We start from the raw sequence: 40,475 nt of genomic DNA, 5'->3' as shown, positions 1-40,475 counted from the left end.
GAAACTCGCCATGTAGTTGGTATTTTCTCTAGGGGTAGGGACTACCCTTATAGCTTGGTAAATATAGATAGCTAACAAAAGTATCTAGTTCCCAAAAAGCTCCCACTTTAATCAGACCGCAAGGTCGATAAGTGGTGAGTAGTTCACTGATTGGCTGTATCCTGCTTAAAGTATCACCTCATCCTTTAACACGTTAATTTGTTATTTTACTAAAATTTCCAAAAACAAGTTGCGTCATTTTATGATAGCGTTTACAATAAAGTGAGTGATTAGTAAATAGTATTTTTTCAAGATCAGAATGAGGTTATGTTGGATGAGTCAAAACATCTTAATTGGTAAAATAGCAATCTTGCTTGCTTTATTAAATGAAAATGAACGAGAGCCTTATGAATCTCAATTACAAGGTGTTAAATATTGTCAAGGAAAAGTAGGCGCGATGAGCCTTGAAAAAGTGATTACAGCTGTAGAGACTGCTGCGAAGCGCCATCAAGTGATTCATGAGGATATTTATCGAGAAACACATTCACTATACCATGCTATTTTAGAAGGACTAGAAGGAGTATCAAGGGGACAGCTTGTGATCGGTGACATGAAACGAACAGTCGGGCTTCGCTTTGCAGTTGTTCGCGGCCAACCCTATAAAGAAAAAATGGAAGGCGAGTGGCTGGCAGTTGCTTTTTATGGAACGATTGGTGCGCCCATAAAAGGATTAGAGCACGAAACAATGGGCCTTGGTATTAATCATATATAAAAATGTCATTGCCGATAGTGACTAGTTGTTAGAGGGCGATGGTGGCTTATTTTATATGCCATCATCCCTTTTTTTGTCCTTAAAAATTACCAAATGTTTCACTAAATTTATTCAAAGTCGAGGGAGGAAGCATTCATGATCGCATTAACAGGAAATTCATTAACATTAGAGGAAATTCGCCGTATCTGTTTTGAAAAAGAACGTGTCAACATTGCTAAAACGAGTATTCAAAAAGTAGTAAAAAGCAGAGAGGCTGTCGAAAATATTGTTGCAAAGCAACAAACTATTTATGGAATCAATACCGGTTTCGGAAAATTTAGTGATGTGATCATTCCGGAAAAAGATGTGGCCGATCTTCAACTTCATCTTATTCGCTCACATGCTTGCGGCGTAGGAGATCCATTCCCAGAAATTGTTTCCCGGGCAATGATTTTATTGCGATTAAATGCTTTATTAAAAGGATTTTCTGGTGTTCGTTTTGTTGTGATAGAGAGGCTGCAGCAGCTATTGAATGCTCACATTCATCCTGTTATTCCTCAGCAAGGTTCGCTGGGAGCTTCTGGCGATTTAGCGCCATTATCTCATCTTGCCCTCGTTTTAATAGGCGAAGGGAAAGTATATGATGGTGCACATATTCGTCAAGCACGAGAAGTTTTGAAGAGGGAAGGCATTGAACCGATTATGCTGGAGGCGAAAGAAGGACTTGCACTTATTAATGGTACACAAGCAATGACCGCAATGGGAGTAATTAATTATTTAGAAGCGGAGCAGCTTGCGTTGCAAAGTGAATGGATAGCAGCAATGACGATAGAAGGGCTGGAAGGTATTATTGACGCTTTTCATCCAGCAATCCATGAAGCTAGAGGTTATCCCCAACAAATAGCAGTTGCAGAGAGGCTGCGTAATCTCTTGCATGATAGCCGGCTCGTTACATCCCAAGGAGAAAAAAGAGTCCAAGATGCTTATTCGCTTCGTTGTATTCCCCAAGTTCATGGTGCGTCTTGGCAGGCGCTTGATTATATAAAAGAAAAACTAGAAATCGAGGCAAATGCAGCGACAGATAATCCGCTTATCTTTGAGGGAGGAAAGGTCGTTATTTCCGGCGGAAACTTTCATGGACAGCCAATTGCCATTGCAATGGATTTGATGAAAATTGCAATGGCCGAGCTTGCAAATATATCAGAACGTCGTATTGAGCGCCTTGTAAACCCGCAGTTAAATGACTTGCCGGCTTTTTTAAGCACAGAACCAGGGCTGCAATCTGGGGCAATGATTATGCAATATGCCGCGGCAGCGCTTGTCTCAGAAAATAAAACACTTTCCCATCCTGCAAGCGTGGACTCGATTCCATCGTCAGCAAATCAGGAAGACCATGTAAGCATGGGAACGATTGCTGCCCGCCATGCATATAGTATTATTCAGAATGTCCGCAACGTTCTCGCCATCGAATGCATTTGTGCAATGCAAGCTGTTGAATACAGAGGGATCGAAAAAATGGCATTAAAAACACGGAAAAAATGGGAGAGATTACGCCAAACAGTGCCATCTATCAAGAAAGATCGCATTTTTTCAGAGGATATAGAAAAAATGTCTCGTTTATTAAAAGAACAACTTGATTATGGCAGCAGTACCGTACATCCTAAAACCTAATATATTAAGCTCACTCCTGTTGAATATAGGGGTGAGCTTAAATCCCCACTGATGGAAGTTTCACTTTATATCAGCTTTTGAAATGGAAAAATTCGGTGTATGCTGCTTTATCTTGCGTTCCAACTAAGCGTCTAACTTCTTTTCCATCTTGATAGTAAATGATGGTAGGAGTCCCTTTCACATTAAATTCCTTTGCGGCTTCTTTAAATTCTAGTAAATTTAGTAAATAGAGTTTAATACCTTTATCTTTTCCTAAAGGTACAATAATAGAAGTTGTTTCTTTGCAATGATGACAAAGAGGACTATAAAAATACACTGTGATATTTTCTTTTTTTTCGAGTTCTGTTTTTAAAGATGATGGTGTAATGATATTGTCATATAGAGGATCATCTAACTGTAGGAGTGTTGCTGCATGAAGTTTATCTTTATGATATAATTTTTTCCCTTTTGTATCATTGCTATTAGGCCATAGAAATAAAAATAGTACTCCCAACAAGATAAATAATCCAATAAATAATAGAGTTAGTTTTTTTATTTGGCTGGTCATTTATACAATCTCCTTTAAGGATCTTCGTATATATAAACTTGAAGTCATGATTAAAAAAAATGCGACTGAAGCTAGAAATGGTATCGTGATAAAACCACCAATATTCATAATTTCTGTATAACAATCTGTATCTCTGCAAAAATTGCTTGTCTGTAGATAAGGGGTTTTTTGTATAATAAAATGGTATAAAGAAAAGCTCATACCTAATAATGAGAGTATGTAAATGTATAGATATTGATGATACTCTCTCTTTAAAAAAGCAACTAAAGAAATAATAAAAATCGGATACATAAAAATTCTTTGAATCCAACACAATTTGCAAGGCTCATAAATGAGTATTTCTGAAAGAGCAAGGCTCCCTAATGTTGCGATAAAAGATACAGCAATGATAAAAAGGAGAAGTAATTCAAGCTTTTGAACATTTTTCATTTTTTGTCTCCAACTGTATTTATTTTACAAACTATGGTTTAATGCTTCTAAATAGGATATAATAGTAATAAAGCTTTAGTCCGTATATGGACTAAAGCCAAGTAAATAAGTATTGTTTTCTCAATAGTGCGATGTATAAAAATAGGTTTCCCGCATGAAATCTATTTTTATACATTAACCAATGACGTCACACACCAACTTCGTAGTAGCATTTGAATCTCCATACGTATCGCAGAATTTTTTAGCTCCCCAATCTAGCAGTTTTTCAGCGAGCCAAGATAATCCTGCAGCCGCGAGTACTCCAGCAGCCCATACAAGAATTGGGGCTACAGTAGTTTCTGCTTTTGGTACATCACCCTCACTTACATCATCATTTGCCTGTTCAGTAACTTGATCTGTAAAAGAGGCCGCTTCAACAACTGATTTTGCAAATGAACCAGTAAATACCCCGAAAGTCAAAGTAAATGCCATTAATACCATAAAAACCTTTTTAATCATGTCCATATGTCACCTCCCTTCTCCGTTTCGATCATATCACTCTCTTTTATCATTTACTAGATAATTGTTAAAAGATGTTAAAAATGAATAAATCATCCTACAAAAAGACGAAAGATTTTGTCGAATTATCTCTTTATTTGTCTAATGAATAGGGTCTTGTGCATATTGTATATATCAATATACACACGTATAATATTCTAGGTAGAATTAAGAGAAAGCAGCAGTTTATTTTGATTCCCGCTCATTCATTTTTCACTAATTGTATTTTAGTATTGCTACTTGTAAATGAGGCTGCGAAATGAATATCTTACTATCAAATAACTCAAGAATACCGCTATATCTTCAAATTGAGCATCAGATTAAGCAAAAGATTTTAGAAGGCTCTTTAAAACCTGGAGAGAAGCTGCCTTCAATGAGGGCTTTAGCTAATCTTTTAGAAATTAGTATGATTACAACAAAGAAAGCTTACGAAGATTTAGAAAGAGAAGGTTTATTAAAGACTTACGTTGGAAAAGGAACGTTTGTTACGGAAGAAGTTCATGATTTAAGTGATTTGAAACAAACCCAAATTGAAGACCTGAAGACAGAAATCAAAAGATATATATTTGAGGTGAAAAATTTGGGTGTTAGTAAGAAGGACCTCATCAGTTGGATTGAGGAATACTACGATCAGGAGGGCAGCGAATGTATGCGATTGAATTAAAAAAAGTCAATAAACAGCGAAAAAATTTTTCTCTCAAAGACATTGACTTAAAAGTTCCTGAAGGATTTATAACGGGTTTTATCGGACCGAATGGTTCAGGTAAGAGCACACTCATTAAGATAATTATGGATGTGGTAAAACCCGATAACGGAGAAGTTATGATATTCGGACAGCCTAATGAAAAGTATTTACTAAGAGAAAAAATCGGATTTGTATATGACGAATTTTTTATGTATGAAGAATTATCATTAAAAGAGATAAAAGAAAGCATTTCTCCTTTTTACAGAGATTGGGACGATCATTTGTTTTCAGAATACATAGAGATATTTAACCTTCCAATAAACAAAAAAATGAAACATTTTTCAAAAGGGATGACGATGAAAGCTTCCTTAACATTGGCTTTAGCACATCATCCGGAACTCATTATCATGGATGAGCCTTCTTCTGGCTTAGACCCATTAGTAAGAAGAGAATTTTTGAAAATTATAAGAAACCTCATGAGATCAGAAAATAGAACAGTGTTCTTTTCAAGCCATATTACATCAGATTTAGATAATTTAGCTGATTATATTGTACTTATTTCGAATGGGAAAATTGAGTTTAACAAAGATATTGAAGAAATGAAAGAAAACTATCATTTAGTGAAGGGGCAGGAAAAAAGTTTTTCCGAAGATTTAAAAAACAGTTTAACTTGGTGGGAGTCAGTAGAGGGGATATGTACAGGATTGTATGAAGGGAAGATAGCTGACCTTGATTTAACAGGTCATTTTTTAGTGGAGAAGCCAACTCTTGATGATATCATGTACAACATTATAAAAGGGAGAAATCAGTATGTTAAAAATGATTAGGAAAGAGTTTCTCGTTAACATAAGCTATCTTTGGTTTATGCTCGTATTTTTTATTATCTTTTATGCATTTAAATTTTCTTCACAAATGGCATTAATGTTCATTGCAATGGGAGTTATTATTAATTCTTTTTATTATGATGAAAAATCGAAAGCGGAGATATATTATGCAAGCCTGCCTATGAAAAGAAATAATATGGTGCTGGCAAAATATCTTTTTATTATCTTATTCTTTATTAGCACTGCTCTATTGATTTTCCTACTGGATTTTTCCTTATACGAACTGTTGAGTGATTATTTAGGTCGCAATCGTCTAAATGTGATTTACCTAGCAGCAACATTATTTATTATATTGCTATTCACAGCAATGCTGCTGCCATTTTTATACCAATTTGGACTGATGAAAGGAATTGTATATTTCGGATTATTTTTTACCATCGTCTTTAGTCTATTAATGTTAAAAAAAGGTACATTTGAAACTGCATCTGACCTGGTGATGAAGCTGTTTTCATATAATCCTATTGCCATACCTTTTGCTTTCATTATTGTCTTGATGACTGTCTCCTATTTTATTTCAATCATGATCTATCGCAAAAAAGACTTAGATTAATATTTACAGTCAAATCATTTGGTCTAAGTAAACACTTTTTTGTGATTCAGTAATAAAACGATTTTTTCTTCGCATTTTTCATAGCAATAATTTTCTAACTCAACCTTCATTCTTATCATTCATTTATTGTATCCAAACGAAATACGTACTCGAAGTGCGAATCTACTGCTCTAAAGTAGGTAGCTTTCACCTCTAGAATAGTAATGGCCAATTAGAAATTCATGTAGGTTGCGTTCTTTTTCTATAAAAGGATGAATAACGTGATAAATGAATAAACTCATGCATAACTGAAATAAAGAAGTGAGAGTATATTCAGCCGCTGAAAATGAACATCATACCAGATAATTCATAAACCCTGCCAGCAAATTCTTTGATACAATAAAGTAATGAAGTTACTTTAATGCAGGAAAGAGGTTGTGAAATGCTAGGAAATGCAGTATTGATTAGTGTAATGGTGATGGTCTTGCTCAGTTTGCTAAGAGTGAACGTTATTTTTGCCATTTTAATTGCAGCGATCACAGCAGGTTTAGTATCTGGTATGGGCTTCACGGACACGATTAATGTACTTGTTTCGGGAATGGGAGGACAAGCGAATACAGCATTAAGTTATATTTTACTTGGAATGTTTGCTGTCATGATAGGCTTATCCGGCATCACAAACATACTAGTGAATAACATGATGAGGTTGTTTCAAGGAAAGAAAATAATTTTAGTGATGACATTAGCAGGCATTGCATGCTTGTCACAAAATGTTATTCCAGTCCATATTGCTTTTATACCGATTTTAATCCCACCATTGCTTACGTTATTTAATCATTTGAAGCTGGATAGACGTGCAGTAGCATGTGCTTTAACCTTTGGTTTAAAGGCACCATATATGACAATTCCAGTTGGATTCGGACTCATTTTTCAAGGGATCATACAGGCGGAAATGGAAGCGAATGGCATGTCGATTGCTTTAAGGGATGTCACCTTATCAATGCTTATTCCAGGGATTGGAATGGTAATTGGTCTTTTCATTGCTGTATTTATCACTTATCGCAAAGATCGGGTTGTCCAAGAAGCAAATGAATTTGATATGGCGGAGATGAAAAATACAAAAGAGCGAAAGGATCATTATAAAGGGCAAAGCTGGAGCATACAGCATACAATGACAATCTTTGCTATTATTGCTGCTCTCGGTATTCAACTTTTAACAGAGTCGCTTGTTTTAGGTGCATTAGCAGGCATTATCTTTATGTTTTTAACAAGAGTTGTGAAAACAAATGCAGGTGATCAAGTTGTGAAGGAAGGAATTGGAATGATGGGGATGATTGCTTTTGTCATGCTTATTGCATCTGGTTATGCGACAGTGTTAAAGGAAACTGGCGCTGTCGATGAATTAGTGAAGAGCACATCGGAATTAACGGGGAATTCGCCATTTATCATTTCACTTGTCATGCTGTTAGTCGGTTTAGTCATTACAATGGGGATCGGTTCTTCGTTTGGTACCATTCCTATTCTTGCAACGTTATATGTACCTATATGTTTTGCGGCGGGACTTTCGCCTTTAGCTACTGCTGCACTGATCGGAACTGCTGGCGCACTAGGCGATGCCGGTTCTCCTGCTTCAGACAGTACGCTTGGACCAACTGCAGGGCTTAACGCAGATGGAAAACATCATCATATTTGGGATACTTGTGTTCCAACATTTTTACACTACAACATCCCGCTTATTATTTTTGGGATGATCGCCGCACTTATTTTGTAAATACGGCCTGATCATATTATGGAGGGAGCTGGCTCATAAATGGGGCCAGCTTTTATTGCCCTTGCACAAGTTTTTTTAAAGACGTTGTTCACCTACTTTTTGTCAGTGGGTTGATGGAGGTTGCACTTTATTAGTTGAATGAATAGGAAATACTACGGTTAGAATTAATTATATTATTTTCCCTATGGAAAAATATTTGCACTATCATTAGGATGTTTTGTTTGACTTAAAATCGTAGCTAAAGCTAAAAACGTTGCTGTAGACCCACTCAAACCTCGTTTGATACGATTATGAGTGAGAGAAAGGATGGTGATTATTTATGAAAGAAAGTACACGTCAAATTGAGTTTGCAACTTGGGTGGGAATCGTTGTCAATACTCTTTTGACGATTATGAAAGGGGTTATCGGCTTTGTAGCTGGAAGCAAGGCGCTGTTAGCAGATGCTGCCCACTCGGCATCAGATATTGTTGGCTCTATCGTCGTCTTATTTGGTGTTAAGATAGCATCAAAACCGCCGGACGAAGAGCACCCATATGGACATGGCAAAGCAGAAAACATAGCTTCCATCATCGTAGCACTCTTACTAATCATCATCGGGGTTGAAATTAGTCTTTCTTCTATCAAAGTGTTTTTTGGAGAAACACCAAACATTCCAGGAAAGTTGGCACTCGTAGCAATCATCATCTCTATCCTCGTAAAAGAAGCACTCTTTCAATATAAATACTTCTTAGGCAAAAAATATAACAGTGCTGCATTAATGAGTGAAGCTTGGCATCATCGGTCTGATTCTTTATCTTCAATTGCCGCTTTATTTGGAGTTGCTGGCGCCATGTTAGGAGGCTATTTTGAACTTCCTTTTCTTCTATACGCAGATGCTGCAGCTGGCATCCTCGTCTCAGTCATTGTGATGAAGGTTGGCTATTCTTTAGCTAAGGAATCTTCTCTCGTGATGATGGAGCAAGTGTTAAACAAGGAAGAGATCGAAAAATTTGAACAAACCGTTCAAAATGTAGATGGTGTACTAAGAATTGATCAGATCTATGCTCGTAAGCACGGCCGCTACGTTGTTATTGATATAAAATTAAGTGTGAATCCGCATCTTAGTGTGGAAGAAGGACATACAATCGCAAAGGCAGTGAAACAAAAACTGCTGGAAAAACATCAGGAAATAAAAGATGTACTTGTACATTTAAACCCATATCACGATCATAAATTAAACTATCGAGTATAGGATAAGGGTGCGATCTCGATTTCTTATCAAAATGTTACCCTTAACGAATGAGTTGGAGGAAATGTTAAAAAGCAACGTTTCACATTGTGTAGTATCAGTTTAGTGAAACCATCGATTTCTTAACTAAATTTCAAGAATGCACTATTTAAAGATTAAGTTGGAGTATCTAAAGAAATCTTCAACTGGGGTAAATGAATATACAAATTTCAAAAAAGATTTTGTTAAAAATATCTTTAAAAAGAGAACAGGCTGACTGTGATCATCTTTACAGAAGCCTTTTTATATAGAAAAGCCAGTATATATGCAATAAAAACGCTTGGACAGTATCCAAGCGTTCTTGTGTGCCATTTCTATTGTGTTTTTCACCAATATTTTATGTCTTTTTATTCGTCTCATTAATGAAATTCGATATCAATGGCTTTTCGCTGTTCGTTCATTCGTTTTGGCATGTGGATCTCTAGTACACCATTTTTATATGTAGCTTTCACACCTTCACTTGAAACGCTCGTAGGCAATGATACTGTTCGTTTAAAATGACCAACCATTCTTTCCTGACGATGCATTTGTTCTTGTTTTACATCACGAGTATGTTGGATGGTGCCGCTTAGCATTAACAGATTAGGTTCAATTTCAATTTTGACGTCTTCCTTTTTTTCCAGACCTGGAATATCACACGTTACAATCACTGCATCCTCTGTTTCATGGACATCCACTCTTGGGCCTCCAAATCTTTCACCTATTGCAGAAACATTTTCTGGAAGATCGCTAAAAAACCGATCGAATTCACGTCTAAACTGATCTAAATAACGAAATGGTTCATACGGCATTAATGGCATATTTATCACCCCTGTATATATTTTCAAACTTATGTTATCCATTTTTTGAAAATATATCCGGCATTTCATGGAAGCAACTGTTTGTTTTCCTTCTACCTTACCATTGACTAATATCATTTTTATAATTACAACATTAAATAATTTAAAAATAAGAATAAAAGCATAAAAAAACCCCTGTCTCCATTGAGCATTCCAGTTCCAGTACCAGCAGTGCATATGGAGAAGCGCTGACTGCGAATGAGCTGATTCATAACACTCTTTAGAGATATTGTTGATACAGAAGATAACTTGCAGTTGCATTTATATCGAAGTTTTGAAAACAGCGCGCGTGTATTCCGCTAAATGTATGCGGTGATGATGACGATAAATGAAATAAGGAACGTATAAAAGAAATGTCATCTAAAACTAGTGTGATGATACAGAACTTGTAGATATACTAGCGAGAAATTATCAGGTGCCATTTAGAAAAGCTCATACTATTGCAAAAGAAACATGCAAATTAGAGGGAGAATTGGTTGATTGCACTTTAAAAGAAATCAATCAAATGATCCAAACGGTGGAAAAGATGTCGATTAACAGAAGAAGAGTGGCATAACATCAATTCCCCAACTTATTTCATAGCAGTGAGAAGCATTTTAATGCGGGCCGAATTCTAACGAAGCTGGCCGGATGATCGCTGCGCGCAAATTATTGAACAACTTGCAGAAAAGAAACAGCAGCTCGTTAGTTTTCAGCTGTAAGCAAGCCGTATACGCCAACATGATAGAAATGAAGTGAGCATGTTTCCACTTCTATTCATAGAATGTCTGTTAAATAAGATTTACAAGACCAACATCAGGTGACTTTAGCAGCAAAACATGGCACAAAAAGAAAGCGTTTTAATCGTATCGAAAGAAAGTGAAAGCGATTAATTGAATTGAACAGGAAAGGAGGTGAGCATTAATCACATTTTCATCAATAAGCATTGACAACAAAAGAAGGGAGAAAGAAAAATGAAAAAATGGTTCTCTATATTTGCTGTATTGCTTCTTACTGTCGCCCTGTATCCTAGTATGTATCGAGCAGATGCAAAAAATGATGAAAAGCAAAAGATAGAATTGTGGAATGCTGTAAAACCATTGGAAACAACTGTTGTTTTCTTAAATACAGGTGCACACCCAGACGATGAACGCAGTGATTTTCTCGCATATTTATCTCGCGGTCTTGGTGTGAAAACGTCCAGTCTCATTGCAAATCGCGGCGAGGGCGGCCAAAATGAAATTGGCCAGGAGCTTGACAATGCTTTAGGTATTATTCGTACTCGAGAAATGATCGAAGCAGCAAAAGTAACTGGGGTAAAGGCATACCATTTAAGTGAGACAACTGACGATCCTATCTATGATTTTGGTTTTTCAAAAACACCAGAGGAAACGCTTGAAAAGTGGGGAGAATCGGTAGTATATGAGCGTTTTATCCGATTTATCCGCACGTACCAGCCGGATATCGTAATGCCATCTTTTCGCGATGTAGATACACAGCATGGACACCATCGGACAATGACCATTCTTTCGTTAAGAGCCTTTGAAGATGCCGCAGACCCAGCTGTTTTTCCTGAACAGTTAGAATCAGGGTTGCAGCCATGGCAAGTGAAAAAGCTGTATTTACCTGCTGAAACCGAAGTGCAGACATCGACAGCAATCGAGATTGGGCATATTGATCCGATTTATCAACAATCATATCCACAAATCGGTGAACAATCTCGCTACTTGCATAAGAGCCAAGGAATGGGAAAAGACATTCCAGTTGAACCACGCACGGTGAATCTCGAATTAGTAGAAAGCATCTATTCAGAAAAAGCGGATGACGAGTTATTTAAAGGAGTGCCATACCACTTTGGTGAATGGGCAAATATCTTGCCTCATGAAGAGCAGGAATTAGCGGCATCATTAAAAGCACTACAATCCAGTTTAGAAAAAGCCGTACATGCTTATCCTCATCATGATCAAGTATTAAAAACTGTACACGAAGCACTAGTTGCTTTAAAAACTGCTCAGCTTCAAACAGAGGGTTCCAAGCTGGAAGAGGCGATAAAAAATGAATTGCTTCATAAAATGATGATAAAAGAAGAACAATTGAATATTGCTAGTTTAGCAGCATCACAGCTTGAAGTAAAAACGAATGTAGAAACGCCTGCGTTAACAAGAGGCGGCGAAACAGTTGTGACCGTGACAGTAAAAAATAATGGTAATGCAGCATTAGAACATCTGTCAGTTGAATTAGACGCACCAGCAAATTGGGATGTAAAAGGAGAGAAAGACGAGGGATTACTAGAAACTGGGCAGGAGAGAAACTGGGAATTCAACGTAAAAGTACCGAATGATGCATCATACTCTCATGCATATGATGCACCGCTTATTCAAGCAAAGCTATCCTACCAATTTGAAAAAACAACGGCTCAGCATCGATTTATTCCGACTGAAACGGTTGCAGTTTTACCAGCATTAAGCTTAACCGTAAATCCTGATAATATTGTCGTTAATACGATTGATGTGCCAGATAAAATACCAGTAGCAGTTGAAGTGAAAAATAATCAAATAGGAGCAGCAAAAGCAAGCATCCAATTGCAAGTTCCAGATGGATGGACGCTTGCACAAGAACAAATAGATGTAGAATTTGAAAAGCATCGTGAAGAAAAAGAAGTTGTTTTTACAGTAAAGCCGCCAGCTGATATAAAAGCAGGGACATTTTCCATTGAGGCAATTGCTATTGTAGATGATGTTGTTCAGAAGGATACTATTCAAGAGATTAGCTATGATCATATTGGAACGTTTTATTTTGCTTATCCAGCAAAAGTAAATGTCGTTGCATTTGATTTAAAAATCCCCAAACATTTAAAAATCGGCTATATAGACAGTGGCTTTGATAAGGTGGCAGAATCATTAGAACTTGCAGGATTTGATATAACAAGTTTAACAGAGTCAGACTTAACAAACGACCTGAGCAAATATGATACGATTATTGTCGGCATCCGCGCTTACTTATCAAGAGAAGATCTGCTTAAAAATAATGAGAAGCTGTTGGAATATGTAAAAGATGGCGGTCATGTTGTGATGCAATATCATAAACCAGCTGATAAGTGGGATACTAAGAAGACAGCGCCATACAAGCTGGAGATTGGGAATCCTTCCATTCGCTGGCGTGTGACAGACGAAGAATCAGCAGTAGAGATACTGCAGCCAGAGCATCCATTATTCCATTATCCAAATGAAATTACGGAAGCTGATTGGAGCGGATGGGTACAAGAACGTGGTCTTTATTTTCCGATGGACTGGGATGACAACTATGAAACATTTGTCAGCATTGCAGACCCGAATGAAGAACCGTTCACTGGTGGAATCTTGTTAGCGAAGTATGGAAAAGGAACATACCTTTATACGAATTTAGTATGGTATCGACAAATTCAAAGCCAAGTACCTGGAGGATATCGTATTTTTACTAATTTGATTAGCTACGGCAGTCATGATTCATAGGTATGATGAAAGGGTCTTTCCATAAAAAGGAGAGGCCTTTTCAAGTTGAAAATTTTACTTCAATATATGCCCGGTAAAGATGATCAACTAGGATAAAAAACACGCATCCGTACAGGGATGCGTGCATGCTGTGGTTGAGTTGACTAAATTATTGATTTTAAAAAAACGGAGATCTGCCATTACTGTTTCCACATCGGGTGCTGTCGCATTTACAAACGCTAACTATGTTTTTTATTTATATTTACCTTAGTATATCTAAAGTTCTATGCAACATCTTACCTAATAGAGGGGAAGTTTTATACATTTTTTAATAGATTAATAGCTTTTTTCATATCTCTCTTAAAGATATAGGAACCGGAAACTAATATATCAGCCCCCGCCTCTTTACACAACTTTCCAGTTTCCAGATTGACACCACCATCTACTTCAATTTTAAAATCTAGGCCTTGATCTCTACGCCACTTACTTAGCAGCGAAATTTTTTCAAGCGATAGAGGATGAAAATCCATTCCTCCAAAACCTTCATCACAAGTCAGTAAAAGTACAACATCTATTAAATCCAAGCAATTTTCTATTGCATTAATCGGTGTTTCCAGTTTTAAAGCTAAACCAGCCTTAAGACCACTATTTTTTATTTGCAATAACGTCTTTCTTAAAAAAATAGTGCTTTCTGGATGAATCGTAATAATATTGGCTTTTGTTTTAATATATTCATCTATTATGCGTTCTGGTTTATTGACCATTAAGTGTACATCTAAAGTCAATGACGTTATTTTACGAATCTCTGAAACAGTGGATGGCCCCCAAGTTATATTGTCAACAAATACGCCATCCATAATATCAATATGAATAAAATTCGCATCCGCACTTTCTAATCGTTTAATATCCCTTTCCAAGTTCAGAAAGTCAGCACTTAAAATAGAAGGTGATACAATCACCAATTTCACTCACCTTTCTGTTAATTAGTACTAGATATTACCTTTTTAACATATGTGTTGTAGGCAACCCCAATGTTAATGCAGAGTCTAACCCTATATATACTTCTTTTCCACTGAAATACCTGTTAAATTATTTTTTCGTAGCATCTGAGATTGGTAGTAGTCCTTCCACTATAATTTTTACAATACGAGGGAATGTACCATAATGGCTACTACACCCATAAATAAATAAATAAATTGGCTCTATCGACGAAGTTATAACCCGCCAACAAAGCTAGTATTGTACCATGTGCAGTGCCTATTATAACTGGGTCACCAAACATACCAATACGTTGCTGTAAGTGTGACAAGTCAAATATTGCATCATTTAAGAATGGAGTACGTTTCTTGATTCCTTTATAGTCTGATTTTTTTAGCAATAAAGTGAAACTTCCATGAGTGGGGGTTTTCTCTCATCCCCCACTCATGGTTAGTTGAACCAATCGGACATTTACTGGCAGTTATCCCCCACCTAGACTTCTTCGATTCCTCTTACTCCCCGAGGTGGGGGTCTTACTGCCAGTTAGATGTGGGATAAAACTAAATAGCTTGTTTAAGGATGTTATATATATCCTGTCTTGTCATTTTACGAGGATTTGGAACCATATATTGTTGATCATTAAATGCTATATCTGTTAATAAATCTATCTTGGAATCATCTACGCCAATTGCTCTTAACTTTTCAGGTATGCCAACCTCTTTCGTTAAATGCTTAACATGTTCAATTGCGGCCTTTGCAGCATCTTCAACAGATAATCCATCAATATTTACACGTAAGGCTTCTGCAATATGAGAGAATTTAACAGGATTAGCGATCCAGTTATACTCTAGTATATAAGGAAGAAGAATAGCATTAACTATACCATGCGGAGCATCATATTGTGCTCCTATCGCGTGAGAGATTCCATGTACCATCCCAAGACCTGAATTTGCCATGCCTAAACCAGTACTTGTACTTGCTAGTAACATTGCATGCATAGCTTCTACATTTTCACTATTGGCTGTTGCTTGACGAATTGAGTTTCCAATCACTCTAACTGCATGAAGGTTTAACGCATCTGTTACATGTGAACTCCAATTTGATACGTATCCCTCAATAGCATGTGTAAGTGCATCCATTCCTGTGGATGAAATAAGATGACTTGGCATATTTTTAAGTAATGCAGCATCAAGGAAAGCAACTTCTGGGAATAAATCTTCACCAAATACTAGTCTCTTCGTTTTTAAATCATCTTTATTATCTGTAAAAACTGCGGCATTCCCACTTTCGCTTCCTGTTCCAACAGTTGTAGGTACTGCAAATATAGGTAAAGTGTTATTTTTATATAAATCGAATCCAAAATAATCTGCAATTGAACCGCCATTTGCTAAGAGTATAGAAAGTCCTTTAGCAGTGTCTAGTACACTTCCCCCTCCAACTGCTAAAATTAAATGAATACCGTTATCTTTAAAAGAATGAAAAGCTTTATCAGTCATTTCCACACATGGATTTGGTTTTACTTCATCAAATATAATCGTTTTGCAACTTGGTTGTACTTCCGCTAATACTTGATTTAAAATACCTGCATTCTTTATGCCTTTATCAGTAATAACAAGAATGGTACTTGCTTTTATCTTTTTTATTTCCCCGGATAGTTCCTTCATACTCCCTGCTCCAGAAATTAATTTAGTCTTGGCATTAAAAACAGTTGTATTATATACGCTCATTTCATACTCCCCTTTATATACATTTTTAGAATTATATGCCTATAATAGAATTTTTCTACCCGAGGATTCCTTCAAACTTTGATCATATCTTTTAGTTCATGCAATATAATCCTTTTTGGACTGAATGTATTTCTCAATAAAAACATACTCATCAGGTTGATGTGCTAATTTTTCATCACCAGGTCCGTAAAAAATGATTGGTATGTCCGTAACGAAAGAAAATATAGAAGAAAGTCAGCACTCAGGATAGAGGGTGAAACTAACACTGTATACACTCACTTTCTTTATATATTAAACAGCTTTCTGGCTGGCTGTGACTTTTTTAACATAAAGACCGATAGGAATTGTGATAATAATTAGAATAACAATCCCAATAACTCCGAAACTACCTAATTTTGCAATGATCAAATCAAAAATATTACCATTCCAAAGAGCAGTTGTTTCACCTTTGATGCCTACAGCGCCACTGTTAGCTGCAAGTTTTGTGAAGTATTGAGCAAACCAGGTTGAAATATATAGGATGATGGCCATATTAATAACACCACTAATAATTGTTTTTAAGATATTACCCTTATGGATAATCGTTGCCATACAAGTAAAGAAAGCAGCAAATGCCAAATCACCTAATGGCAAGACCTTATTACCAGGTAAAATTACAGCTAAAATCAAGGTAACGGGAATTAACATCGTACCAACAATTTGTGTGGTTGGTAAACCTAGCGTTAAAGCAGAGTCTAAACCAATAAAAACTTCTTTTCCTTTAAAATGTTTATTAAAGAAAATTTTGGCTGATTCCGAGATTGGTAGTAATCCTTCCACGATAATTTTTACCATACGAGGGAAAAGTACCATAATGGCTACTACACCCATAAGTAAATTGGCTCCATCAACGAAGTTATAACCCGCTAACAAGGCTAGGATTGTACCAAGTGCAGCGCCTATTATAACTGGGTCACCAAACATGCCAATACGTTGCTGTAAGTGTGACAAATCAAGTTTTGAATCACGTAGGAATGGAATGCGATTGTAAATTTTATCTAAAGCAGTGAAAATCGGGACAGTACTTGCCGCATATCCTTGTGGAATTGAAATTCCTTCAACACCAAGCGCTTCTTGGACCTGATTGGCTGAATAATCGGCTGATAATAGGGACCACGTTGCTTGAATTAAACTTGCTCCCATCGCTATTACAATACTACCAGTCATCAAATGAACGACAGCACCTGTAAAAGCGTAATGTGAATAATTAAAGATATCAATATTCATTGTTTTAGTAAACCCAATTACTAACAGTAGTACGTTAAGAATAAAAACTGCAGGAATAATTAGGGCACCTACAACAGATGAGAAAGCAACACCTGCAGCAGCACCTGAACCTATATCTATAACTGTTAAGTCAATTGAAAAGCGTTCGACAATTTTACTAACAGCGGGTTCTAATGTATTTGATATTAAAGAAATTGCTAAATTTAGTCCAATAAAACCTATACCTACGGTAATTGCGCTACGGATAGAACGTAACACTCCTTGGCCCAAAGCAATACCAATGACAATTAATACAAGTGGAACAAAAACTGTTGACCCCAAAGATAAAAAGTAGTCTATAATTCCCACAATTACTCCTCCTTATTTTGAAAGTATTTGAATAATTTTGTTCTTTGTTTCTTCTTCGTTCATACCAATTAAAAATGAAGTCCCTATAACAACAGGTGTCTTATACTTTGTTTCATCAACTTTCATAGAAGTGACAAACAAGTCTGCATTACCATCATGCGAAGATAACTCATAAATTTGTGATTGAGTTATTGAATACTTGATTCCTGTCCCTTCTAAAGTATTTTTTACTTTTTCTAAAATCATCGTGGAAGTTGCTAAACCTGCCCCACAAGCAACTACTATTCTTTTTTTCATTTTGCATTCTCCTTTTTTAATTAATGTAATATTGCATTAATGACAGCAATTCAGATTGAGACTTAACATCTTGAATCTCTTTAATAACCTTTTGTTCTTGTAGTAAAGTACTGATTTTTTGCAGTATCTCTAAGTGTGTATTGCTATCGTTCAAAATCAGGCCAAGAACCAAGTCCACCTCGATTGGTTGTAAATCCTCTAGATTTTTGAATGTAATTGGTTCTTTAGGTTTAATCACCACCAGTTTTTCTGTGTTGGAAAAAACCGCTTCTGTATGGACAATGGCTACATTTAGGCCGCTTAGTTTTAATCCAGTTGGGTATTCCTTTTCACGTTTTTTAATTGCCTCTCTAAAACCTTTCGTTACGTAATCTTTCTTTTCGAGTTTATCTGCCATAAAATCAAAAAGCTGATCTTGATTAACGAAAGGTAGGTTATAGAAAACTAAGTCTTCTTCTACATACATGTGTTTGTCCTCCAAAATCCTTCTACTTTTGTATCATGATCCTAAAATTTACCGGAAAATAGATTTATCAAATCATTTGGTTGTTTTAGAGACTTAATACTTCTCTCGATATTCTCTGTATTTAATATAATTCTATAAATATGACCTAGAAGTTTACGAATATGAACAATATCTCTTTCTGCCACCGCTAGTAATATAATTAATGAGACGTTTGATTCATTATTCCATTTGATAGGCTCCTCTGTAGTCATGATGGCAATTTTGGTTTCGTTTACATACGATTGCAGTCCATGGGGAGCAGCAACCCATTTTTGAACAGAGGTGTTCCCTAGTTCCTCACGTTCATAAACGGAGGCTTTAAAGTTTTTTTGCACGATACCATCTTTTTCAAGTAGATGAATCATTTTTTCTAAACAAGCTTGCTTTGTTTTCACTTTTTCATTTAGAAAAACGTAGCGACTATTTAAATTCCTTAAAATAATATCTGGCTCCAGTTTGTCTACATCTTTTTTCTTCACAGAAGACGCCGAGTATTTTAAATAATAGGAGTAAATTTTCATTAAATCTGCATCACTAACTAATGGTGATACGTAAACGATAGGCATATCTATATTGTCTAGTTGAACGGAAGAAATAATAAAGTCAACACTTGAAATATCTTCATCTTTCAAATGTGGTTTTGCAATAAGCTTAAACTGTAAATTTGCGGGCAAGAGTTTTTTGATGCGATTAAGAATTAGGTCAGATGTAACAAGCCCTGTTTGGCAAACAACTAAAATCTTAGATATTTGTGCTTTACGCTCAATTGCAACTCTAAAATGAATTGTAATAAAACCGATATCATCATCTGTTAATTTAATACCGTACTTTTTTTCAAAATCTTCTAATATATAGCAGATAACTCTAAAAAGAACACCATAGTTATTTTTTATTTCATTTAATAACGGATTCACAATATCAATGTCTGATTTTATCCTATAGATCATTGGAAACATATGATAAATCAGGGAATCATAAAGCTTATCATCAGTCGTTAAATCTATTTCTAATGCCTCACTTGCGTCGGAAATAATACTTTGAATATCACTGGAAAAAAGAGACTCAAAGTATTTATTATTCACTTTTGCTTCAATCCGATGGGCAAATAGTTGATTACTTACATACCTATGTTCTAGGTCCGAAAATGTAAAACATAAATTAGATGAGATACTATGACAAATTTGAATCGCTAGTGGGTAATTTGTTAAATACTCAATTCCTTCTATCTGTATTTTTGGTGAGTCATTTAAGTGATTGCCACGATAGGAACGTGCAGTCAATACCAATAGTGAAATGAAAAGAGATTTTAAGTATTGCTCGGAAACATTACAATCTAGTGCTGATATTAATTCCTGCATAGATTGATAAACAACTTTCACAATATCTTTTCCAAATAAAGGATCGAGTATTTTAGAATAAGAAGACAGGGAATAGTTATGCATTACTTGCTCTATTAAATAATAAGCAAAACGTTTAAGTGCTCTTTGTATACCAGATTCTGTACCATAAACCCGGGTGCCTTTGACGTCTGAAACGAGCTTCACATCATTGTCCATAAAAGTCCGAATCCGATGAATATCTTTAATAATAGACGTAGTACTAATATAGAAATCCAATGATAAAGATTGGTAAGTAACCGTTTTATTTTCAATCAATAAGCTCTTCACTATTAATATTTGTCGATCCAAAGGTGTATAGTAAGTGGAATCTTTTATTTTTGTCTTCTTAAAAACATCTTGAATCAAATGATCTAAGGAAATAATCTCCCCACAAAGTTTTATACCAAGATTTGGCTTTTTATCAATGACAATATGATAAGTTGTTAATAACCCTTCCAATTTTGCAATATCATTAAAAATTGTCCTTTCCGATACTTTTAAACAATCTGCGTAATATTTAGCTGGTAAATATTCTTCCCTTTCAGACATTAACTCTATTAACTTTGCTTGACGTTTTGAGATATCGAGCAACTTCGACACATCCCTATATAAGGTAATGACAGTCTATTAATTATGTTTATATCTATTTAATTTTCTTATTAAGACACAATTTAAAGGAGATTTATTGCATATGATTACCTCAAACCTATTATGTTGGTTTCTTCACTTGAATATCGCTCTTTAATATTCACCGATAATTTTTATATGACAAGTACGATCTCTTTTACGTATTTGGTCCCAGTCGATAAAATAGATATAACCTACTAAACCAATCTGCATTTCACCATTTTCAATTACAAACGTTTCACTTGTCCCTAAAAGTGTACTTTTCAGATGTGCATCTGTATTTAGCATTGTATACGCATCAGGACTAATTTTACCTTTAAAGTCTTCTAATCCAACTTTAATATGATTTGGTCCTGGATGAAAATACTGTCCTTCTGTTACACAGCGTGGTATTAACTTTTCCAAAAGATTGTTTAAATCAACCTGTAAATACTCATAGCCATAATAATTTTTATCGTACGATAACTCCTCAAAAATGACGGAACACGTTGTATGTGGCGAGGCAACGGTACAAATCCCCTCCTGAATGCCACTTTTAGCTACATGTTCTTTCACTTGCTCGGTTACTTCATGATAAGTTACTCTATTACCATGTGATGGTAGGATAAGCTTTCCGGAATAAACAGCCATAAAATTACTTCCTTTCTTTTTTAAAATCTGCTACTGAAAGAATCATTTTTTTCATCATTTCTTTTGGATTGCCTGCTTTGACTATGCCACTAGTTACACCAACACCATCGGCTCCAAGTTGCAATAACTCCATCACGTCCTTTTCTGAGCGAATCCCAGCTCCCTGTTCCACCAAAACATTAGAATTAACTTCCTTAATTTTTTCGATCGTTGAAGTTACATAAACACGATCACTTATTTGCTCTTGACCTATAAGTCTAGTTGGTTCAGCTAAGACGATGTCTGGTCCTAGAGCAGCAACAGCTTGTCCCTCTTGAACTGAGTCAGCACATACAATCGTTTGTAATCCTACATCTTTTGCTCTTTGAATAGTATCTGCGAGAATCGCAAGTGATACTGGATTATCAGCATGATTCAAGACGACTGCACGAACACCAATTTGTTTTAAAGATTCAGGTAGGACCCGTCCCATTGAATCTCCGGGCTTAATATTATCCATATGTTGGGAAGTGACAAATAATTTTGGACACTCTTTGGCAACAATAGCGAGCTCCGTCAAAGGAGCTGTAAAAAGTATATCAATACTGTATTCATCAGCTAATTGATTAGCATACTGTGCTAAATCCATCAATGACTCGCCGTATAAAAAGGTCTTAGGGTTTACAACAAAAAAAGGTGCTTGAATTTTTTTATACGCCAATTTTACGATCATCCTTTCAAATTTAGAGTTCTATTGATTGCGTATTAAAAACGCTATAATAATGTTCAAGACACTTTTCTATTCTAAAACGCAATTGTTCTTGAACCTCAAAATAATTCTGTTCATTTACCGATAAATCCCTTACCGCTGCATTCACGAGATCAGTGAATATATTGATTTTCACAATACCGTTTACGGCGCATCGATTAAGGTTAGTATCTCCTGAAGAGGATCCGCCATGTAATACAAGTGGAAGTGGCACTACTTGAGCAATTTCTTTTAATCTATCAAAGTTGATCTTTGGCGTACCAACATAAGCGCCATGAGCGGTTCCAATTGAAATAGCGAGTGAATCGACTTTCGTTTTTTCATAAAAGTGTTTTGCATCTTCTACAGTAGTATAAAAAGATTCACTATGTTCGTGGTTTTCATAGTTATCTCCTGAACCTACATGGCCAATTTCCGCTTCTACAACAACTCCTCTAGGATGCGCATAATTAATTATATCATTTGTTTTGTAAACGTTTTCTTCGAATGGATCTTGAGAAGCATCAATCATAACAGAAGTAAACCCAAGATCAATTGCTCTTTTGATAAATTCTATATCTTGACCGTGGTCCAAGTGAAGCACGACTGGCACACTTGCATTCTCTGCGTAGTATCTACCTAGTAAGGCTGCTTCTTCTAGAGACATCACATCATGATGAGCTTGAGCAAAAGCTATTATAAGTGGTAATTGTCTTTTTTCGGCTACTTTGATATACGCGCGTAACGTGTTTTGATCAACAAAGTTAGTGGCTGGAATAGCAAACTTTTTCTTTGAGGCAATATCAAATAATTCCTTTGATGTTACTAACAATGTTTTTTCCTCCTTTTTTGTATTTGACTTTACAATTATAAATTATCATATAAACATTTACCGTTCATTTCGTCTTTGTTCAATATCGATCATGAAAAAAAAAATAAGCCTAATGAAAGGACTGTTTATGGCACTATAAAAATGGCTCTTACGCACTTTTAGTGATGCTTATTCTAAGATGTAATTGGAATATAATAACATAAAAGAAAAGAGTAATGAATTTATAGAGGGTCATGTAAACCGATTAAAGATGATTAAACGATTGATGTATGGATGAACAAGTTCTGAACTCTTGCGCATACGTGTATTGTACGTTTCTAAATAGTATTTTAAAAAAGTGATTTCATTACTTACTTTAGCAACAGGTAATTATTCCCCAACATTGCGTAAGAGCCATAAAAATGCAGAAAACAGCAATTAATTTATGTATATAAAAAAAGACTACTTGCCAACATCCCAAAAAATACATACACTCTATTGGGCAATAAGTTCATGGGAGGTATATTGGAATGAAGTGATCGTAACCGGTGACTAACTGACGTATTTATTGATCGCTTGATGCATTACTCGCATCTACTCGAATAAATCTTTTGTGTGCAGCCAAATAGAATGATTTTAAGCATCATTTTACAAGCTAGGAAGATTTTTTGTATGTTTCTTTATAAAAATAATAAAAAAGGGTTCCAGAAAGTCAGATTACTGACTTTCTGGAACCCTTTAAAACTTAAACACTTTTTAATGATTGCACATAAGCTTCAACTTCTTCAAGCGTAGAAGTATTAATAATTTTCATAAAATGGGAACCGATGATTGCACCATCTGCCCCATTTTCATAAACGCGTGCCACGTCTTCTTTTTCTTTAATGCCGAAGCCGATATAAATAGGCAGAGAGCTCCGCTCGCGAATGCGAGCCATTGTTTCAATATAATTAGTTGGCACTTGTTCAAAGCTTCCAGTTTGCCCAACGCCGCTCATACAGTAGGCAAACATCCGATTGTTAGAGATTCTTTCTTCCATTTCTGCTTCAGAAAGATCCTCGTTGTACAACTGAATAGGAGATGGAAACTCTTTCAATGTTATCATTTCATCAACACATAATAGTCCATCATATAGATCTTCATTACCTGATAGCAAATTAAACTTTTCTATTCCTTCTTTATAAGTCATTAAAGCAACTTCAAAAGAATAGTTTTCTTTTATTTTTTTTAATGTTTCTTTAAAATAGGCTTCATCCACTCCAGATGCAAGCACTTGACGATGGCTATCTTGAATGACAGCACCGTCCATGTGGGCATTTTCAACAGGGACGCCGATTTCTAAAATATCGACTTTATGTTTTTCTAAAATATCTAAAATTTGGAAAAAGCGCTTTTCATTAGGGTAGCAAAAGGTCAAATAGAGAACGAGTTTTTTCATGGTCAACCTCCGATTAGTTTTAATAAGATGCCGATGATTGGACCATAAAGAGCATAGTCGGTTTCACTCAAGATTCGCATCATTGGAGCATATGAGCCGATATGAGGCAACAGTAAAGCTTGTCCGATAATTAGAATTAATCCGTTTGTAAATGAACCAATTAAAGCTCCTCTTACTCCACCTGTAGAGTTACCAAAAATAGCAGTAACTGCGCCAGTGAAGAAAGTAGGGATTAATGCTGGGAAAACCGCAATTGGATAATCAACTGCTGCTAAGATCACCATACCAACAAAACCAGCAACTAAACTTGTGAGAAAACCAACAATAACAGAGGTTGGATAATTCGGGAATAATAACGGTACGTCCAAACCTGGTTTTGCGTTCGGAATAAGTTTGTCTGCGATACCGTGGAAAGCAGGAATAATTTCTGATAAAAGCATCCGTACACCAGATAAAATGACTGTAATCCATAATCCGAACTGCAATCCATTTAAGATAGAAAATGTGATAATATCACGGCCGTCACTAATGTTTGTAGTGACCCAGCTAGGTCCACAAAATAGTGAAACAACTAAGAACATGACAGTCATAACGACAGTTAGTGCGATTGTCATTTCACGAAGGAAGTTAAGACTTTTAGGGATTTTTATATCCTCTAAATCGCGTTTTTTATTTCCGAAAATGCCGCCTAGTTTTGCAGCAATCCAGACACCACTAGAACTAGAGTGTCCTAATGTAAAGCCTTCTCCACCTTTAATATCTTTCATAAGTGGATTTACGTACGCACAAGTGAATGTCAAGTAGAATCCTAAAATAGCAGCACCAATTAATACAAGCGGCACGAAGCTTAAATTCGTTCCAAATTTAAGCAAAGCAGCGATTAAACCGGAGTAAAAGAATGAAACGTGTGCGGAAAGATGCACATATTTAAACCGTGTGAAACGAGCTAGTAGAATATGAAATAAAAAGCCTAATGCAAAAATAAGAGCCATTTCTGTTCCGATGTGGATAAAACTTTCTGTTTGAGCTTCAGCGAGACTTGGGATGTCTGCATTTAAACGGAAAACTTTACTGAGCATCGGTTGCAGCGGCAAGAGGGAAACCCCTAGCGTTTGTGCTCCTGTATTAATTAATAAGAATCCAATCATTGTTTTGATTGCACTAGAAACAATGGCATCAAAAGACTTTTTCTGAGCTAGCAAACCAATAACTACGACAAGGCCAATGACAAAAACAGCTTGATTCAAAACGTTGTCAATAAGGTACATAAGGATGTCCATTTTAGTCACTCCTATTCTAGAGGTTGTTCAAAAAGTCCGGAAAATGCCGGGGGCTTTTTAAATGATTTTATTCAGTCTCCCCGGTCCGGAATGCGCTCTGTATACAACGAAAGAAGTCAGCACGGTTTGTGCAAGTCTGTTCCTAGAGACTTCATTCCACGAAACCTCTGCTCTTTTTTGAACATGTACTTTTTATTAAGAAATTTCTTTGATTGCTTTAAGCAGTTCTTCTTTTAAGAAGTTTTTATCCATCATGTTGTCGATGCGTAGTACATAAGCTTTAGAATTACGTAAAATATCCGCAAAATCAGATGTTGTAATCACAATATCGTAACTATCTGCATTGACTGAGCCAATATCAGAAGCTTCAACATTAGCATTAATTCCTTCTCCAGATAAAATTTGTTGTGTGTATAGGCGAAGCATCATACTGCTTCCAACACCAGCACCACATACAGTAACAATGTTTAGCATTATTTTTCCTCCTCTTTGATAATGTTCATTACTTCTTTTGAAGTAGTTGCTTCCAAAATTGCTTTTATTTTTTCTTCTTGGTTTAAAATATCGACAAGTTCCGATAATGCAGTAAGATGTGTTTGATGATCCACTGCACAAAATCCGATGACGATTCGAACAGGATCGTTTAATCGATGTCCAAATTCAATTGGTTCTTTTAGTGTAACAATACTAAATCCAATGTCTTTGACACCATATTCGGGACGTGCATGGGGCATCGCAATGCCAGGGGCAATTACAATATAATTCCCATTTTTATGGACATTATCAACCATTGCGTCAACATATTCAGACTCAATTAGTCCATTTTTTAGGAGTAATTCACCGCTGCGTTTCACAGCAGTATCCCGGTCTTGTATGTCAGCTTTCACTTCAATTAAGTTTTCGTTTAATAATTCGATTAACACAGGATTTGCTCTCCTCTCATTTATCTTTGGCATTGCATCTTCAGGATGGAAATATTCTTTTAATCGATTCCGTAGTGCTGTAGGATCATGGATTGTACAATAAGGCTCGATGAGTTTCATGATGTCTTGCACTAATAACTGTGGCCCGTCTAGTCTTTCTAGCACCATTGTTAGGTTCTGCAAATCTTCCTGAGATAATACAGGATTGACCGTTATTATTTCTACATCATCCAATTCAAGTGGAACAGTTGTAATGACCAAGTCAATTGGCTGGCGTGAAATAATTTCATTCGCTTGCCGGGCTGGAAATGCACCAATCAAGCGGATGCGAAACCATTTTTTCAACTGCGTCATTAACATTTGGGAAGTACTTGTCCCAGTATTGCAGACAATGATCGCCACAGGTGTCCGGCGCGATTGTTTTTTCTGGCGCTCTAGTGCTGCTGTGACATACATTGTTACAAAAGCAGTTTCATCCTCATTAAAAATAATGTCTAGCTCTGCCTCGATAATGGTGATCGTCTTCATAACAGCGCAATGGACAAGTGTGTAGTTGTCGCGAATCTGATCCAAAACAGGATTGTCGATCGTAGTGCCGTTTTTAATTCTATAAATGGCAGGTCGTAAATGAGCCAGTAAACCATTGAAAAGTTGTGCGTCATTCATTAGTGGTACATTCAATTCTTTTTCAACTGCTTGAATGAAGGCACGCGTGATCATTTGCAGCGGCAGCCACTGATCATTGATGTTTCCTAATTGATTCGTATTCTGCAAACTGCTGCTCACAAGTTGGGCTGCAAAGTAACCGATTTCATTTTCAGGAAAATCTATATTAAAATAACTGTCAATTTTTTCTTTCAATTTACAGGCTGCTTGATATTCACGAGTTTCTTGAATGCCAGTAATAAAGGGCATTTTTTCCAATGTGCGGCGCTGTTTAACACGCGCAATTGCCATGCCAAGATGGAGCATAACTCGGAAATAAGAATTGTCCGCAATAATTGTTTGCAATTCATGTTCTGCTTCACTAACAATTAAGGCAAGCATATTAATATCTGCTTCGGACAGAAACTCGCTCAATATAATGCTCTCTGAGCTTGGAATGTCAAGTAAATGCCTTTGTTCTTCACGGTAAACAGCCAGCAGAGCTTTACGAATGGCTAATTCTGTTCCTTCAATTTTTAAACCTTTATAAGGATATGAAATAAGGGATAAGTTAAATGAAGTAAGCCAATCCTTTATCTGCTTTAAGTCATTAATAACTGTATTTCTTGATACTTTCAGAAAATTGGAAACCTGGTCGATCGTTACATAATTATTTCTAATAAGAAAGAAATGCAACATCCGGTATTTTCGCTCTTCTGGAGTATGAAAACTGAATTCCGCCTGATCTAACAGCATTTTTATTTTGTTTTTTGTCGATTGCTTCGGGTAGAAGAACACCCCTTTTCCTTTTTGTCGAGTCAGTGAGGCGAGGTCATGCTTCATTAGAAACTCATCAATCTCGATTAAATCGTTATACATGGTCCTCTGGCTGACGGAAAACTGTTCGGACAATTGCTTCACTGTAAAGAACCGATCATTTTCCATTAGGAACAAAATGAGATCCCTTGCTCGATTATTCATCTTATATTTCCACCTCACTTTCATTATAGGAAGCCCTCTTGTCACTTACCAAGACCAAGTTTTTGCGAAAGTACATGCAAAAGTTGGTCTGATGTTTTGCAAATACCATTTGCAAGATTGCAAAACTGGAGATTTATCCCACATCTAACTGGCAAGTCAAGACCCCCACCTCGGGGAGTAAGAGGAATCAGAAGCGCTAGGTGGGGGATAACTGAAAGTCAAATGTCCGATTGGTTCAACTAACCATAAGTGGGGGATGAGAAAAAACCCCCACTTATGGAAGTTTCACTTTATTACTTTGCTAACTCGCCATCTTTTTTCATTTAAGCATACATATAGCTTCTCTCTCCACTAAAAAGATACAACTATTAGCATGTCCGAAACTGTGCAAACATATTGTTTTTTATGTTTTTATTGTTGAAAAATCATGTTCAAAAAGAGTGAAGAAAGATATAGATCTAAAATAGCGATGTTGGGAAAAATGCCACAAGAAAGGGAAAGCTAAATGAATTTGCTTTGAAGAAAAAAAGCATCTCCTTTTTGAATGAAAAAGGTTTTATCGGAGGTAATTAGAGCAAAAGACCTATTTACTTGAAGTTTCTCTTTATTTGCAAAACAATGTTTTGAATGTTATCGTAAAGTTTGTACAGTTTTCACTGTACGAATTGTATATGAGAGGTTGGTGTTTAAGTGAGTCATTCTAGTAGAATAAAAGATTTCGTATCAGGAAACATCCGAAACTGGAATATGTTTATTGGCCAATGGGTGGAAGCTTCGGAGAGAAGGGAAAGACACATCCTCAATCCTTTTAATCAAGAGGTTATTGCAATTGTAGCAGAAGGAAGCAAAGAAGATGCTGAACGAGCAATAGCTGTTGCAAGAGAGGCATTTGACGAAGGGACTTGGCCGCACATGTCTGGCTATGATCGCAGCAAGCTAATAAATCGTATTGCTGCACTCGTCGAAAAACATTGTGATGAGCTAGCAATCTTAGAAACACTCAATACAGGCAAAACCCTTATTGAAAGTAAGGCAGATATGAACGATATTGCCGATGTATTTCGTTATTATGCAAGTTTAGCTAATAAAGATGAAAGGGTATTCATTGATTCGCCAATCAAAAATACTTCCAGTCAAATAAGAAGAGAGCCTGTCGGAGTTTGTGCTCTCATTACACCTTGGAACTATCCATTGCTGCAAGCTTCTTGGAAGCTTGCTCCTGCTTTAGCTGCTGGCAACACGGTTGTATTAAAGCCAAGTGAACTTACCCCCCTTACTTCTTTAAAAATGATGGAATTAATAGAAGAAGCAGGGATTCCAAGTGGTGTCATAAACGTTGTGACTGGTTCAGGAGCAACTGTTGGCAGCACATTAGCAGCATCAATGGATGTCGATTTCATATCGTTTACTGGCGGAGGTGAAACGGGAAGGAAAATACTTGGGTATGCAGCAAGCAATTTTAAAAAAATTGCGCTTGAGCTAGGAGGGAAAAATCCGAATGTCGTATTTGCTGATTGCGACTTTGAGACGGCTCTTGATTACGCTTTAAATGCCGTTTTTTTTCATGCAGGTCAAGTTTGTTCAGCTGGAACTCGTTTAATCATTGAAGAAAGTCTCCATGACCGTTTTGTTGCTGCTTTAGTCGACCGAGTAAAAAGCATAAAGCTTGGAAGCGGTATGGATGATGAAACGGAAATGGGACCGTTAATATCTGCAGAGCATCTTCATAAGGTAGAAAAATATATAGAAATAGGAAAGCGAGAAGGGGCAACACTGCTTGTTGGAGGTAAAGGGCCGGAAGACAAAGCTTTGGCACAAGGATTTTTCATTCTTCCAACTATATTTGATCACTGTTCTGCCAATATGCGGATTGTTCAGGAAGAAACTTTTGGTCCAATCTTAACTGTGGAAACGTTTCAAACAGAAGCAGAAGCAATAAGACTGGCTAATGATTCAGTGTATGGTCTTGCAGGAGCAGTCTGGACAAAGGACATGAAGCGTGCGGAACGAGTTAGTCGGGCCTTTCGAATGGGAACTGTATGGATTAATGATTTTCATCCTTATTTTGCACAAGCGCCTTGGGGTGGATATAAGCAATCTGGGATTGGCCGAGAGCTTGGGAAGGTGGGCTTAGAAGAGTATACAGAAATAAAGCACATTTTTCAGAACGATCATCCGCAGCCAATGAAATGGTTTGGCAATCAACTGAAAGGAGAAGAATGAATTTGATGAAATTTGAACGCATGAATCGTTTGAAAGGATTTGAAATGCCAACAATGGTGAAATCCTCTATCGGAGCAGTCAAATGTGTCGGTCAAGAAGTGAAAAAGCTTGGTGTAACCAAGGCAATGGTAGTGACGGATGAGCAGCTTTATCGTGCTGGAATAGTTGAACCAGTGGAGCGTTATTTACGAGAAGCGAACATAGAAGTCGTTATTTTTAACCAAGTGAAAGGTGAGCCTGATACGAATATTGTTGCAAATGGAAGCGCTGTTTACGAAGAGCAAAGGTGTAATGGCCTTGTTGCTGTTGGCGGCGGCAGCTGTATGGATACAGCAAAAGCAATTGGGGTGGAGGTGGTGCATGGTGAGCCAGTCATTCATTACGAGGCTTCAGAAAGCGGCAAACCATTAGAAAAGCGAATCCCCCCGCTTGCAACGATCCCAACTACTGCTGGGACTGGCAGCGAAGTAACGCAATGGTCTGTCATTAGAGACCCTGATCGAAAGATTAAATTCAATACCGGAGGACCACTTATTGCCGCGCATCTTGCGATCATTGACCCTTCCTTGCAAGTCTCCATGCCTCCACATATCACTGCAGCAACTGGAATTGATGCTTTGTCGCATGCCATTGAGTGTTATACGTGTCATTGGGCACAACCTATAACCGATGCCGTTGCATTGTTAGCAATAGAATACGTAAGTAAATACGTGAAAAGAGCCTATGCAGACGGAAAAGATATGGAAGCACGCCATGGAATGGCACAAGCTGCGATGCTCGCAGGACTTTCCTATGGAAGTGAATCAGCTGGAGCAGCTCATGCGATGTCGCAAACTTTGGGAGGAGAGGTTCCGGTTATGCATGGCCAATGTGTTGCTGCGATGCTTGCGCCTGTAATGGAATATAATTGGATGGGAGATCCAGCGAAATATGCACGCATTGCACAAGCACTAGGAGTAAATACGACCGAGATGAGCATCGAGGAGGCAGCCAAACAATCTGTAAGAGAAGTTGAAAAACTTGTAAAGGAGCTTCGGATACCTACGTTAATGGAGCAGGGAGTAGATCCCGCTTATATTCATCACTATGCACAGGCAGCCTTTCATGACCCGCAAACGATCGGCAATCCGCGAGATATCGATATTGAAGGGTATAAGTGGATATATCGCCGTTGTTTTGGAATGGAGCGTTCAAGTTTATCATATTAATAGATAAAGATTACAAAAAGAGCTATCTTTTCAAAATAAACTGTACCCTTTGTATAGGACAGTTTAAAAAAAGATAGCTTTTTTTATCAGTTCCCGACAGAAGACTCCCACTTCAAGGAATGAGAAGGGCGATAGGCCAATGAGTAAGTGGGAGATGAATGTCGGTTAGGAATAAGCCTAAAAGTTGTCTCTTTTTTGCATTATGATATAATCAGTATTAGATAAAAGAAAGGCTGATATTACAATGAAATTGGATAGTAATAATCATTCAGTATTCTTAATGTATTACCAACTTGTATTAGTCGTTAAATACCGCAGAAAGGTTTTTGACGATGAAATGTCTGACTATGCAAAAGACATGTTTGTAAAGTTAGGCAAGAAATATAATATATCATTAGTTGAATGGGATCACGATTCTGACCATATCCATATTCTATTTAAAGCACATCCAAATACTGAATTATCAAAGTTCATTAATGCTTACAAGAGTGCAAGTTCTCGAATGATTAAAAAGGACTTTCCACAAGTAAGAGAAAAACTATGGAAAGAAATGTTTTGGTCAAGAAGTTTTTGTCTACTAACTACTGGGGGCTCTCCCATCCATGTAGTTAAGAAGTATATTGAAAATCAAGGTATGAAGTGAGGTGAAATCAATGTTAGTCAATAAAGCGTATAAGTTCCGTATCTATCCAAACAAAGAACAAAAAACACTAATTGCTAAAACAATCGGTTGTTCTCGCTTTGTATTCAATCACTTTTTGGCAAAATGGAATGATGCTTACAAAGTGTCTAGACGACAGGAATTAGCATTAAAACGAAAATGTAAATTAAATGACGTTAAGAACTATCAAAAACAAAAGCGTAAAGTGGCTTGTATTCATGAAAAAATCACTAATGCAAGAACAGACTATTTGCAAAAAGTCTCTACTGAAATCATCAAAAACCAAGATGTGATTGGTATTGAAGATTTGCAAGTGTCAAATATGTTGAAAAACCATAAGTTAGCGAAAGCAATTAGTGAGGTGTCATGGTCACAATTTAGAACAATGTTGGAGTATAAACCAAAATGGTATGGCAAACAGATAGTAACTGTATCTAAAACCTTTGCAAGCTCTCAATTATGTTCAGTTTGTGGCTACCAAAACAAAGACGTTAAGAATCTCAATCTTCGTGAATGGAATTGCCCTTCTTGTGATACACATCATGATAGAGATATTAACGCAGGACAAAATCTTAAAAACGAAGCCATAAGACTTCTAACCGTAGGAACTACGGGGGTAGCCTACTAAATAACTGGTGGGTACACTGGTGTTCGTAGGAATCCCCCACTTCAAGCAACTCGTAAGAGTGCTAAGTGGCGGGTAGTTCAATTAATATGTATAGGATCACTAGAATGAATTGCTAATAAGTCATCAGGCTTTAGAAGTAAGCCTGTAGGACTTTCATTTAGCAGCTTTTCTTTTTTTCCTTCTCCCCACAATGCTCCATAACTTCTGATTCCTGCTGCATGAGCAGCTTGGATGTCTGTTGGTTGATCCCCAACATAGATGCAGTTCTCAAACTCAATACGTAATTCTTTTATTGCTTTTAACAAAGGCTCAGGATTTGGTTTTGGGTCATTGCAATCATCTAATCCTATCACAACATCAAAGAATGGATAGAGTCTTGTATGCTGCAATTCTGTTAAGATATATCGATTATATTTTGAGGAAACAATCCCCATTGTTATTCCCCTAGCTTTTAATTCAGTTAGGACATCGAATATTCCATTATATTCCTTAATTTGAGTTTGAATCTTTTCATAATAAGTAAAAAAGGAGTGAAGCACCTCTCTTTCTTGTCCTGCGAACCATTCTTTTATAATTCTAGTAATCGGTTTTCCGATTAAATAATCTTTTTCTTCATCAGTAAGTTGGCGGTTCCTAATGGCTTCAATACAGTTGGAGCAAGCCTGAATATACCATTTTTCACTATCATGCAAAGTTCCATCTAAATCAAATAAAATTGTTTTCATGTGCTCCTCCTTTTTCATCTTTTTAATGTTGGCTTCGGCAGCCATTCAAAGATTTTACCGCTTTTACATTGGAGAAGCAGCTCTTGGAGCCAAATGTAGTAGGATTCAGCTTCTTGCATTTTTTTTAGATCACGATGTGCCTCCTCTTTAACAGCTTCCGAAATATTTGGATTCTCAAGCAGCGATAGGAGGGAGGCTTTTGTTTTTGCAACAGCTTGTTCATTGAGATTGACTTCTTGCTGCCATTTTGCACAAAAAAAATCGACGAACGTTTCGTAAAAATCTTTTTCAGCTTCGTAGAGATCTTTGCGGACTCCTTTTTGCCATACCTTTTTTACCATATCAATTTCCATTAGCTTTCGAACCCCTGTACTCATACTTGTTTTGCTCATCCCAAGAGATTTTCTCATTTCATCCAAATTCATCGGTCTGTCTTGAAAAAACATGGTAGCATATAAGCGCCCAATCGAAGGGGTTACACCATATAAATCCATCGTTTCTGCCAATGAATAAATAAAATGTTTTCGTGCTTCATCTAGCATTTGGCGATCTTCTTTAGACATAAGATAGGCTCCCTTCTACATATATATAATTACAAAAGATGCGATTCAATTATTTTAAGCTGTATATAATAGCTGCTTGTAAGAAATGTGCTTTCTCAGCGTTCTTCTACCTCATTTGAAGGAGTTTTAAGCATCGAAGGCTCCTACTTTTAGCGAGTAGGAGCCTTATAGGCATTTTACCAAGGAATTGTTCATAAAACTTTTTAAAAAATATTTTTAAAGCACACAATACTAAAATTATAACATAAATATAATGAAAACAAATAAATCTACATCTATGTTTTAGGAAAATACCAACTGGAAGTAAACTTCCCCATACGGCCTTTATGATCAGGGTCTGAAATTACTTTACTCGTTCTCCCTAGCATTTGCAAATAGCTGTGCATACTGAAAAGGGTTTTTAACGATATCTGCTAGTGAATACGTATCAAGCACAGTTAAATAAGCTTCAAGTGCTTGATGAAGGACATGTTTGAGTCCACAAATGGGTGAAATAATACACGTATTTGAGCCGCCATCAAAGCATTCAACTAGTTGAAAGTCATCTTCTGTCTTTCTTACAATTGTACCAATATTGATCTCTTCGGGAAGACAAGCAAGCCTAATCCCGCCGTTTCTCCCTCTAATTGTTTCAATGACGCCTATTTTTCCCAATTCATGTGTTACTTTCATTAAATGATTTTTGGAAATATTATACACTTGAGCGATTTCCTTAATGGTTGTGATATCTTCTTTATTTTTAGAGGCAAGATATATTAATACACGCAGTGAGTAGTCAGTATATTGAGTCAGTCTCATTGATTCAACGCCTACCTTCATCTATTCATATCTAAAGGGCTGCTTAAAGATGGAGCAATGTTTCCATGAATAAAGTTTCTTTGCCAAGAACTTTCCTTCCTTCATTATATAGTCAACTGTTCATAAAAAGAAAATCGAACGTAATCGGTGATGGTAAAAATGAAATGTGACAGGTTTTTAAAAGATGTATTTAAAATATTGCTTTTAACGTTTTTAAGTTTAGAATGAAAGATATATTTAAAATACTTCTTTAAAAGGGGAATGTTTGATGTTATCACAAAAAACAATTAAGACGATAAAAGCAACTGCACCAGTTCTTGAAGTGCATGGAAAAACAATTACTACCCATTTCTACAAAAGAATGTTTCAAGATCATCCTGAGCTCTTGCATATTTTTAATCATGCGAATCAACAGCAGGGGAGGCAGCAAACTGCCTTAGCAAATACTGTTTATGCAGCCGCGAAGCATATTGATCAGTTGGAACAAATCATCCCTGTTGTAAAGCAAATTGCCCATAAGCATCGAAGTTTAGCGGTAAAACCAGAGCATTATCCTATTGTTGGAAAATATTTGTTAATTGCTATTAAAGAAGTGCTTGGCGATCAAGCAACGGATGACATCATGACTGCATGGGAGGAGGCATATGGCGTTATTGCAAATGTCTTTATCGAAGTAGAAGCGGAAATGTATCGAGATGCTCGTGAACAAGAAGGAGGATGGGATGATTTTAAAGATTTTAAAGTGGTGAAAAAACAAAAAGAAAGCGCTTGTATCACGTCTTTTTATTTGAAGCCAGTAGATAATCATGTACTGCCATCCTTCCAGCCAGGGCAATACATTACTGTCCAATTGCAAATACCTGAAGAAACATACACATTTAACCGTCAATATAGTTTATCGTGCGCTCCTGGCAATGACTATTATCGAATCTCCGTTAAGAGAGAGGCAGATACAGAACCTAATGGAAAAGTATCCAACTATCTTCACGATTTTGTAGAGGAAGACGATGTCCTTGCAGTCAGCGCTCCCGCAGGCGACTTTACATTAAATATGGAGGAACAAGCACCAGTTGCATTTATTAGCGGTGGCGTTGGATTAACTCCAATGATGAGTATGCTCGAAGCACTTTCTCAACATAAATCAACAAGAGAGATCACCTTTATTCATACAGCTAGAAATGAACATGTTCATGCTTTTCAAGCAGATACGGTTAAACTTGTAGAGTCACTTAAGCATGCACAAGCTTTTTTCGGCTATGAAAAACCGGTGAATACAGAAGGCAATCATCATTTTAGGGGCTATATCACAAAGGATTTTCTCCAAAAAGTAATTGCTGGCAATAAAATTTGCTATGTGTGCGGTCCCATTCCATTTCTGAAAAACGTCGTCCAGATTTTGACAGAACTCGGAATTCCAAAAGAAAATATCCGCTATGAATTCTTCGGCCCTGCACTTGATTTGCAAACAATTAGTGCATAACAGATGAAAAAACAACCAAAGCCATTTGGTTGTTTTTTTCAATTGCATCACCAGCAATCATCAATATTTTCTTTGACATTTTTGCTTCCTCCTTTTATGGCGTAAGCCACGCTAGAACACCCGTGTCTTTAGACATGGGATGAATGGCGTTCGGCAGGAGGGGGGGCATTTGTCACCTCGACAGTCGACAGATGTAATCTAAATTTTCCCTCTAAACATTAGATTTCAGACGATTTCACCTCAACATATGTTAAAATAAGTGTTGAGGTGATTTTCGTGGCAGAAGTACATTACGGACGTGGTTACGTCTATTCTATCCATTATCATTTGGTCTGGTGTGTGAAATACCGTCGAAAAGTCCTGACTGACTTAGTAGAGTTTGACATCAAACTCATACTCTATGAAATTGCCAAAGAACACGGTTTTAAAATCGAGGAAATGGAAACGGATAAAGACCATATCCACTTGCTTGTTGAGTGTAAACCGCAGCACTATATTCCGAATATGATGAAAACACTGAAAGGCGTTTCGGCGAGACGAATTTTTCAAAAGCACCCCGAATTAAAATCAAGACTTTGGGGCGGTCATCTTTGGAATCCAAGTTACTTTGTCGCTACTGTCAGTGAAAACACAGAAGAACAAATCCGGCATTACATTCGTAACCAACAAAAGAAATAACGAAAGGATGACCCTGGATGGCGACACCTACTTACGTTTTGACACTGCCGCTTAAAACAACAGTATGGCAGGAACACATTCTAGAAAAACGTCTGAATATCGGCAGAAACATCTACAATGCTTGTTTGGGCGAGGCTTGGCGCAGATACAAATATATGACGCGCAATCCGCAGTACTGGCAGGCTGTCCGCGTGGAAAAAGGGAAAGAACGTAATCGCCTGCTAAACAATTTCAAAGAGCAGTACGGAGTGAGACGTTTTCACCTGAATATGTACGTTCAGAACATGGGACGAAAATTCAGGCAAAATATTGGGTCTCAAATGGCTCAAAACATTGCGGAGCGTGCTTTTTCCGCTGTTGAAAAAGTCATGTATGGAAACGGGAAAACAGTTCGTTTTTGCCGTGTAGGTGAGTTCTACTCGCTGGAAGAAAAAACAAACAAAACAGGTTTCCGATATTTCCCGGAACAACAGCACGTGGAGTGGCTCGGTTTGACAATGCGGGTCTTACTCAAAGCAAATGACGAGTATGCGCATATTGCATTACAAGACCGAGTTAAATATTGTCGCCTTCTAAAAAAAGTCATTCGCGGGAAAAACCGCTATTTCGTTCAATTCGCACTGGAAGGCTTTCCGCCAAAGAAACGCAATCAAAATCATTCGGACGACACCGAAAAGCGGGTTGGGATTGACATTGGTACTTCTACGATCGCCGTTGTGTCAGATACAAAAGTTGAGCTAACAGAGTTGGCGAAAGGACTGGCTAATGACGAACAGGGAAAACGTGTTCTTCAACGGAAATTAGACCGTCAACGCCGTGCAAATAACCCGGATAAGTACAATGCGGACGGCACAATCAACCGTTCTAACCGCGAGAAATGGGTTCAAAGCCAAAATTACTTGAAAACAAAACGTAAATTAGCAGAATTAAGCAGAAAAATCGTAGATAAACGAAAACAGAAACACAACCAATATGCGAATTTCGTCCTTTCACTCGGCTTAGATGTGCGTGTCGAAAACATGAATTACAAAGGCTTACAGGCACGTGCCAAGAAAACAGAAGTCAGCAAAAAGACAGGAAAATTCAAACGTAAAAAACGTTTTGGCAAATCTTTAGCCAATCGAGCGCCCGCAATGTTCTTAACAATATTAGACAACAAATTAAAAGCCAAAGGCTTAGAACTCAAGCGAATTGACACCGCAAAAGTAAAAGCCAGTCAATTTGAGCATTTTACACAAACTTACGTGAAGAAAACACTCGCAACCCGTTGGAATCATTTTGAGCAGGGGGATATTCAGCGCGACTTGTACAGTGCATTTCTCATCATGAACACAAAAGGCAATTTGCGCGAGGTCGATGTTGACCGTGCAAATGAAACATGGAATAACTTTTTCAACCTGCATCAACAGGAAATTGAACGTATCAAACACTTGAACAAAAAACAATTATGCAGTATCGGCTTGTAAAATACGATACACAAGGGTTTTGAAGTGAGCCCAAAGGGCGCAAATGGAAACAATGGTTTCCTTGCCCATGAAAGTCTGGGAGAACCCCATCAGTGGTCGGTGTCAATTTTCGCACACGAAAATTATCCGAACGAAGTGAGGACAGTACCCCAGAACCTCGCGACTTTAGTCGTGAGAGCTTCAGGATCACACTACTGTAAGGTTCTGCTTAAAAAGTGAAAATCCTTTTTTTACAATCAGCACACAAATGTTTAGTTTAAAAATGAAAAAGAATGCACATATTGAATTTGGCGTAGATTAATAGAATAATGCAGTGTATGATGTAGAAAACTACTATTAAAGACCAGTGTCAAGTTGCTCGAATTCGAAAGGAGGAGCATATGAAAAACAGGATAGAAGAGAAGGACAAGCGTTATAAAATTGCTCATAGAGAAGCGTGGATTGGTGTAGGGCTTGTTCTTTTCAATTTTATTTGGTGGTACGGTTTTGGATATGGTTTAGGATCTGGTGACCCTAAAGATTACCAATATGTATTTGGGCTGCCTGCATGGTTTTTTTACAGTTGTGTACTGGGGTTTATTGTAATGCTGATACTTGTCATTGTCTGTGTAAAGTTTTTCTTTCAAGACGTTCCTTTCGATGAAGAGGAGGGAGATGTACGATGAACTGGGCGGTTATCCTTCCGCTTATTATTTTTCTCGTCATTATTTTTGTGATCGGTTTTTGGTCTAGTAAACAATTAAAAGCGACCGATTCGTTTTTAGCTGAGTATTTTTTAGGAGGCCGCCAACTCGGTGGATTTATTTTAGCGATGACGATGATCGCCACATATGGCAGTGCAAGCAGTTTTATTGGTGGGCCAGGAGTTGCTTACACAAAAGGTCTTGGATGGGTATTTTTAGCAATGGCACAATTAGCAACAGGATATTTTGTTCTCATGGTTTTAGGAAAAAAGTTTGCAATTGTCGCCAGGAAATATAAAGCCATTACGCTCATAGATTTTTTAAAAGAACGTTATCAAAGTAAAACAGTTGTCCTCCTCTCCGCGTTAAGTATTATTATTTTTCTGTTTTCAGCGATGGCTGCCCAATGGGTGGGCGGAGCAAGATTAGTAGAATCTTTGACGGGTTTGTCCTATACAACGGCTTTATTTATTTTTGCTGCTTCTGTTTTAGTTTATGTGATTATTGGCGGCTTTCATGCAGTAGCTCTAACAGATGCCGTTCAAGGCGTTATCATGTTTGCGGGAACATTGATCTTATTAATCGCAACGATCATTGCTGGCGGTGGAATATCAAATATTATGACGGAGTTAGTGGCCGAAAACCCCAACCTCGTCTCTCCTTTTGGAGCAGCTCGTGATTTGACGCCTGCATATGTATCTTCTTTTTGGATTTTGGTTGGTGTTGGAGTTGTTGCGCTACCGCAAGTTACAGTTCGAGCAATGTCTTATAAAAATTCGAAGGCGATGCATACTGCTATCATTGTTGGGACAACCGTTGTTGGGTTTATTATGCTTGGCATGCACTTAATTGGCGTATTTGCACGACCGATTCTTCCAGGTATCGATATTGGCGACAAAGTCATGCCGATGCTCTCGTTGAAGGTGCTGCCTCCATGGCTAGCGGGAATTGTATTAGCAGCGCCAATGGCAGCGATTATGTCAACTGTTGATTCTTTGCTCCTTCTTATCAGTTCTGCTGTCGTCAAAGATGTTTATTTAAATTATGTAAAACCAAATGCAACCAATCAACAAGTAAAAGCAATGAGCTTCGGTGTAACAACGGTAATCGGGATTTTAGTAGTCATCCTTGCGCTCAGTCCACCAAATCTTCTTATTTGGCTAAATTTATTTGCTTTTGGTGGATTAGAATCTGTTTTTATTTGGCCGATTATTCTCGGACTTTACTGGAGTAAAGGAAATAAATATGGTGCTATTGCTTCAATGGTTATTGGTATGGGCTCTTATATTTTATTTGATCAATTTTATCCGAACGCATTAGGGCTTCATACCGTTGTACTACCAATCTTGATCTCTCTTATTGGTTATATAGTTGTGAGCTATGCTACGAGAGAAAGAGTGGGGCCTACATTTCACTAAGGAGCATGAAGGCAACGCAAAAGATACGAAGTGTCTTTTACGTT

At 37.0% G+C, this 40,475-nt stretch carries 36 protein-coding genes and 3 pseudogenes; 19 read left to right on the top strand and 20 right to left on the bottom strand.

The features are described 5' to 3' along the window. Positions 1-313 precede the first annotated feature (313 nt). Together hutP and hutH are read left to right on the top strand one after the other, a co-directional pair. Positions 314-751 (top strand): hut operon transcriptional regulator HutP, encoded by a 438-nt coding sequence (gene hutP / locus J2S08_RS15755; RefSeq protein ID WP_307231164.1) that lies wholly within the window; start codon positions 314-316, stop codon positions 749-751. Positions 752-886: 135 nt separating this feature from the next. Further along, a complete protein-coding gene (gene hutH, locus J2S08_RS15750) occupies positions 887-2,401 on the top strand; it encodes a histidine ammonia-lyase (protein WP_307231161.1) in 1,515 nt (504 codons plus the stop codon). Positions 2,402-2,471: 70 nt separating this feature from the next. Here the strand turns inward: hutH and J2S08_RS15745 are convergent, their stop codons facing one another. The 3 genes from J2S08_RS15745 to J2S08_RS15735 form a co-directional block, all read right to left on the bottom strand. Then, a complete protein-coding gene (locus tag J2S08_RS15745; protein WP_307231160.1) occupies positions 2,472-2,948 on the bottom strand; it encodes a thioredoxin family protein in 477 nt (158 codons plus the stop codon). Then, positions 2,949-3,377: a disulfide oxidoreductase gene (locus J2S08_RS15740; protein WP_307231158.1), complete on the bottom strand. Its 429-nt coding sequence runs from the start codon at positions 3,375-3,377 to the stop codon at positions 2,949-2,951. 174 nt (positions 3,378-3,551) lie between these two features. Then, positions 3,552-3,881: a hypothetical protein gene (locus J2S08_RS15735; RefSeq protein ID WP_307231156.1), complete on the bottom strand. Its 330-nt coding sequence runs from the start codon at positions 3,879-3,881 to the stop codon at positions 3,552-3,554. A gap of 292 nt (positions 3,882-4,173) precedes the next feature. Here J2S08_RS15735 and J2S08_RS15730 point away from each other — a divergent pair, with 292 nt between their 5' ends. The 5 genes from J2S08_RS15730 to J2S08_RS15710 all read left to right on the top strand — a co-directional run bounded on the left by J2S08_RS15730 (position 4,174) and on the right by J2S08_RS15710 (position 9,014). Continuing rightward, complete coding sequence (locus J2S08_RS15730; RefSeq protein WP_307231154.1) at positions 4,174-4,578, top strand: GntR family transcriptional regulator; 405 nt, start codon at positions 4,174-4,176, stop codon at positions 4,576-4,578. Continuing rightward, the gene (locus J2S08_RS15725; RefSeq protein WP_307231152.1) at positions 4,560-5,426 is read left to right on the top strand and encodes an ABC transporter ATP-binding protein; all 867 of its coding nucleotides are present in this window, start codon (positions 4,560-4,562) and stop codon (positions 5,424-5,426) included. Before J2S08_RS15730 ends, J2S08_RS15725 begins: the two co-directional genes overlap by 19 nt. Then, positions 5,410-6,033, top strand: a complete 624-nt coding sequence (locus J2S08_RS15720; protein ID WP_307231150.1) for an ABC-2 transporter permease — start codon at positions 5,410-5,412, stop codon at positions 6,031-6,033. Before J2S08_RS15725 ends, J2S08_RS15720 begins: the two co-directional genes overlap by 17 nt. Before the next feature lie 421 nt (positions 6,034-6,454). Further along, the gene (locus J2S08_RS15715) at positions 6,455-7,783 is read left to right on the top strand and encodes a Na+/H+ antiporter family protein (protein WP_307231149.1); all 1,329 of its coding nucleotides are present in this window, start codon (positions 6,455-6,457) and stop codon (positions 7,781-7,783) included. 319 nt (positions 7,784-8,102) lie between these two features. Further along, positions 8,103-9,014: a cation diffusion facilitator family transporter gene (locus J2S08_RS15710; RefSeq protein WP_307231147.1), complete on the top strand. Its 912-nt coding sequence runs from the start codon at positions 8,103-8,105 to the stop codon at positions 9,012-9,014. Positions 9,015-9,409: 395 nt separating this feature from the next. Here J2S08_RS15710 and J2S08_RS15705 read toward each other — a convergent pair whose 3' ends face one another. Continuing rightward, entirely contained in the window at positions 9,410-9,850 is a 441-nt protein-coding gene (locus tag J2S08_RS15705) for an Hsp20/alpha crystallin family protein (protein ID WP_307231145.1), read from the bottom strand. A 430-nt stretch (positions 9,851-10,280) separates the two neighbouring features. Here J2S08_RS15705 and J2S08_RS15700 point away from each other — a divergent pair. Beyond that, positions 10,281-10,445 (top strand): annotated as a pseudogene (locus tag J2S08_RS15700) (hypothetical protein); the annotation flags it as partial. A 397-nt stretch (positions 10,446-10,842) separates the two neighbouring features. Continuing rightward, positions 10,843-13,359, top strand: a complete 2,517-nt coding sequence (locus J2S08_RS15695; RefSeq protein WP_307231143.1) for an NEW3 domain-containing protein — start codon at positions 10,843-10,845, stop codon at positions 13,357-13,359. Between the two features lie 296 nt (positions 13,360-13,655). Here J2S08_RS15695 and rpe read toward each other — a convergent pair whose 3' ends face one another. The 13 genes from rpe to J2S08_RS15630 all read right to left on the bottom strand — a co-directional run bounded on the left by rpe (position 13,656) and on the right by J2S08_RS15630 (position 27,900). Further along, entirely contained in the window at positions 13,656-14,297 is a 642-nt protein-coding gene (gene rpe / locus J2S08_RS15690) for a ribulose-phosphate 3-epimerase (RefSeq protein ID WP_307231168.1), read from the bottom strand. 579 nt (positions 14,298-14,876) lie between these two features. Then, on the bottom strand, positions 14,877-16,043 hold the full coding sequence (locus tag J2S08_RS15685; RefSeq protein ID WP_307231141.1) for an iron-containing alcohol dehydrogenase: 1,167 nt from the start codon (positions 16,041-16,043) through the stop codon (positions 14,877-14,879). Positions 16,044-16,334: 291 nt separating this feature from the next. Then, positions 16,335-17,657 (bottom strand): PTS galactitol transporter subunit IIC, encoded by a 1,323-nt coding sequence (locus tag J2S08_RS15680; protein ID WP_307231139.1) that lies wholly within the window; start codon positions 17,655-17,657, stop codon positions 16,335-16,337. Between the two features lie 12 nt (positions 17,658-17,669). Continuing rightward, on the bottom strand, positions 17,670-17,954 hold the full coding sequence (locus J2S08_RS15675; protein ID WP_307231137.1) for a PTS sugar transporter subunit IIB: 285 nt from the start codon (positions 17,952-17,954) through the stop codon (positions 17,670-17,672). A 16-nt stretch (positions 17,955-17,970) separates the two neighbouring features. Further along, positions 17,971-18,420 (bottom strand): PTS sugar transporter subunit IIA, encoded by a 450-nt coding sequence (locus J2S08_RS15670; RefSeq protein WP_307231135.1) that lies wholly within the window; start codon positions 18,418-18,420, stop codon positions 17,971-17,973. Positions 18,421-18,461: 41 nt separating this feature from the next. Continuing rightward, a complete protein-coding gene (locus J2S08_RS15665) occupies positions 18,462-20,429 on the bottom strand; it encodes a BglG family transcription antiterminator (RefSeq protein ID WP_307231133.1) in 1,968 nt (655 codons plus the stop codon). A gap of 150 nt (positions 20,430-20,579) precedes the next feature. Further along, positions 20,580-21,095, bottom strand: coding sequence for a YjbQ family protein (locus tag J2S08_RS15660; protein ID WP_307231131.1), 516 nt, complete (start codon positions 21,093-21,095; stop codon positions 20,580-20,582). Positions 21,096-21,099: 4 nt separating this feature from the next. Then, positions 21,100-21,795 (bottom strand): triose-phosphate isomerase, encoded by a 696-nt coding sequence (locus tag J2S08_RS15655; protein ID WP_307231129.1) that lies wholly within the window; start codon positions 21,793-21,795, stop codon positions 21,100-21,102. Positions 21,796-21,817: 22 nt separating this feature from the next. Next, positions 21,818-22,654: a class II fructose-bisphosphate aldolase gene (locus J2S08_RS15650; RefSeq protein ID WP_307231127.1), complete on the bottom strand. Its 837-nt coding sequence runs from the start codon at positions 22,652-22,654 to the stop codon at positions 21,818-21,820. A gap of 724 nt (positions 22,655-23,378) precedes the next feature. Further along, positions 23,379-24,071, bottom strand: a complete 693-nt coding sequence (trpA, locus tag J2S08_RS15645) for a tryptophan synthase subunit alpha (protein WP_307231126.1) — start codon at positions 24,069-24,071, stop codon at positions 23,379-23,381. Positions 24,072-24,073: 2 nt separating this feature from the next. Continuing rightward, on the bottom strand, positions 24,074-25,351 hold the full coding sequence (locus J2S08_RS15640; protein ID WP_307231124.1) for a PTS ascorbate transporter subunit IIC: 1,278 nt from the start codon (positions 25,349-25,351) through the stop codon (positions 24,074-24,076). Positions 25,352-25,546: 195 nt separating this feature from the next. Continuing rightward, positions 25,547-25,825, bottom strand: a complete 279-nt coding sequence (locus tag J2S08_RS15635) for a PTS sugar transporter subunit IIB (protein ID WP_307231122.1) — start codon at positions 25,823-25,825, stop codon at positions 25,547-25,549. Continuing rightward, positions 25,825-27,900 carry a BglG family transcription antiterminator gene (locus tag J2S08_RS15630; protein WP_307231121.1) on the bottom strand — a complete coding sequence of 692 codons (2,076 nt, stop codon included), beginning with the start codon at positions 27,898-27,900 and terminating at the stop codon, positions 25,825-25,827. The genes J2S08_RS15635 and J2S08_RS15630 overlap by 1 nt, the downstream gene beginning before the upstream one ends. A gap of 747 nt (positions 27,901-28,647) precedes the next feature. On the opposite strand from J2S08_RS15630, the gene betB reads away from it, so the two are divergent. The 5 genes and pseudogenes from betB to J2S08_RS15610 form a co-directional block, all read left to right on the top strand. After that, positions 28,648-30,123, top strand: a complete 1,476-nt coding sequence (gene betB / locus J2S08_RS15625; RefSeq protein ID WP_307231166.1) for a betaine-aldehyde dehydrogenase — start codon at positions 28,648-28,650, stop codon at positions 30,121-30,123. Between the two features lie 5 nt (positions 30,124-30,128). Next, positions 30,129-31,331 carry an iron-containing alcohol dehydrogenase gene (locus J2S08_RS15620; protein ID WP_370875694.1) on the top strand — a complete coding sequence of 401 codons (1,203 nt, stop codon included), beginning with the start codon at positions 30,129-30,131 and terminating at the stop codon, positions 31,329-31,331. Between the two features lie 244 nt (positions 31,332-31,575). Beyond that, entirely contained in the window at positions 31,576-31,974 is a 399-nt protein-coding gene (tnpA, locus tag J2S08_RS15615; protein ID WP_307231116.1) for an IS200/IS605 family transposase, read from the top strand. Between the two features lie 10 nt (positions 31,975-31,984). After that, positions 31,985-32,104, top strand: a pseudogene (locus J2S08_RS22765) (helix-turn-helix domain-containing protein); the annotation flags it as partial. 78 nt (positions 32,105-32,182) lie between these two features. Next, a pseudogene (locus J2S08_RS15610) lies at positions 32,183-32,620 on the top strand (RNA-guided endonuclease TnpB family protein); the annotation flags it as partial. A 77-nt stretch (positions 32,621-32,697) separates the two neighbouring features. On the opposite strand, the gene J2S08_RS15605 reads toward J2S08_RS15610, so the two are convergent. From J2S08_RS15605 to J2S08_RS15595, 3 genes are all read right to left on the bottom strand, one after another. Further along, the gene (locus J2S08_RS15605; protein WP_307231113.1) at positions 32,698-33,345 is read right to left on the bottom strand and encodes an HAD family hydrolase; all 648 of its coding nucleotides are present in this window, start codon (positions 33,343-33,345) and stop codon (positions 32,698-32,700) included. 14 nt (positions 33,346-33,359) lie between these two features. Next, the gene (cudC, locus tag J2S08_RS15600) at positions 33,360-33,908 is read right to left on the bottom strand and encodes a choline uptake/conversion transcriptional regulator CudC (RefSeq protein ID WP_307231111.1); all 549 of its coding nucleotides are present in this window, start codon (positions 33,906-33,908) and stop codon (positions 33,360-33,362) included. Positions 33,909-34,256: 348 nt separating this feature from the next. Further along, entirely contained in the window at positions 34,257-34,706 is a 450-nt protein-coding gene (locus J2S08_RS15595; RefSeq protein ID WP_307231109.1) for an RrF2 family transcriptional regulator, read from the bottom strand. 268 nt (positions 34,707-34,974) lie between these two features. Here J2S08_RS15595 and hmpA point away from each other — a divergent pair, with 268 nt between their 5' ends. The 5 genes from hmpA (at position 34,975) to panF (ending at position 40,431) form a co-directional block, all read left to right on the top strand. After that, positions 34,975-36,186 carry an NO-inducible flavohemoprotein gene (gene hmpA, locus J2S08_RS15590; RefSeq protein ID WP_307231107.1) on the top strand — a complete coding sequence of 404 codons (1,212 nt, stop codon included), beginning with the start codon at positions 34,975-34,977 and terminating at the stop codon, positions 36,184-36,186. 276 nt (positions 36,187-36,462) lie between these two features. Then, the gene (gene tnpA, locus J2S08_RS15585; protein WP_307231105.1) at positions 36,463-36,864 is read left to right on the top strand and encodes an IS200/IS605 family transposase; all 402 of its coding nucleotides are present in this window, start codon (positions 36,463-36,465) and stop codon (positions 36,862-36,864) included. A 17-nt stretch (positions 36,865-36,881) separates the two neighbouring features. Beyond that, positions 36,882-38,330, top strand: a complete 1,449-nt coding sequence (locus J2S08_RS15580; RefSeq protein WP_307231103.1) for a transposase — start codon at positions 36,882-36,884, stop codon at positions 38,328-38,330. Between the two features lie 380 nt (positions 38,331-38,710). Next, the gene (locus J2S08_RS15575; protein WP_307231101.1) at positions 38,711-38,995 is read left to right on the top strand and encodes a YhdT family protein; all 285 of its coding nucleotides are present in this window, start codon (positions 38,711-38,713) and stop codon (positions 38,993-38,995) included. After that, positions 38,992-40,431 carry a sodium/pantothenate symporter gene (gene panF, locus J2S08_RS15570; protein ID WP_307231099.1) on the top strand — a complete coding sequence of 480 codons (1,440 nt, stop codon included), beginning with the start codon at positions 38,992-38,994 and terminating at the stop codon, positions 40,429-40,431. The genes J2S08_RS15575 and panF overlap by 4 nt, the downstream gene beginning before the upstream one ends. Positions 40,432-40,475: the final 44 nt, after the last annotated feature.

This window comes from Bacillus chungangensis, assembly GCF_030812995.1.
Classification (GTDB): domain Bacteria; phylum Bacillota; class Bacilli; order Bacillales; family Bacillaceae_C; genus Bacillus_CF; species Bacillus_CF chungangensis.
This window is presented reverse-complemented; position numbering and strand designations above follow the sequence as displayed.

Excerpts from the sequence above, each read along its gene's own strand:
- J2S08_RS15595 (WP_307231109.1), bottom strand. The coding sequence starts at position 34,706 with ATGAGACTGACTCAATATACTGACTACTCACTGCGTGTATTAATATAT.
- hutH (WP_307231161.1), top strand. The coding sequence starts at position 887 with ATGATCGCATTAACAGGAAATTCATTAACATTAGAGGAAATTCGCCGT.
- J2S08_RS15635 (WP_307231122.1), bottom strand. The coding sequence starts at position 25,825 with ATGCTAAACATTGTTACTGTATGTGGTGCTGGTGTTGGAAGCAGTATG.
- J2S08_RS15725 (WP_307231152.1), top strand. The coding sequence starts at position 4,560 with ATGTATGCGATTGAATTAAAAAAAGTCAATAAACAGCGAAAAAATTTT.
- J2S08_RS15705 (WP_307231145.1), bottom strand. The coding sequence starts at position 9,850 with ATGCCATTAATGCCGTATGAACCATTTCGTTATTTAGATCAGTTTAGA.
- J2S08_RS15580 (WP_307231103.1), top strand. The coding sequence starts at position 36,882 with ATGGCGACACCTACTTACGTTTTGACACTGCCGCTTAAAACAACAGTA.
- J2S08_RS15660 (WP_307231131.1), bottom strand. The coding sequence starts at position 21,095 with ATGGCTGTTTATTCCGGAAAGCTTATCCTACCATCACATGGTAATAGA.
- J2S08_RS15715 (WP_307231149.1), top strand. The coding sequence starts at position 6,455 with ATGCTAGGAAATGCAGTATTGATTAGTGTAATGGTGATGGTCTTGCTC.
- cudC (WP_307231111.1), bottom strand. The coding sequence starts at position 33,908 with ATGTCTAAAGAAGATCGCCAAATGCTAGATGAAGCACGAAAACATTTT.
- betB (WP_307231166.1), top strand. The coding sequence starts at position 28,648 with ATGTTTATTGGCCAATGGGTGGAAGCTTCGGAGAGAAGGGAAAGACAC.
- J2S08_RS15670 (WP_307231135.1), bottom strand. The coding sequence starts at position 18,420 with ATGTATGTAGAAGAAGACTTAGTTTTCTATAACCTACCTTTCGTTAAT.
- J2S08_RS15675 (WP_307231137.1), bottom strand. The coding sequence starts at position 17,954 with ATGAAAAAAAGAATAGTAGTTGCTTGTGGGGCAGGTTTAGCAACTTCC.
- tnpA (WP_307231116.1), top strand. The coding sequence starts at position 31,576 with ATGAAATTGGATAGTAATAATCATTCAGTATTCTTAATGTATTACCAA.
- trpA (WP_307231126.1), bottom strand. The coding sequence starts at position 24,071 with ATGAAAAAACTCGTTCTCTATTTGACCTTTTGCTACCCTAATGAAAAG.
- panF (WP_307231099.1), top strand. The coding sequence starts at position 38,992 with ATGAACTGGGCGGTTATCCTTCCGCTTATTATTTTTCTCGTCATTATT.
- J2S08_RS15720 (WP_307231150.1), top strand. The coding sequence starts at position 5,410 with ATGTTAAAAATGATTAGGAAAGAGTTTCTCGTTAACATAAGCTATCTT.
- J2S08_RS15730 (WP_307231154.1), top strand. The coding sequence starts at position 4,174 with ATGAATATCTTACTATCAAATAACTCAAGAATACCGCTATATCTTCAA.
- hutP (WP_307231164.1), top strand. The coding sequence starts at position 314 with ATGAGTCAAAACATCTTAATTGGTAAAATAGCAATCTTGCTTGCTTTA.
- J2S08_RS15640 (WP_307231124.1), bottom strand. The coding sequence starts at position 25,351 with ATGGACATCCTTATGTACCTTATTGACAACGTTTTGAATCAAGCTGTT.
- J2S08_RS15735 (WP_307231156.1), bottom strand. The coding sequence starts at position 3,881 with ATGGACATGATTAAAAAGGTTTTTATGGTATTAATGGCATTTACTTTG.
- J2S08_RS15685 (WP_307231141.1), bottom strand. The coding sequence starts at position 16,043 with ATGAGCGTATATAATACAACTGTTTTTAATGCCAAGACTAAATTAATT.
- hmpA (WP_307231107.1), top strand. The coding sequence starts at position 34,975 with ATGTTATCACAAAAAACAATTAAGACGATAAAAGCAACTGCACCAGTT.
- J2S08_RS15620 (WP_370875694.1), top strand. The coding sequence starts at position 30,129 with ATGAAATTTGAACGCATGAATCGTTTGAAAGGATTTGAAATGCCAACA.
- J2S08_RS15745 (WP_307231160.1), bottom strand. The coding sequence starts at position 2,948 with ATGACCAGCCAAATAAAAAAACTAACTCTATTATTTATTGGATTATTT.
- J2S08_RS15575 (WP_307231101.1), top strand. The coding sequence starts at position 38,711 with ATGAAAAACAGGATAGAAGAGAAGGACAAGCGTTATAAAATTGCTCAT.
- J2S08_RS15695 (WP_307231143.1), top strand. The coding sequence starts at position 10,843 with ATGAAAAAATGGTTCTCTATATTTGCTGTATTGCTTCTTACTGTCGCC.
- J2S08_RS15740 (WP_307231158.1), bottom strand. The coding sequence starts at position 3,377 with ATGAAAAATGTTCAAAAGCTTGAATTACTTCTCCTTTTTATCATTGCT.
- J2S08_RS15605 (WP_307231113.1), bottom strand. The coding sequence starts at position 33,345 with ATGAAAACAATTTTATTTGATTTAGATGGAACTTTGCATGATAGTGAA.
- J2S08_RS15630 (WP_307231121.1), bottom strand. The coding sequence starts at position 27,900 with ATGAATAATCGAGCAAGGGATCTCATTTTGTTCCTAATGGAAAATGAT.
- J2S08_RS15710 (WP_307231147.1), top strand. The coding sequence starts at position 8,103 with ATGAAAGAAAGTACACGTCAAATTGAGTTTGCAACTTGGGTGGGAATC.